Origin of the sequence: Bifidobacterium sp. CP2, assembly GCF_018555635.1 — a bacterium.
In the GTDB taxonomy this organism is placed as follows: Bacteria; Actinomycetota; Actinomycetes; order Actinomycetales; family Bifidobacteriaceae; genus Bifidobacterium; species Bifidobacterium saguinibicoloris.
Genome location: NZ_JAFEJX010000006.1, coordinates 1 through 56,924, shown reverse-complemented (window position 1 = coordinate 56,924; position 56,924 = coordinate 1). Strand labels below are relative to the sequence as shown.

Sequence of the window (56,924 nt, the reverse complement as noted above, 5' to 3'; positions counted from 1 at the left end):
GGTAACGCGTGTACTGCGTGAGCTTGGCCTCGCCGGACTGGCCTTCCTTGTGGAGGGCCTCGAAGCGCGGGATGACCACGCGCAGCAGCTGGACCACGATGGATGCGGTGATGTACGGCATGACGCCCAGCGCGAAGATCGACAGCTGGAGCAAGGCGCCACCAGAGAACAGGTTGACCAGGCCGACGAAGTTCTCCTGGTTGCCCTGCAGGGTGGCGATGCACTTCTGGACCACGGTGTAGTCCACGCCCGGGGTGGGGATGAACGATCCAATGCGGTAGATGATGATGATGAACAGTACGAAGAGAATCTTCTTGCGAAGCTCCTTCGTCTTCAGGGCCTGGATTAACGTCCTCACCTGGGTTCCTCCTATGCCGTGCCTCGCGCACGGCTACGCATGCTCGTTTTTGAACGCTAACGCACGAGCATAGCCTATTGTGCCTACTTTGCGCCACCGTGTTCCACGTCTGAGGACCGTCGCGCGGTGTCCGGCGTACATCCGCCGCATGTCCTCCGCACGTCCCCCGTACGTCACGTCGGCCGTCCGACGTGACCAGTCACACGGTCGTCTTTCGATACGGAATGACCCCCTTGCGTACGAGACGCAAGGGGGTCATTTCCTATGATGCCTGCGGTGGCGTCAGGTCGGGGATCAGTCCTCGACGATGCTGCCGCCGGCGGCCTCGATCTTCGCCTTGGCGGAGGCGGAGGCCTTCACGCCCTTGAGCGTGAACTTGGCGGAGGTCTCGCCCTCGGCGAGGACCTTCACCGGGAAGCCATCGCGCACGGCGCCCTTGGCGACCAGATCGGCCACGGACACCTCGCCGCCCTCCGGGAAGAGCTTGGCGAGCTTGGCGATGTTGACGACCTGGAACTCGGTCTTGAACGGGTTCCGGAAGCCGCGCAGCTTCGGCAGGCGCATGTACAGCGGCAGCTGGCCGCCTTCGAAGCCAGGACGCACGTGGTTGCGCTTGGTCTGGCCCTTGGCGCCGCGGCCGGCGGTCTTGCCCTTGGAGCCCTCACCACGGCCAACGCGGGTGCGATCCTTGTTGGCGCCCGGGGCGGGCTTCAGGTCATGCATCTGCAGGATCTCGTTGTCTGCCATAATCAGTCGACCTCCTCAACGGTGACCAGGTGACGCAGGACGAGCACCATGCCACGCACGGACTTGGTGTCCTCACGGACGACCGTCTGGCCGATCTTGCGCAGGCCCAGGGTCTGGGCGGTGGCGCGCTGCTTCGGCGTACGGTTCACGAGACCGTGGTGGAGCGTAATCTTCAGGTTGGCCATGCTCACTCACCATCCTTCGCTTCGGCGGCCTTGGCGGCCTGGGCCTCTTCACGGGCCTTGCGGGCCTCGGCGATGCCGAGGGCGCGGGCACGCAGCAGAGCGTCCGGGGCGACCTCCTCGAGGGAGAGTCCACGACGGGCGGCGATCTCCTCCGGCTCCTCAAGCTGCTTGAGGGCGGCGACGGTCGCGCGGACCATGTTGATGGCGGTCGGGGAGCCCATGGACTTGGTCAGCACGTCGGTGATGCCGGCGCACTCCATGACGGCGCGCACCGGGCCACCGGCGATAACGCCGGTACCGGGGGCGGCCGGGCGCAGCAGGACGGTGCCCGCGGCGTCGTGGCCAATCACCGGGTGGGTGACGGTGCCGCGGACGCGCGGCACGCTGAACATGTGCTTCTTGGCGTCCAGCTGGCCCTTGGCGATGGCGGCCGGAACCTCACGGGACTTGCCGTAGCCGACACCCACGGTGCCGTTGCCGTCGCCGACCACCACGAGGGCGGCGAAGCTGAACGTACGGCCACCCTTGTGGGTCTTGGACACGCGGTTGATGGTCACGACGCGATCGAGGAGCTCATCGCCCTTGTTCTCTTCGCGACGGTTGCGACGCTCACCGCGGCGGCCTTCGCCGCGACGACCGCCACGGCGGCCACCACGACGCTCGTCGTTGTTGTTCTCTTCAGCCGGAGCAGCCTGAGTGTTCTGAGTCTCTTCAGCCACTTGGGTTTCCTTCGTTTCTTCGCTCACAGTGCCAGACCTCCCTCACGGGCGCCTTCGGCGACGGCCGCGACACGACCGGTGTACTTGTTGCCACCGCGGTCGAACACGACGGCCTCGATACCGGCTGCCTTGGCCTTTTCGGCCACGAGCAGGCCGACCTTCTTCGCGGCTTCGACCTTGGTGCCTTCGAAGCCGGCGAAGTCGGCGGTCAGGGTCGAGGCGGACACGAGGGTCTTGCCCACGGTGTCGTCGACGATCTGGGCCACCATGTGGCGGTTGGAACGGCTGACCACCAGGCGCGGACGCTCGGCGGTGCCGATGATGTGCTTGCGGATGCGGGCGTGGCGGCGCAGACGAGCGACCTTCTTGCCCTTACCGAGAATCTTGACGCTCATATCACTTACCAGCCTTTCCAGCCTTGCGCAGAATATGCTCGTCGGCGTACTTCACACCCTTGCCCTTGTAGGGTTCCGGGGCGCGCAGCTTGCGGATGTTGGCGGCGACCTGGCCGACCTGCTGCTTGTCGGTGCCCTCGACGACCACGTGGGTCGGGTCGGTGACCTTCAGCGTGATGCCTTCCGGCGGGTTCACCGTGATGGTGTGGGAGTAGCCGAGGAAGAACTCGATGCCCTTGCCCTTGGCGACGGCGCGGTAACCGGTGCCGACGATCTCGAGGGTCTTGGAGTAGCCATCGTGCACGCCCTTGACCATGCCGGCCATGATGGAGCGGGCCAGACCGTGCTTCGCACGGGTCGGACGGAGGTCGTCCGCGGCCACGACGATGATCTCGTTGCCTTCCACGGAGGCGGAGATGCCTTCCGGCAGGACGTAGGAGTCGGAGCCCTTCGCGCCCTTGGCCTCGAAGTTCTGACCGTCGATCTTGACCTCAACGCCAGCGGGGATGGCGATGGGGAGCTTACCAATATGCGATGCCATGTGTCAGCTCTCCTTTCTCACCACACGTAGGCGACGATCTCGCCGCCGATGCCTCGGTCGAGGCATTCCTTCTGGGTCAGCAGTCCCGACGAGGTCGAGATGATGGCGATGCCGAGGCCACCGAGCGGCATCGGCAGGGAGTCGGACTTCGCGTAGCGACGCAGGCCCGGCTTGGAGACGCGCTTGATGCCCTGGATGGAACGCTCGCCGTTGGGGCCGTACTTGAGGGTGACCTCAAGGGTCTGACCGACCTTGGCCTCCTTGGCGGTGAAGTCCTTGATGAAGCCTTCGCGCTTCAGGATCTCCGCGATGTTCTTCTTGAACTTGGAGTACGGCATGTCCACGGTCTCGTGCTTCGCCGCGCTCGCGTTACGCAGACGCGTAAGCATGTCTGCGATCGGATCTGTCATTGTCATGTGGGCTAGTGCCCTTTCTCGCCGTGGTTTCCGCCGCCGGCCCCCGCGAGGGGGCTAGGGCCGCGGACCTTCAGCGTCGATGTTTACCAACTGGACTTCGTAACGCCGGGGAGCTCGCCGCGGTGGGCCTTCTCGCGAAGGCAGATGCGGCACAGGCCGAACTTACGGTAGACGGAGTGGGGACGGCCGCAGACCTGGCAACGCGTGTAGGCACGCACCTTGAACTTCGGCTTGCCGGCCGCCTTGTTCTTAAGAGCGGTTTTTGCCATATCAGTTCTCCTTGAAGGGGAAGCCGAGGTGCTTGAGCAGCGCGTAGGCCTCCTTGTCGTCCTTGGTGCTGGTCACGACGGTGATGTCCATACCACGCTGGTAATCGATCGAATCCGGGTCGATCTCGTGGAACATGGACTGCTCCGTCAGGCCGAAGTTGTAGTTGCCCTGACCATCGAACTGGTGGCCGTTGATGCCGCGGAAATCGCGGATACGCGGCAGCGCCATGGTCAGCAGACGATCGAGGAACTCCCACATGCGGTCGCCACGCAGGGTGACGTACGCACCGATGGCCTGGCCCTCACGCAGGTGGAACTGCGCGACGGACTTCTTGGCCTTGGTGATCTTCGGCTTCTGGCCGGTGATCAGGGTGAGGTCCTTGACGGCGCCCTCGATGAGCTTGGAGTCACGCGCGGCGGCGCCGACGCCCATGGAGACGACGACCTTCTGCACGCGGGCCACCTGCATCGGGTTGGAGTACTTGAACTCCTTCTCGAGCTCGGGGACGATCTGCTCGTTGTACTGGACCTTCAAGCGCGGGGTGGCCGGCGCTTCGACGGTAGTGGTGTCGCTCATGCCAGCTCCTTTCCGGACTTCTTGGCGACGCGGACGCGCACGTTCTTGACCTTGCCGTCACGCGCTTCCTGCTTGACGATGATGCCCACGCGGGTCGGCTTGCCGGTCTCCGGGTCGATCACCATCACGTTGGAACGGTGGATCGGCGCCTCGACGGAGACGATGCCGGCCTGCTGGCCCTGCTGGGTGGCGCGGACGTGCTTCTTGACGATCTGGACGCCTTCGACGATCAGACGGTCGTTGGGCAGCACGCGGAGGACCTTGCCCTCCTTGCCGCGGTCCTTGCCGCGGATGACCTTCACCTGGTCGCCGCTCTTGATCTTGGCTGCCATGTCAGATCACCTCCGGGGCGAGGGACACGATACGCATGAACTTCTTGTCGCGAAGCTCACGGGCGATCGGTCCGAAGATACGAGTGCCCTTCGGTTCACGGCCGGAGCCGAGAATGACGGCGGCGTTCTCGTCGAACTTGATGTAGGAGCCGTCCACGCGACGGGACTCCTTGACGGTACGGACGACGACGGCCTTGACCACGTCGCCCTTCTTGACCGATCCGCCAGGGATCGCGTCCTTGACCGAGGCGACGATGACGTCGCCCAGGCCGGCATAGCGTCGCTTCGAACCACCGAGCACGCGGATGGCAAGGAGTTCCTTGGCACCCGTGTTGTCGGCGACATGAAGCCGCGTTTCCTGCTGAATCATTGATTCTCCTTAGCCGAGCTGGTTCTCCCCGCACACCGGGCGCGGTAGAGGAATAAGCACAGAATACCTATTCATACCGCGCCCGGTGGACGGCGAGCCTTGCCGAACTTGTTTTTACTTGGCGCGCTCGATAATGGATTCGAGACGCCAACGCTTGGTCTTGCTCAGAGGCCGAGTCTCCATGATACTCACGAGGTCGCCAATTCGGGCCTCGTTGTGTTCATCATGGGCCTTCACCCTCTTGGTGGTGCGCACGACCTTGCCGTACAGCGGGTGGGTCGAACGCTTCTCGAGCTCGACGGTGATCGTCTTGTCCATCTTGTCGGACACGACGTAACCGCGACGAACCTTGCGGAAGTTGCGCTCTTCAGCCATGATCAGTTCTCCTTAGCGGTTTCGGCGGCCGGCTCAGAGGTGATGCCGAGCTGACGTTCGCGCAGCACGGTGTACATGCGGGCGATGTCATGCTTGACGGCCTTGAGACGAGCCGTGTTCTCGAGCTGACCGGTGGCGTGCTGGAAGCGCAGGTTGAACAGCTCTTCCTTGGACTTCTTCAGGAAGCCCTCGATCTCCGCGTTGGTCTTCTCGTTGAGATTCTTGATCGAGTATTCTTCGGTTCCGACTGCCATATCAGATGTCACCGCCTTCACGAGCAATCACACGGCACTTCATGGGGAGCTTGTCGATGGCACGACGCAGAGCTTCCTTAGCGACGTCCTCGGAGACACCGCCGATCTCGAACATGACGCGACCGGGGTGGATGTTGGCGATCCAGAACTCAGGCGTACCCTTACCGGAACCCATTCGGGCGCCGAGGGCGTGCTTGGTCAGCGGGCGATCCGGGAAGATCGTGATCCACACGCGGCCACCACGCTTGATGTAGCGGGTCATGGCGATACGCGCGGCTTCGATCTGGCGGTTGGTCACGTAGGCCGGGGCCATCGCCTGGATGCCGTAATCACCGAAGTTGATCTCGTTGCCGCCCTTGGACATGCCAGAACGCACGGGGCGGTGCTGCTTGCGGTACTTGGTCCTCTTTGGGATAAGCATTCTTGCTCACTCCTTCGTTTCCGTGGCAGCGGGAGCCTCGGCGGCGGACTCGGCCTTGGGGGCCTCGTTCTGCTGACGGGCGGCACCGGCGTTGCGGTTGCCACGGCGCGGACGGCGATCGCCGCGACGGCCGGGACGGTTGTTCTGCTGGGCCTGCTGCTCTTCGAACTCACGTTCGGTCATGTCGCCCTTGTAGATCCACACCTTGACGCCGATGCGGCCGTAGGTGGTCTTGGCCTCGAAGAAGCCGTAGTCGATCAGGGCGCGGAGGGTCTGCAGCGGGACGCGACCCTCGCGGTAGAACTCGGAACGGCTCATTTCCGCGCCGCCGAGACGGCCGGAGAGCTTGATGCGGATACCCTTGGCACCGGCGCGCATGGCGTCCTGCTGGGCCTTGCGCATGGCGCGACGGAAGGTCACGCGGTTGGTCAGCTGCTCAGCGATGCCCTGGGCGACGAGCTGGGCGTCCAGCGCGGCGTTCTTGACCTCGAAGATGTTGAGCTGGACCTGCTTGCCGGTGAGCTTCTCGAGCTTGGCGCGGACCTTCTCGGCCTCGGCGCCGCGGCGGCCGATCACGATGCCCGGACGGGCGGTGTGGATGTCGACGCGGACGCGGTCACGGGTGCGCTCGATGACGATCTTGCTCACACCGGCGCGCTCGAGGTCCTTGTTCATCTCCTTGCGGATCTTGTCGTCCTCAAGCACGAAGTCGGAGTAACGCTCGCCGGCCTTGTTGGAATCGGAGAACCACTTGGAGCGGTGGTTCTCGGTGATGCCCAGGCGGTAGCCAAACGGATTGATCTTCTGACCCATCTTTAGCGGGCTCCTTCCTTGCTGGCGACGACGACCGTGATGTGGCTCGTGCGCTTGTTGATGCGAGCGGCACGGCCCTGGGCGCGGGCGCGGAAACGCTTGAGCGTCACGCCTTCGTCCACGTAGGTCTCCTTGATGAACAGGTCGTTCTCGCGGAACGGCTCGCCGGCCTTGTCGGCCTTGACGCGCGCGTTGGCGATGGCGCTCTCCAGGACCTTGCGAACCGGCAGGGACGCGTCCTGGGGGGCGAACTTGAGAATGGTGATGGCTTCAGTCGCCTGCTTGCCTCGGATGAGGTCGACCATGCGGCGAGCCTTGCGCGGCGTCACGCGGACGTGACGAGCGATTGCTTTAGCTTCCATAAGTCATGCTCTCCTTTAGCGGCGGGCCTTCTTGTCGTCCTTCACGTGACCCTTGAAGGTCTTCGTGGGGGCGAACTCACCGAGCTTGTGGCCGACCATGGCCTCGGTGACGAACACCGGGACATGCTTGCGACCATCGTGGACTGCGAACGTGTGTCCGATGAAATCGGGGGTGATCATCGAACGGCGGGACCACGTCTTGATGACGTTCTTGGTGCCCTTCTCGTTCTGCTCGTCGACCTTCTTCTGCAAGTGGGCGTCGACGAAGGGGCCCTTCTTGATGCTACGAGTCATCTCTTCGAATCTTCCTTACTTGCGGTTCTTGCCATTCGGACGACGACGGACAATCATCTTGTTCGAAGCCTTCTTCGGACGACGGGTACGAACCTCGCCCTTGCCCCACGGGGAAACCGGCGGCTTGCCACCGCGGGTACGACCGCCGTGCGGGTGGTCGACCGGGTTCATGGACTCACCACGGGTGATCGGGCGCTTGCCCATCCAACGGGCGCGACCGGCCTTGCCGAGCTGCACGTTGGCGTGGTCCTCGTTGCCGACCTCGCCGACGGTCGCGCGGCAGCGCGCGTCGACGTTGCGGATTTCGCCGGACGGCATACGCAGCTGGGCGTAGGCGCCGTCCTTGGCGACGAGCTGGACGGAGGCACCGGCGGAGCGGGCGATCTTGGCGCCGCCGAGCGGCTTCAGTTCGATCGCGTGCACGACGGTACCGGTCGGGATGTTGCGCAGCGGCAGGTTGTTGCCCGGCTTGATGTCGGCCTGGGCGCCGGTCTCGATGACGTCGCCCTGCTTGATGCCCTTCGGGGCGATGATGTAGCGCTTCTCGCCGTCCGCGTAGTGCAGGAGGGCGATGTTGGCGGTACGGTTCGGGTCGTACTCGATGTGAGCGACCTTGGCGGGCACGCCGTCCTTGTCCCAGCGCTTGAAGTCGATGAGACGGTACTGACGCTTGTGGCCGCCGCCGCGGTGGCGGGAGGTCATACGGCCGTAGGAGTTACGACCGCCGGTCTTGGACAGCTTGCGAACGAGCGACTTCTCCGGCGTGGAGCGCGTGATCTCGGAGAAGTCCGAGACGGACGCGTTACGACGGCCTGCGGAAGTCGGCTTATAAACGCGGATAGCCATAATGTAGTTCTTCCTTTAACTTTTCTCGGCTAGCCTTCAGTTACCGAAGATGTCGATCGTCTGGCCCTCGGCGACGGTCACGATCGCGCGCTTCTCGTTGACGCGACGGCCGAAACCGGTGCGGGTGCGCTGCTTCTTGCCGGCGCGGTTGAGGGTGTTGACGTTCGTCACCTTGACATTGAAGATCTGCTCGATAGCCTGCTTGATCTGCACCTTGTTGGCGGTCGGGGCCACCACGAAGGTGTACTGGCCGCGATCGGACAGGGCGTAGCTCTTCTCGGACACGACGGGCTTGAGGATGATGTCGTGAGCCGGCTTGTGAATAGCGACCATGAAAATCAGGCCTCCTTCTTGGTCTTCGCCGCCACGAAGGCCTCGAAGGCCTCCTTGGTGAAGACGACGTACTGCGCGGTGACCACGTCGTACGTATTGAGCTGATCGACGAAAATCGGGTGGACATACGGAAGGTTGCGCACGGACATCCACTCGTTGACCTGGTCGCGGGTGAACGCGATGGTGGCGAACTTCTCGCCGATGACCGGGTTCAGGGCGGCGATGGCGGCCTTGGTGGACGGGGTCTCGCCGATGCCGAAGTCGACCACGGCGACGCGACCGGCGTTGGCGCGGTCGGACAGCACGTAGCGCAGGGCGGCGGCCTTCATCTTCTTGGGGGTGCGCTGGGAGTAGTCACGCGGCTGCGGGCCGAACACGACGCCGCCGTGGTACCACTGCGGGGCGCGGATGGAGCCCTGACGGGCGCGACCGGTGCCCTTCTGCTTCCACGGCTTCTTGCCGCCGCCGGAGACCATACCGCGGGTCTTGGTGGCGTGGGTGCCCTGACGGGCGGCCGCGAGCTGGGCGATGACGACCTGGTGGATCAGCGGAACGTGGGCCTGCACGTCCTCGGCGGAGATGCCGAAGATCTCGACAGGGGCCTCGACGGTGCCGTTGTTCTGACCCTGGGCGTCGGTGATGTTGAGAGTAACGTTAGCCATGGCTTATCAGGCTCCCTTCACCGCGGAACGGACGAGAACGATGCCGCCCTTCGGGCCCGGGATGGCGCCCTTGATGGCGAGGATGCCGTTCTCGGCGTCGACGGAGACGACGGCGAGGTTCTGGGCGGTGGCGGTGACGTGGCCCATGCGGCCGGCCATGCGCTTGCCCTTGAGGATACGGCTCGGAGTGGCGCATGCACCGACGGAGCCGGGGCGACGCTCGTTCTTGTGGGAGCCGTGGGTACGGCGGTAGGACTTGAAGCCCCAACGCTTGATGGTGCCGGCGAAGCCCTTGCCCTTGGTGGTGCCGGTCACATCGACCTCGGCGCCCTCGGCGAAGATGTCGGCGGCGAGCTCCTGGCCCACCTCGTACTCGGTGGCGTTGTCCTCGCGCACCTCGACGAGGTGACGGCGCGGGGTGACGCCGGCCTTGGCGAAGTGGCCGGCGAGCGGCTTGGTCACCTTGGTCGGATCGATCTGGCCGTAGCCGATCTGGATGGCGGTGTAGCCATCGGTCTCCGGGGTCTTGATAGCGGTGATCACGTTGGTGGAGACGTCCAGCAGCGTGACGGGCACGAAGAATCCGTTCTCGTCCCAGACCTGGGTCATGCCGAGCTTCTTGCCCAGCAGCGCCTTGCAATCTTTCCTTTGCGACATTGCGGTTCCCTCCTCCCTTACAGCTTGATCTCGATGTTGACGTCCGCAGGCAGATCGATGTGCATCAGGGAATCCACGGCCTTCGGGGTCGGGTCCACGATGTCGATGAGACGCTTGTGCGTGCGCATCTCGAAGTGCTCGCGAGAATCCTTGTACTTGTGAGGAGAACGAATAACAACAAAGACGTTCTTCTCGGTCGGCAGCGGAACGGGGCCAACAACAGTTGCGCCCGCGTTCGTCACCGTTTCGACGATCTTCTTCGCCGATTGGTCGATGACCTCGTGGTCATAGGACTTAAGCCTGATGCGGATTTTCTGTCCCGCCATTGCCGTCCGCCCTTTCTAGCGATTCGTGTACTGGTTACCAGCCTGCTTTCTTGAGGGCACCGGCGCGCATGGCCTCCCTTGGACATACGTCCTCTGGCGGTCATCCGACATCAGTGCGCGGCTTCCGTTTCCCGCTTCCACGGTTCACGGCCCGCGCTCGCTTTGTTATTTCCAATGTGCGAGCCCAAATCAGGCAACTTGAGTATCTAATCACCGGGGTTGGACGAAGTCGGGGTTAAAGGAATGCGGCGTGTCGCGTATCGCAAGTCGAATGTCGTACGCCGCATGCCGTCTTCCTGCCTCACGACTGCCTTGCTGCCTCAGACCGCTAGCGGCGCAGACGGGCCATCGCACGGCGGGCGGCGTCATGCGCGGAGCCTGCACCATTGCCGCGCACGCCTGCGGCCACGAGGATGACCATGGCGAGGCACAGGGCGGCGGAGATGCGCAGCGCCCACTGGATGCCGGCGATGTTGGCGGCGACGGCGCCCATGCCGCCCGCGTGATACATGGCGGTGAACGTCTCCATGAGGATGACGAGGATCGGCGCGCCCATCGCGCCCGCCACCTGACGCGCGGTATTCGTCACCGCGGAGCCCGCGGAGATCTCCTCCGGATCCAGGCAGTTGAGCGACCACGTGGTAATCGGCATGAGCAGCGAGCCCATGCCGATCTGACGCACGAACTGGCAGATCGACACCCACCAGATCCACGTGTCGGACGAGATGAGGCTCATGCCGATCGTGCCCACGGTGAGCACGATGGCGCCGAAGAGCGCCACCGGCCTCGCGCCGAACCGGTCGAGCGCCTTGCCGCCGAACAGCTGGGAGATGCACTGCCCGATCGCGCCGGGCAGCATGATGAGGCCGCTCATCGTGGCGGAGAAACCGCGGTCGTTCTGGATGTAGAGCGGCATGATGACCAGAATCGAACTGAACGCGAAGAACGCGAGCGACGCGGTCAGCGTGCCCACGGTGAACGAACGGTTCCTGAGCACGCCGAGGTCGAGCAGCGGCGGCTCGGGGACGGCGGAGGCGCGCCCTCCGCGCGACGGCTCCGCGGCATCCGCGGCATCGGACGGAACGGACGCGGCGTCCTTCGCGACGTACTCCTTATATATATGGGCGCGACGGACCTGCCGCATGACGAACCAGACGATGCCGACGACGCCGACGAGCATCGACCCCCAGACCATCGGGTTGGCGAACGGATAGTTCTCGATGTTGGTGAAGCCGAACATGAGACCGCCGAAGCCGAAGATCGAAAGGGCCACGGAGAAGAAGTCGGCGCGGGCCGTGGCGTCGTGCTCGCCGAAGTCATGCAGCCACAGGCATGCGGCCACCAGGGAGACGGCGCCGATGACGGTCAGCGTCAGGAAGATGGAACGCCAGCCGTTCGCGTCGGTCTGGAGGCCTCCAAGCGTGGGGCCGATGGCCGGGGCGACGCTCATCGCGATGCCGACCATGCCCATCGCGGCGCCGCGACGGGACAACGGGTAGATGGAGAACACGGTGATCTGCAGCACCGGCCACATCACGCCGGTGCCGACCGCCTCGAGCACACGCCCGAGCAGCAGGACCAGGAACGACGGGGCGAGCCATGCGCATACCGAGCCGATCGTGAACACCGCCATCGAGACGATGACGATCTGACGGGTGGAGAAGCGGCGCGTGAGGAACGCGGTCAACGGGACCATCACGCCCATCACCAGCTGGAAGACGGAGGTGAGCCACTGCCCGGTGGTGACGTTGATATGGAACTCGTCGACGATGGACGGCAGCGCGGCGCTCAGCTGCAGCTGCGTGAAGTTGCCGACGAACGTGATGAACGTGAGGATGGCGAGCGAGACGAACGCGACGTGCGTGAGCCTGCCGTCGACGTACGATTCCTCGCGGGTCAGGGTCCTGCCGGGATGCCGCTTCATCTGCCTTGCCATATGACGCATACTTCTTCCCGTGCCATACGTCGGGGCGCCCATCCATCACGCCGCTGCGATGGTCTCCCGCCCCTGGAAAGCACGCGAATACGCTATACCCACCTCTGCACAATCGCCGGAGCGCATCCGCGCCCGTTCGCTGTGAGGGAAGTCACGTCCGCGGCCCCGAACGGGCCCTTGCCGGGGAAACGGACCGTTCCTTATATTACGAATCGTGAGCGAACTCAAAGGCAAGGCCATCGAGCCGATCCACGAACACCGGGCCAACGTGCTCTACCAGCATGGCACGCTGGCACTGCTGGTGCCCGGCCTGTTGGAGGGCACCACCACAATGGGCGAACTGCTCACCCATGGCGACACCGGCATCGGCACCGGGGAGGGCCTCGACGGGGAGATCATCATCCTCGAAGGCAAGGCATGGAAGGTCGGGCGGACCGGCGAGGTCGAGGCGGTGCCGGACGACCTGACCCTGCCGTTCGCGAACATGCACCGTGCGGCGTTCCAATACCAGTGCGAACGCGGCGACATCGGCCTCGAGGAGCTCAACCGGCGCATCGTGGAGGCCAACGGGCGCGCGAACACGTTCTTCTCGGTCATCGTGCGGGGCACGTTCAGCTTCATCAAGACGCGCGCGGTCATCAAACAGCAGGCCCCCTACCCCACGTTGGAGGAGGTGGCCGACCGTCAGGCGATCTTCCTCGGCCATGACGTGCGCGGCACGATGCTCGGCTACTTCTCCCCGGTGATGTTCCACGGCGCCGCGGTCGCGGGATTCCACGAGCATTTCCTCGCCGACGACCATTCCATCGGCGGACATGTGCTCGACGCGGTGCTCGAACGGGGCGAGATCCTGAGCCAGGTGTTCGACACGCTCGTCACGCACCTGCCGGTGGACAACCCCGACTACCGCAACCACGATTTCTCACGGGACAACATCGCCGAGGCCATCACCAACGCGGAGGGCGATACGGCGAAGTAGCCCCGACGGCGTGGCGCGCGGCCGGCACCGTAGCCGGTCCGGTCCGGCTCGTCCGCGCCCATCCGCTCAGGCGAGCGTCAGGCCCAAGGCGCCGGCGAACGCGACGATGCTGGACACGCCCTCGACTGCACCGGTCACCAGCGGACGAATCGGGCGGAACCGTGCGAGCATCGGGAACACGACGGCCCGGGCCAGCAGCAGCACGGCCACGACGACGAGCCACGGCCCGGCCTGACCGATCGCGGACGCCAGCGGCGACTCCCTGCCGAATCCGCCGATGCGCGCGACGACGGGCGCCATGACGGCCCAGACGACGAGCGCCGCATGCCAGATCCACGAGGCGATGAGATAGGCGCGGCTGCCGCGTTCCCGGATCATCGTCTTGACGAAGAGCACGGAGCCGAACTGCGTGACGACGAAATAGAGGAACAGTGCCGTCCCCACGGCCGTCAGGGGCGGAATCGACGACATCGGGCCTCCGGACGTGAATGAGAAGGACGCGGCATGGCCGACGCCGGCCGCATCGTCCGCGCCGAGGGCGCCGTAGGCGAACGTGAGCGACGGCATCAGACCGGAGGCGACGACGGCCACGCCGTTCGACCACAGGGAGCGTTCGCGCCGTCGGTACGCGGCGACGAACGACGCGACGGCGAGGGCCGCGAACGCGGGCGCCCATGCGAGGACGCCCGGATGCAGGGCGACGAACGGCACGCCCGTCGCCGCGAGGACGGCGCAATAGACGAGCGCGGGGCCGCGATAGCGACGCGAGAACCCGGATTTGAGCCATCGGGCGACGGTGAACTGCACGCAATAGCACAGGATCCAACAGATCAGCAGCCAGAACGCGGCGACGGTGGGCCGGCCGTATTCGGTACCGGCGACGAGGCCGGCGAGGGCCGGCGCGGTGGCCATCACCCACGCGCCGGGCTGGTCCGGCACCCATCGGCGCACGGTGGACTTGACGGTGGCGCGCACGCCGCGCCTGCTGCTTCCGGTGTTGCTCATGGACCCCACCATACGGGACGGACGGAGCGACCGGTAGATATCTACCGGAAATCGACGCCGTAGATGGGAGGAGCCCCGATTCCCAGGCAGGGAATCGGGGCTCCTGGATGGTCACCGAATCGTCATGAGATCATCAGACGCGCTCGGAGGCTTCCTCCGTGGCGGCCTCGCCCTCACGCTCGACGCGCAGCTTGTGGCCTTCGGCCTGGCTGACGCCGTAGTACGCGGCGATGGCGATGTCCTTCATGTCGTTGATGAGCGGGATGCGCGGGTTGGCCGGGGTGCACTGGTCCTCGTAGGCGCGCATGCCGATCTGGTCGAGCACGCTCCAGAAGTAGTCCTCGTCCACGCCGCACTCCTGGAAGCTCTTGTTCATGCCGAGCTTGTTGTCGCGGTAGTCCTCGACGGCCTTCGCCAGGTTCTCGACGGCTTCGGCGGCGTTCTTGCCGGTGTCGATGCCGAGATTGCGGGCGATGTCGCGGTAGCGCTCGTCGGCCACGTACTTGTTGTACTTCGGCCAGCTGGTCGGCTCCTCCGGCACCTGGCCGTTGTAGCGGATCACGTACGGCAGCAGGATGGAGTTGGTGCGGCCGTGGGCGATGTGGCACAGGGCGCCGATGGTGTGGGCCATGCCGTGGCACATGCCGAGGAACGCGGAGCCGAAGGCCATGCCGGCCATGGTGGCGGCGTTGTGCATCTTCTCCTGCGCGTTGGTCTTCTCCAGGCCCGGCTCGCCGTTGACGGACTCGGCCAGGTTCTCCCAGATGAGCTTGGCCGCGTGCAGGGCCATGCCGTCGGTGAAGTCGTTCGCATACACGGACACGTAGGCCTCGAAGCTGTGGGTCAGGGCGTCGAAGCCGGCGTCGGAGGCGAGACGACGCGGCTGGGTGCGGGCCAGAACCGGGTCGACGATGGCGACGGACGGGGTGAGCGCGTAGTCGGTGATCGGGTACTTGTAGCCGGTCTTGTGGTCGGTGATGACCGCGAACGGCGTGACCTCGGAACCGGTGCCGGAGGAGGTCGGGATGCACACGAGCTTGGCCTTCTTGCCCAGCGGCGGGATCTTGAAGGCGCGCTTGCGGATGTCGAAGAACTTCTCGCGCACGTCACCGAAGGAGATCTCCGGGTGCTCGTAGAGCAGCCACATGATCTTGGCCGCGTCCATCGGGGAGCCGCCACCGACCGCGATGATCGTGTCCGGCTCGAACTCCTCGCGCATCATCTCCGCGCCCTTCTCGACGGTCTCGACGGAGGGCTCCGGCTCGACGTAGTCGATGATGCGGAAGGTGACGTTGTTGGCGCGGGCGCGCAGCTGGTCGATGATCTTGTCGACGATGCCGAGCTGCTCCATGACCTTGTCGCAGACGATGACGGCCTTCTCGATGCCGAACATGTCGCGCAGGTACTTGACGGCGTTCGGCTCGAAGTACGTCTTCGGCGGGATCTTGAACCACTGCATGTTGTTGTTCCTCCGGGCGATGCGCTTGATGTTGAGCAGGTTCACGGCCTGCACGTTGCCGGACACCGAGTTGCCGCCGTAGGAGCCGCAGCCCAGGGTCAGCGACGGGGCGATCGCGTTGTAGATGTCGCCGATGCCGCCAAGGGAGGACGGCTGGTTCCAGATGATGCGGCAGGCGTGCATCCTGAGGCCGTACTCGCGCACGAGCTCCTGGTTGTTGGTGTGGATGGCGGCGGTGTGGCCGGCGCCCAGCTTGAGCATCTTCTCGCACATCTCGAAGGCCTGCTCCTTGGAGTCGGCCTTGAGGACGGCCTGCACCGGGGCGAGCTTCTCGTGGGTGAGCGGCTCGTTGTCCGAGACCTCGGAGCACTCGGCGCACAGGATGGTGGCGTCCTCCGGGATCTCGAAGCCGGCGGCCTTGGCGATGTACTGCGGGGACTTGCCCGGCACCACGGAGTTGAGCTTCGGGGTGCCGCCGGAGAACGCGGTGCAGCCGAACATGTACTGCTCGAGCTTGGCCTTCTCGTCGGCGTTCACGAAGTAGGCCTTGCGGCGCTTGAGCTCCTTGACGAGCGGCGCGTAGACGTCCTTGTGGGCGATGATGGCCTGCTCGGTGGCGCAGATCATGCCGTAGTCGAAGTGCTTGGAGAGCACGAGGTCGTTGGCGGCGCGCACGATGTCGACGTCCGTGTCCACGTAGGCGGGCGCGTTGCCGGCGCCGACGCCGAGGGCCGGCTTGCCGGAGGAGTACGCGGCCTTGACCATGCCCGGGCCGCCGGTGGCGAGGATCGTCGCGATGCCGTCGTGCTTCATGAGCGCGCCGGTGGCCTCGATGGACGGATGCTCGATCCACTGGATGCAGTCCGCGGGGGCACCCGCCTCGATGGCGGCGTCACGCACGATGCGGGCGGCCTCGACGGAGCACTTCTGGGCGCCCGGGTGGAAGCCGAAGATGATCGGGCAGCGGGTCTTCAGCGCCAGCAGGGACTTGAAGATGGCAGTGGAGGTCGGGTTGGTGACCGGGGTGACGCCGGCGACCACGCCGACGGGCTCGGCGACCTCGTCGATGCCCATGACGTCGTCCTCGCGGATGATGCCGACGGTCTTCTGGCCGGCCATGTAGTTGGTGACGTGCTCGCAGGCGAAGATGTTCTTCGTGGCCTTGTCCTCCACGAGTCCGCGGCCGGTCTCCTCGACGGCCATCTTCGCGAGCACGAGGTGCTTGTTCAGCGCGGCGACCGAGGCCTTGGCCACGATGTGGTCGACCTGCTTCTGGTCCAGCTTCTCGAACTCGACGAGGGCCTTGAGGCCCTTCTGCACGAGGGCGTCGACCTCGGCCTGGGCGGCCGCCTGCTTCTCCTCCGGGCTGGGCTTGGCGGGAGCCTCGGACTTCTTTGCGTCTGCCATGAATCCTCCTCGATATGCTCGATGCAAATGATGGTTTCCTAGCTTCCAGCATGCGGCATTCCAACTCCTGAACGATGCCCGCATGTGGCCTGGGTCACAATATAGCGGAGGGAATCACGCCCTGCATATGCACAAAACAGTCGGCGTTTCACGTGTGTTTTCGTGCGCCTTATGTGCGATGTTGAGCGTTTTATCAAACAAATTCACACATTCATGCCTGAATTGAGAGCTTTTGTTCACTTTTTACGCAATGACACATCATTTACGGAACATGCTCGGCGACACTTCCATAAAACACCTTTCCAAAAGCGCATCAGCTGCACCCCTTTTCAGAAAGGGATTTACCGAAAGTCGTTATATGCATGCCGTTTTTTTACGTCTCTCTTATTACGTCATGCGAATAATGCTGTCCTCCACGCCGTTCCCCGCTACACTGTGACGTAACGTCACTGGAGGTCCCATGAAGGCAATGCCGCCCACCGCAATCGGAACAACCGGCCGAACCACGCTGACCCGATACCTGATCGAACGCCGCGAAGCCACCCGGCAGGACATCGAACGCGACCTCGGCATGAGCCTGCCCACCATCACCCGGAACCTGCGGAGCCTCGAAGCGGACGGGATCGTACGCAACGTTGCCATGCGCGGATCCACCGGAGGACGCAAGGCGGCCGCCTACGGCATCGACCCGAACCATCGCATCGCCATCGGCGTGGCGATGCGCCCCAACACGGTCCGTGTCAGGGCCGTCAACCTCAACGGCGAGGTCATCGGCTCGCTCGACCGGACGATGTCCTATCGGAACCAGAACACGTACTACCAACGCGTCGGCGCCATCATCGGCAATCTCATGGACGGCATCGAACAACGCTACGGACGCGTGCTGGGCGTCGCGTTCTGCGTGCGCGGCATCGTCTCCCCCGACGGCGCCTCCATCGTCTTCGACGACTCCGGCCACGTCGGCCCCACGCTGGAGACCATCGCCCAATCCGTGCATCGGCCGTGCATGCTGGTAGGCGAATGCGACGCCTTGGCGGCGGCCGAACTCTGGACGGACCCCACGCTCGACGACGCCGTCTGCATATACCTCGACCGCCGTCCGGGAGGGGCGCTCACCGTCGGCGGACGGCTGCATCAGGGCGAAAACCGCTGCAACGGCGCCATCGCACACATGACGCTCGTACCGGATGGACGGCCGTGCCTGTGCGGACGACGCGGCTGCATGGACGCCTACTGCTCCCTCGAAACGCTGCCGGAGGACTACGAAAGCATCCCCGGATTCTTCAGCGTCCTCGAACAAGGCGAGACGAACCATCGCGAGCGCATGGACGCATGGCTGGACCACGTGGCGCAGGCCATCGCCAACGCACGCACCGTGGTCGCCGGAGACGTGGTCGTCGGCGGCGAGGCGGCGCTATACCTCGAGGACACGGACCTCGAGGACCTCCGTCGCCGCATCGTGGCGCGAAGCCCGTTCGGCATCGAACGGTTCGTCCTGCGCCGAAGCCACGGCACGGAAGACCAGAGCCTCGTCGGTGCTGCCCTGCGATACGTGGAACCCTACCTCGACGACCTCTGCGGCGGGTTCCGCCCCCGATGGACCACCGCGGAACCCGCGTAAACCAGACACGTCTACAATGGGTGTATGAGAAACCCGCCATTGCATCGCTACGCCACCCGCCCAGGCTTCTACTTCACCGAAGACGGCGGAGCCGACGTCGTCGTCCGCTCCGAAACGGCCGATCAGGTGTGGCTGAGCGTCGTCGAATCCCTCGACGATCCCACCGCGTTCTACCAGGACGCCATCCGACTGTTCGACGTGCCGAACGTCCCGTTCGTCGACCAGATCCGGGAATTCCCCGTCTGTATGCGCATCATCGAAGACCAGTACGTGCGCGAGACGCTGTTCCGCATGCAGGGTCCCAACTACGGCCTGTGGTACGTGCACATCCCCAAGGCGTGGAGCGGCATGCACTACGGCTTCCGCGTGGACGGCGCATGGGACCCGCGCCACGGCGTGCGGTTCAACCCGTACAAGCTGCTGCTCGACCCGTACGCCAAGGGCATCGACGGGACGATGGAGCTCTCCCCCGCCGCCTTCTCCTACGAATGCGAGGTGAAGGACGGCCGCGTGCACGGCTCGGCGTTCGGCAACATGAGCACCGTGGACTCGCTCGGCCACATGCCGATCTCCGTGGCCATCGACGACCGCGACGAACGCAAGCACGACGCCGATCCCAAGCACCCGCACATCCCATGGAGCAAGACCGTCATCTACGAGCTCCACGTCAAAGGATTCACCGCGCAGGCGCCATGGCTGCCCAAAGAGCTGCGCGGCACCTACGCCGGCCTCGCCCACCCCACCACGCTCGCCTACCTGCAGGGGCTCGGCGTCACCTCCATCGAACTGCTGCCCATCCAGGCGAAACAGAACGAGGTGTTCCTCCAGGAACGCGGCCGCGTCAACTACTGGGGCTACAACACGCTCGGATTCTTCGCGCCCGAACCCTCATACGCCACCGAGGCGGCGCAGCGCGCCGGCGCCGAAGCCGTGCGCCAGGAGGTCATCGACATGGTGCGCGCCCTGCACGAGGCGGGCTTCGAAGTCATCATGGACGTGGTCTACAACCATTCGTGCGAAGGCGGCGTGGAGGGCCCGACCGTCTGCTGGCGCGGCCTCGACGCCATCGCCACCTACCGGCGGCAGAAGAACAACATCGGACGGCTCGAGGACACCACCGGCTGCGGCAACACGTTCGACTTCACCAACACGCATGTGGTCACGTTCGCCGTGGACTCGCTGCGCTACTGGGCGAAACGCATCGGCATCGACGGATTCCGCTTCGACCTGGGCGTCTCGCTCGCACGCCTCAACGGCGAGTTCACGCAACACCACCCGTTCCTGTACGCCCTGCGCTCCGACCTGCTGCTCGGCAACCTCAAACTCATCATGGAACCCTGGGACCTGGGCAACCTCGGATGGCGCACCGGCCAGTTCTCCGTGCCGTTCGCCGAATGGAACGACCGCTTCCGCGACACGGTCCGCGAATTCTGGCTGACCGACGTGGACGCCGGCGGCCGCGTGGGACGCATCGGCATGCAGGAGATGGCGACCAGACTGTGCGGCTCCGCCGACCTGTACGCCACCGATCCGGGACGCGGCGCCGCCTCCTCCATCAATTTCGTGGCATGCCACGACGGTTTCACTCTCACCGACCTGACCCGATACGTCTCCAAGCACAACGAGGCGAACGGGGAGAACAACAACGACGGTTCGAACGTGAACCACTCCACCAACTTCGGTGTGGAAGGCGAGACCGACGACGTGACCATCGTGGCGCGGCGCGAACGCGCGGCGATGAACATGCTCGGCACGCTGCTGCTCAGCCTCGGCACGCCGATGATGCTCGCCGGCGACGAATTCGGCAACTCGCAGGACGGCAACAACAACGCGTACTGTCAGGACAGCCCCATCAGCTATCTCAAATGGGATTGGCTGTACCAGCCGGAGAAGAGCTGGCACATGCACCGTCTGGAGACGACGTCGAAGCTCATCGCCCTGCGCAAATCCCTGGACCTCTACCATCAGGAGGGCTTCTTCACCCGCCTGACGCAGCTGGGACTGCTCAAACCCTCGAGCCGCATCCAATGGTTCCTGCCGAACGGCACCACGCCGATGGAACGCGACTGGTTCGACCTGGGACAGCGCAGCTTCGCCATGCAGCTGCTGGACGCCAGCGAGACCGACATCCTCATCGTCATCAACGGCGTGCCCGAGGACATGCGGTTCCGGCTGCCCTCGGACAACGACTGGACCCCGGCGTGGTGTTCGGCGGAAAGCACCGGCCACATGCCCGGGCACGGGGCGAAGGTGGTGGACATGGAGCTCAGCGGGCAGCAGACCCTGTGGACGCGCAGCGTGCCCGAGTCCAGCGAGATCCATGATCTGGTGGAACGCATGCAGGGCGGCGTCGACGGCGCCACCACACGCCAGCTCATCGACGCGTTCGACGCCGACATCAAGGCGATCGCCCATGCGGAGGCGCAGGCCGCTCAGGCGGCCGAAGCCGCGCAGGCCGCGCGATCGGCGGTCACACGGCATGACCGGTCCATCCTGTCGCCGTCCGCGGGGAAGGTCTCCGCCTCCCCGACCTCCGTCTCCCCGACGTCCGCTGGTCTCTCCGATGACCACGCCGCGACGACGGCACCAGCCGACGGGAACGGCAAGATCAACAGCGGACCCGACGGCAGCGGGGCCAACGGCGGGGCCGAGGAGACCCCGTTGGAGGAGAACGTGTGGACCTTCCCGGCGCTGAGCATCACCCTGATGAAGCAGCTGGGCTGAAAATCGGAATCCCGAAAACGACGGAACCCCGCCACCGAACGAACGGTGACGGGGTTCCGTGTATCGCAGGTCGCAGAACCAGCGCGAAAAATCAACGCTTGGAGAACTGCGGGGCGCGACGGGCCTTGTGGAGACCGGCCTTCTTGCGCTCGACGACGCGGGCGTCGCGGGTCAGCATGCCGGCCTTCTTCAGGGCGGCGCGGTTGGCGTCGCGGTCGATCGCGTTCAGCGCGCGGGCCACGCCGAGGCGGATGGCGCCGGCCTGGCCGGTGGTGCCGCCACCGTCGACGAGGACGACGACGTCGAACTTGCCCTCGAGCTTGAGGAGCACGATCGGGGAGTTGACCTCACGCTGCTGCAGCTTGGAGGGGAAGTACTCCTCCAGGGTGCGGCCGTTGATGGTCCACTTGCCGGTGCCCGGGATCAGACGCACGCGAGCGACGGCTTCCTTGCGACGGCCGGTGCCGTAGCCCGGTTCGATCGCGGAGGTGCCGGTGCCGGCGCCGGCGTTGGTCTCGGTGGTGTAGCTGGTGAGCTCCTCTTCGGTTTCCTGAACCGCGGAGTTGTTGGTGTTTTCAGCCATGTTCTCTATCTCCCTTCGGTTCACTTGGCCTGCTGAGAAACCTGCTGGATCTCAAGGACCTGCGGCTTCTGCGGGGTGTGCGGGTGCTCGGAGCCGACGAAGACGTGCAGACGACCGAGCTGCACCTTGGCAAGACGGTTCTTCGGCAGCATGCCCTTGACGGCGGAGGTGATGATGCGCTCCGGGTTGTGCTCGAGCAGGTGCGCGTAGGAATCACGACGCAGACCGCCGGGACGACCGGAGTGCGAGTACAGTTCCTTGCCCAGCTTGTTGCCGGTCAGCGCGATCTTGTCGGCGTTGATCACGATGACGTGGTTGCCGGAATCGGCGTGCGGGGCGTAGGTGGGCTTGTTCTTGCCACGCAGCACGGTGGCCACCTGGGAGGCAAGACGGCCGAGCACCACGTCGGTGGCGTCGACGATGTACCAGTCATGAGTCAGATCAGCTGGCTTCGGAGTGAAAGTCTTCACTGTGGTTCTACCTTTACTATTGTGTTCCGGGCTTCGGCCACCGGACGTACGCTTGGTTAGGGCGTGCTGTTCCGTGTAGCGTCAGACCTCTTTATCCGTGGGCTCCCTGAAAGTCCTCGATGGCGAGTGGGAAAGCGCTTTGAAGGACCCCTTAGGGAAACACAACAATCCACTAGTATATCGCCGGCCCTGACATTGCCGCGGGCGTGTCGGCCCGTCCGCTTTCCATCCGTTCCCCGTCCGTCCCCCGTCCGTTCCTATAGAATCGAGCGCAAAGCAGCACCCCAGACCATACGAACCATCCGTTCCTATAGAAACGGACGCAATCGCATACCCAGAACCTCGCGAACCATCCGTTCCTATAGAAACGGACGCAATCGCATACCCAGAACCCCGCGAACCATCCGTTCCTATAGAAACGGACGTCCAGGCACCTCCACAGCACAACCGAACCGGCCGTTCCTATAGAATCGAGCGCAACCGCATACCCACATCCCCACGAACCATCCGAACCTATAGAAACGGACGTGAAGAGGTCCCCGCGCATACGAAAAACGTCCGATTCCGAAGAATCGGACGTTTTCACGAAGCCGTGCCTGACCAGCCCAACCAGCCCCAACCAGCCCAATCAGCCAACCGGCCCAACCGGAACCGGACCAGCCCAACCAGCCCGACCGGACTAGTCAGACCAGGCCCGACCGGACCCGCCACAAACCAAACGGCTCAGTCGTTCATGATGGCGGCGATACGCTGCACGGACTCACGCCGGAACAGACCGTCGAGCGTCACCACGTCGCCGTTGCCGTCGGCCAGCGGGATGCGCCAATTCGGATACTCGTTGTTCGTGCCCGGCTGGTTCTGCGCGCGACGCTCCCCCACCGCATCGGTGATCGAGGCGGCGAGCAGCTTGCACGGGGATCCCTTGAGCGCACGGTACTGGGCCTCGATGATCGCCTGCTCGTTGGCCGGCACGTCCTCGGCGAGGGCGTCCTCGAGATATCCCTGCTCGATGAGCATGCGCAGCATGGCGTCCTGCTCGGCGCGGGCGGAACGCTCGAAGTCCTCCTTCGGGCCGGCGAGCAGGCCGAGACGCTCGCGCAGCTCCACATGCTCGAGCTCGAGATAGCCGGCGGCCGGCGGCAGATCGTGCGTGTTGACCGAGGCGAGCGCGTACGGGCGCCAGTCCTTCGGCGCACGGAACGTGCCGTCGAACTGCTCGAACCATTCCACGGCGCAGCCGAGCAGTCCGTGCTTGGACAGCGAATCGGCAACGTAATCCGGCACGACGCCCAGATCCTCGCCGACCACCACGCCGTCGGCGCGGGACGCCTCGAGCGCCAGGATGCCGAGCATGACGTCGGAATCGTAGTACACGTACGTGCCGTCCACCGGCTTCTTGCCGGACGGCACCCACCACAGGCGGAACAGGCCCAGGATGTGGTCGATGCGGACCGCGCCCGCGTGCGCGAACATGTTGTGCACTAGGTTGCGGTACGGCGCGTAGCCGGTGTCCTCCAGGGCGAGCGGGCTCAGCGGCGGCTGGCTCCAGTCCTGACCCTGCTGGTTGAACATGTCCGGCGGGGCGCCCACAGTGGCCCCCTGCGCGAAGTTCTGCGGGTTCCACCACACCTCGGAGCCGAGCGGGTGCACACCCACGGCCATGTCGGCCATCACGCCGATGCGCATGCCGGTCTCGCGGGCCTTGCGCTGCGCCTTGTCGAGCTGTTCGACGGCGATCCACTCCAGCCAGCGGTAGAAGTTCAACGTGTCCGGGAACTGCTGCTTGAGCGCCTGCACCTCGGGCGAGTTCCTGTCGAAGCGCTGCTCCCAGTTGTCGGCGGCGCCGTTCGGGGCGCCCCACTTGTCGTAGCACAGGCACCAGGTGGCGTAGCCTTCGAGGTCGTCGCCGGCCTGATGCACGTAGTCGTCGAACTGCTGCTGGCGCTCGGGGGTGCGGCCGAGCTTGAAGATGATCCACAGCGCGTGCATCTTGGCGCGCCACATGGCGTCGCGGTCGATGAGCTGGGAGTCGCCATTGAGCGGCTCCACGGAGCCATGCAGCTGCTTGACCTGCTCGAGGCTCTCCGCGCCGAGCAGCGCATACTCCTCGATGGCCTCGGGGCGGATGTACGTGAAGTTCACCAGGCCGCGGGAGATCGGCAGGTACGGGGACGGAGTCAGCGGGGAGACCGGTTCGGAGGCGTGCACCGGGTTGATGAGCACGAAATCGGCTCCCGTGCGCCGCTTGGCCTCGGAGAGCAGATCGCCGAGGTCCTTGAAGTCGCCGACGCCCCAGGAGTCGGCGGAACGGATGGAGTACAGCTGCGCCATCCAACCCCACAAATGTCCGTGCTCCATCTCGTCCAGGAGCTTGACCTTGGCGGGCGCGCTGATCAACGTGGCGTCCTGCGTGCGTCCGGCCACGGTGACATGCAGCGTGTGGTAGCCGGCGGGCAGGTCGGCGGGGATGACGATCGACGACGTGGTGATGAACTTGTCGTCGAGCACATACGCCTTGGAGCCGTCGCCGGGGCCGTACGCCAGCGGCTTGCCGTACTCCTCGCCGTTCTCCAGCGTGATGGTGGCGGACGGGATGTCGAACACGCCGCCGTTGACCAGGACCTTCGAATCCTCGCCCACAGTGTGCAGGACGGTGGGAGGCACCAGACGGGAGCGGCGCTCGTCGCGGATGCGCTTGCTCGACTGCGCGATGGCCTCGTCGTTCGAAGCGTCCACGCCCAACGCCTTCAACACGGCCACCAGGACATCGTCGTCGATCTCGTGATAGTCGTTGCTCATGCCGACATAACTGGTGGCGACCCCAACCAGCCTCGCCAATCGTATCAGCGGACGTGCGAGACGCTCTTCACTTTCCGTTCTCTCAGTCATACCCCCAAGTGTAACGCCCATGTGGAGAACACGCCGTTACGCACGCCTCTTGCGTACCGCATTGCGGACTTCCTCGGAGGAATCGTCTGCAAGCCGATTGAGCGTCTCCGGGGTCGTGTTCGGGTTGAGCGCCACCGCACGCCGCACCATCGACGACAGCACGGCGGGGGCCTTCTCCTCCACCTCCACGCCCAATGTGGCGAGGAACGCGAGCGTCTGCGCGTCCACTTCAGGGTTCTGCGCACCCTCGAGACGCATCTTCCACGAGGTCTTCGGGTTCCTCAACGCGGTGTCGCGCACCTCCGGCACCGGATCCTTGGTGAGGCGGCCCACCAGCCAGTTCTTATCGTCGGTGTTGGCGGCCACCGCCTGCCGTACGGCCGGGTCCGGATCGGCGGCGAGCTTGACCAGCACGTTCGGGAACGGCATGGTCTTCGCCAGGAACACGCGGTCCTCGACCGGCGTGTTCGGGTTGCCGCCCACCGCCTCGAGCAGTGCGGTGGCACGGGAGAACGCCGCCTGGTCGGCGCGGTCCGGCAGGTCGCGTCGCGCGAACTCGGACAGTTCCGCCGAGTCGGTGGAGTGCCGCAGATGCTCATAGGTCACGGTCAACGGTTCGAAGTCGCTCATGCGCCCCAAGCATAGTCGACGCGTCGCGACGCGACGGCGACAACGTATGGCGCCGACGTCACCCGACCGGAATCGCCCGGTTCACCACGTCCAACGGTTCCGGCGTGACGGACGCGTTGAACCCCTCACGCACCATCGCCTCGAACCGTTCGGCGTTTCCGACCGGCAGCGATGCGACGAGCGTGACGTCGGCCGCGTACGTCTCGTCGGACTGGACGCCGTCGACGGCGGCGAGCATCTGCTGGAAGCGGGACAGTTGCGGATACTGCAGCGACACCAGATACCGACGGCACGGCACGATCGCCGCCATGCGCGCCGCCTTCACCGCGATCGAGGCGCCCGTCGAGTACGCGCGGATCAGGCCGCCGGATCCGAGCAGGATGCCGCCGAAGTAGCGTGTCACCGCCACCACGCAGTCGGTGAGGTCGTTGGCGCGCAGCACGTCGAGGATCGGCTTGCCGGCCGTGCCGGACGGCTCGCCGTCGTCGCTCATGCGTTCGGCCACGCGGCCGTCCGCGCCGCCGCACACCGCCGCATAGGCGACGTGGCGGGATTTCGGGTGCCGCTCGCGGATCGTCTCGACGAACGCGAGCGCCTCGTCGAGCGAGCCGACGTGCGCGGCGTCACCGATGAACTCCGACTTCTTCTCCACGAACGCGTCATGCGCCGGCGCGTCGACGGCATCGAGAATCGTGCGCATGGGCATCACGCGCGAGGCGCGGCGGACGGGCCGGCGACGGCGGACGGATCAGAAGGATCGGACGCGGGCCTGGCGTCATGTTCGGAGACGACGACGTTCATCGCACCGCCGGACAGGAACGCGACGGTCGCCTCCACCATCTGGCGCGTCAGGTCGGCGAACGCGCCGTCGGTGCGCCACGCCACATGCGGGGTGAGCACCACGCCGGGCAGCGAACGCAGCGGATCGTCCGCCGGAAGCGGCTCCTTCTCGAACACGTCGAGCGCGGCGTACACGTCGCCGCGCATGAGTCGCGCCGTCATCGCGCCGGGTTCGACCACCTCGGCGCGCGCCGTATTCACCACGATGGCGCCCGACTTCAGATGGTCCAGATGTTCGGCGGTGATGACGCCGCGCGTCGCGCCGTCGATGAGCGGCAGGTGGATGGAGACGACGTCGGCGCCGCCGATGAGGTCGCCGAGGTCCGCCACCGGCGTGACACCGTCCTGCGTGAAGCGTTCGACGGGCGTGTGTCCGGTCCACCAGGCGCTCACCTGCATGCCGAACGCCCGGGCGACGCGCGCCACCGTCGAGCCGATGCCGCCGAGGCCGATGATGGCGAGGCGACGTCCGGCGAGCTGCTGCCCGTCCGCCAACGGACCGCCCCAACGGCCGGCCTTCATCGACTCGTCCAAGGCGCCCACATGCCGCAGCAGTTCGAAGAGGAGCGCGAACGTATGCTCGGCCACCGCGTTGTCGCCGTAATGCTCCGCGTTGCACACGCGCACGCCGAGGCGACGCGCCTCCTCGAGATTGATGTAGCTGGCCACGCCGGTGCCGGAGAACACGATGCAGCGCACGCGGCCGCCCTCGGCCGGATCGCACAGGCGGTGCAGCAGCGCGTTCGAGATGTGCGGGCCGCCGTTGAACATGACGTCCGCCTGCGAGGCCCTGGCCGCGAGGACGTCCTCGTCCTCGGTGAAGTCCAGATGCATGCGCACGCGCGCCACGTCATGCAGCTTCGGGAACTGCGCCTCGAGCGGGGCGACCATCGAATCGAGCACCGCCGGCATGACCACGAGCGGCAGGTCGGTGCGCTCCGGCTGCGTCTCGAACACGGCGGACGTACGGGCGTCGTCCTGAGAGGGGTCGTGGGCGTCGTCGCGGGCAAGGGCGTCGTCGCGGGCAAGGGCGTCGTCGCGGGCAAGGGCGTCGACGGAACCGGAGGATGCGGGCACGTCGTCGGCGGACGAACCGTCGGACGCGGACGCGACGCCTCCCGCCGGACCGTCCGCGGTCTCCACGGTCGCCGTCGAAGTGACGGTCGTCGTCACGGTTGCGTGCGCGGTCCACGTATCGGTCTCTGCCGCGGTCTTGGGCGTGTCGTCGGTCATGCGCACCACCTTAACGCGCCGACGCATCGGCCCACGCCGACGTTCCACCGTCCGACGAGCGAAATGGACGCCCGACGGACCGACGGTTCCGGAGGGTGCCGACGTCACCGGGCGAAAGGCACGACGTCGCAGGACGAAAGGCATCGGGAGAACGCCGACGTCACCGGGCGAAAGACCGGCGAACGCAACCGGACTGCCGCGCTCTATCGGGCTGCCGCGCTGCCACCGACCGTCCGCCGGACTGCCGAACTCCACTGCGCGTCCGCCGCCTGCCGCACGCAACCGGACTGCCGCACTCTATCGGACTGCCGCACTCTACTGCGCGTCCGCCGCCTGCCGTTCGGCGGTGATGTTCCACTCGCGCACCACGCTCGGGTCGGCGCCCATCGAATAAATCACCTTCGAGATGCGCTCGCGCTGCGCCGTGTCCGAAGCGTCGCTCTCGCACGTGCCGTCCGGCTTGTCCGAGGAGATCGGGCACCACGCGTACGAACCCTGATGGCGGCTCACGTTCGGCACCCAGTCGATGCGGTTGACGCGCCACGACCCCTTCACGCCCTTCTTGCCGGCGAACTGGATGCGTGCGGTCACGCCCTGATTGTTCACGTCATGGCCGGGGATGGTGGTGTAGACGCTCACCGCATTGCCGAGACCGTAGATGATCCACGTGCCGTTGTAATTCTCGATGGGCTGCGCGCAATGGCATCCGGCGCCGTAGATCACGTCGAACGCGCCCGTGTCGGCCAGCTCATGCGCCTCCGCCACCTGATAGGAGTCCGCGTAGTCGATGTACTCCTGCAGCGAGTGCATGGCCACGGCCACCACGTCGGCGCCCTGCTCGCGCGCCTTGTTCGCCTTGTCGACGAGCTTCTGGATATCGCTCGCATGGTTCGGGTCGCTGCCCTCGCGCAGACGGTCCACACGCCAGTCGGCGTCCGCGGTCATGCCGTTGAGGGAGACGGTTCCGGTGACGAGGCCCAGCTTGCCGCCGCCCGTGGGGGAATCGATGACGAGCGGTTTGAGCGAGTCCTCCTCGGTCTTGTACGAGCCGGTCTGCGCGATGCCGAGACCGTCCAGCGTGTCCCACAGGCGGTCGATGCCGGCGGCGCCCTGATCCCAGGAATGGTTCGTGGCGTGCGTGCACGCGTTGTAGCCGACGTTCTTCGCGGCGTCCGCCACCTCGGGCGGGATGTTGAACACCGGCCAACCCGCGTACGGGCCGCCACGCTGGGCGATCGGCGTCTCGAACTCGCACACGGAGATGTCGGACGCCTGGATGTACTTCCTCATCGGCTCGAACAGCGGAGTGAAATCGAAGGCGGTGCCGTCCGTGGCGGACGTGTTCGCGGAGGCGAAATGCTTCCACAGGTTCGGGTGGAACAGCAGATCGCCGTTGACGAGCATTGCGATGCAATCACGGTCCGGACAGTCCGGCGAATTGCCGTGGTGCTCGGCGGCCGGCTTGGGAGCGGCGTTCTCCTTCGACAGGTCGGTGCCGGCGGAGACGCCCGCGCCGCCGTTGGCGGTTGCGGCGCCCGTCTGCGACTGGGATTGCCCTATTCCGGCTCCGAACCGGAGGTCATCCAGACGCCCCGTGGCATGGAGCCACACGCCGATTCCCAACGCCACGGCCAATACGGTGACGATCGCCGCCCCGACCGCAACGGCCACCGCCGACCGCCCCTGACGCTCGTCGACCTCGACGTGGCGGCCGAATCCGTTGATGTGATGCATCGGATTCCCACTTTCTGTGCTCTCTCGTGATTCGTCCAGACTATCCTCGGGAGACGCCAAAACCATTACGCCATGCGAATACGAGGGTGTCGTCACATGAACCGGACTACAATTGCCGGCAGGAGACGGACGGACAATGGCGTACCTCCGGCTCCGCCTACGCACAGGCAAAGGCGGGCCGGAGGGATATCCGCCGGCCCGCCTGAAATGGTTGTTCATTTCCCCGTAAGCATGCCGGAACAGTCATCCATGTCATTCCTGCTATTCTCCTGTCATCCCGTGTCATTCCCTGCTATCCGCTGCTATCCGCTGTCATCCGCTGTCATCCTCTGTCATCCTCTGTCATCCGCGATGTCCGTTCCGATTCCGGCAGAACCGGGTTTCTCCAGCGGTTTTCCCTGCGCCTTCCGCTCCTCCCTGCGCCTTCCCGCGCCTTCCCTGTCCCATGAGCAAGGTCTTTCGCCGCCACGGCGGGTCACATCCACATCATGGTGTATAGTGTCATGCTGTTGTGCTTTTGTACGCATCTTCGGATGCCGATGAGGTACAGCATGGAGTGATGCCTGAGTGGCCGAAAGGGGCACCCTGCTAAGGTGTTAGCTGCTTTGAGCGGCTCGGGGGTTCGAATCCCCCTCACTCCGCGATCAGGGTTTCCGGATGCGTTCCGGAAACCCTTTTTCGTGCCACTGAGTGAGTCTTGGCAGCGGAACCTGCACGGACATCCATGAAGGCAAGATGCGCGCCTCGGGGACAGCGAGCCGAAGGCCATGCATCGTTGCGGGCCTTCCAGGTCGGCACCATGACACCGGAACGAAATCGGACATTGAAATCTCGCTCCGGGCCAAGGCGCAGTGGGACGGAACGCACAAACGGCCCGTTTCCGCACTCCGGGGCCACAAAACCTGACCCCGGAACGGAAATCCAGGGCACACACGCACTCCGGACCACAGCACTGTGGGCCGGAACACGCAGACAGCCCATTTCTACGTTCCGGTGCCACGCATCATCAGCTCAGCGAAGCAACACGGCAGAGGAAGTACCAACCGTTTCGCGAACCGCCCCATCTCACCGCCCGGGCGCGGGGGCCTGGTCTCCGGAGAACGTGACGACCACGGCGAGGATGACCAGCGCCACGCCGATCATCTCCCCCACGCCCGGAATCTCGCCCAACGCCAGTCCCACGGCGATGGCGACGGCCGGGTTGATGGACTGCATGACGGAGAACGCGGCCGGAGTGACACGTCGCAGCGTCACCTGTTCGATGACGTACGGGAAGAACGAGGCGAGCAGCGACACCGCGAACATCAGCGCGAGCAGCTTCAATGGGCCGCCGGCGGCGAGCGCCCATGTGGCGGACGCCTTGGGATGCACCAGGTGCGTGATTGCCGGCGCGCCGAGGAACAGGGACTGCACGGCCCATCCGATGGTCACGGCTATGCACAGGTTGTCGAGCGAGTTGCCTGCGGCGGCGATGTGCCGTCCGGTGACGATGTACACGCCCCACATGGACCCGCCCACGAGGATGGCGGCGAGGCCGACGAGGAAGTTCCCGTCGCCATCCGGGTTCGCGAGCGAGATGCCGGCGAGCAGCACCACGCCGACGGCCGCGATGCCGATGCCCAGCCGTTCGCGCCAGCTGTGCCCGGTGATCACGGCGACGGACAGCGGCCCGATGAATTCGATGGCGACGGCGATGCCCATGTCCATGTTGCCGATGGCCACGTAGAACATCGTGTTCATGAGCGCCAGCGAAACGCCGAGCAGCACCACCCATCCCCAGCTGCGCGCGTCGCGGTGGAACAGCCGCCCACGCTTGGCCGCCGACCACGGCCGCCGCCACAGCAGCATGAGCACCGCCATGAACCCGACGCGATACCAGACGGCGTACAGCGGATCGAGCTGCGTGAACGCGAGTTTGGCGACGCCCGTCGCCGAGTAGATGACGATCGCCTCGCAGACGACGATGACGACGACCGGCACATGGTTCAGCACCCTGATCACTGCTCTCTTCATGCCTTTCACGGTAGCCGACGCATCCGGGCCCGCCTAATCGGCACGGAACGGCGTGACCGTGCCCACCATGCGGTCACGTCCGGTGGACATCGTCGGTCTTTGGACAGGCCGCGGACAATCCGCGGACAGCCCCACACAGCCACGCCAACCACCCACCCCACTACAATCTGAACCATGAGCACCGCACCGAGACTGGCCGCCGCCAAACGCGATTGGGGGCATGACGAGACCGGATGCACGGTGCTGCACATCGACATGGACGCGTTCTACGCCTCACTCGAGGTGGCGCGGCATCCCGAGCTGAGGGGCCGTCCGGTGATCATCGGCACCGGCCCGCGTTCGGTGGTGTCCGCCGCGAGCTATGAGGCGCGCCGCTACGGCATCAATTCGGCGATGCCTTCGGCCCGCGCCCGCCAACTGTGCCCGGACGGCGTGTTCCTGCCGGTGGATATGCGCTACTACCGTTCGGTCTCTCGCGCGATCATGACCGACGTCTTCCATGCCGTGACGGATCGGGTGGAGCAGGTTTCGGTGGACGAGGGCTACATGGACGTCTCGGGGGCGCTGCTCGCGTGGAAGCGCCCGACGGCCATCGGCGCGTGGATCCGCGAGCAGGTGGAGCGCCGTTTCCATGTGACTTGTTCGGTGGGGGTCGCGGCGAACAAGCTCGTCGCGAAGATGGCGTCGACGAACGCGAAGCCGAACGGCATGCTGCTCATTCCGCGGGCGCGTTCGGCCGAGTTCGTGCAGATGATGCCGTTGCGCGGCATTCCGGGCATCGGCCCCTCGTTGGAGAAGCGGCTCAACGCGTGGGGCGTGGATTCGGTGGCCGATCTTGCCGCGATGAGCCCGGACGCGTTGGAGCGTGCGACGGGTTCGCGTGCGGCGGCCCGCGGCTTGTGGATGGCCTCGCATGGTCTGGACGACCGTGCGGTGACGCCGGTGCGCGTGGAGAAGTCCGTCGGCTCCGAGGAGACGCTGCTGAAGGATACGACCGACCAGCGGGTGGTGTGTCGTCTGCTGCGTGAGGCGTGCGACGAGGTGGCGTCGTCGCTGCGGCACCGCGGGTTCGTGGCGCGTACAGTGACGGTGAAGCTGCGGTTCGCGGATCTGAGCTATCGGACGCGGTCGCGTACGTTGGAGCGTCCGGTTGATTCGGCGGCCGCGTTGTATCCGGAGTGCGTCCGGCTGCTGCATGCGATGTTGGGGATGTCGGCGTCCGACGCGGGCGCGTCGACCGCCGCGCCCGCCGGTTCCGCCGCCTTCCCGGCCGCGGCAGGTTTCGGCGACGGCGTCTCCCCCGACGCTCCCCTGCCGAAGCTGGTCCGTCTGGCCGGTATGAGCGCGAGTTCGTTGAGCCATGCGGAGGCGACGGCGGTGCAGCCGTCGTTGGACGACCTGTTGGAGGAGTCGGACGCCGCCGATGCGCGTACGGCGGACGACCGCCGACGTCGGGCGGAGGCGGCGCTCGACGCGGTACGCGACCGTTTCGGCGGCAAGGCCGTGCGGTTCGGCGCGTAGCCGTGCGCGTCGTACGACGCGCACGTCGGACCGCGATCGCACCATACGACCGGACCGGGCGATGGCCTTTCCGTCAGTCGGCGGCCGTCAGACGCGCACACGCGGCGTCGACGGCCTCGTCGGTGGCGGTGGCGGAGAACCGCAGGTAGGCGGGCGCGCCGTAGAATTCGCCGGGGCTGGGGATGACGCCGATCCGGGCGAGGTCCGCCATGTCGGTCCAGCAGTCGCCGGACTTGGCCTTCACCCACACGTAGAGCGCGCCGGACGGCATCGCGGCGTCGTAGCCGTACGCGCGCAGCGCGGCGACGAGACGGACCAGACGCGCGTGGTAACGACGCCATTGCGCACGCACCGACTCCACGTCGCGCAAGCCCGCGGCCATCGCGGCCTGGACCGGACCGGGGATGATCTGGCCGATCTGCTTGCGGTATTCGGCCATTGCGGTGACGAGACGATAGTCGCCGGCGATGAGCGCGGTGCGGTAGCCGGCCATGTTGCTCTGCTTGGAGAGCGAGTAGAGGACGAGGACGCCGTCGGCGGTGCCCTCGCATACCTGCGGGTTCAGCGCGCAGGGGGTGGCGGACAGGCTGAACGCGTCGGCCGCGGGCGTCTCGTTCGATTCGGCCGCGGGCGCGGCGGACGTGTTGGCCGAACGCCAGTCCATCAGCGCGTAGCATTCGTCGGACAGCACGACGGCGCCAATCGCGCGGGCGGCCGCGACGATGCCGGCGAGCCAGTCGGCGCCGAGCACGTCGCCGGTGGGGTTGCACGGCGAGTTGACCCACACGGCCTTCACGCCGGGCACGTCGCGCCAGGAGTCCACGTCGGCGACGTCATCGACCTTGAGAACGGTCGCGCCGGCCAGCTGCGTGCCGATCTCGTACGTCGGGTAGGAGACCTTCGGCTGGACGACCACGTCGCCCGGGCCCAGGTGCAGGAGGGACGCCATCAGCGCGACGGCCTCCTTGGAGCCGACCGTCGGCACGGCGGCGGCGTTGACGGCCTTGAGGTCGACGCCGCGCAGGTGGCGGAACCACCATCCGATCGCGTCCTTCAGGTCGGCGGTGCCGGCGGTGACGGGATAGCCGTGCGCGTTCGGCGCGTCGGCGCCGGCGGACAGCGCCTGCCGTACGGCGTCCGGCACCGGGTCCACGGGGGATCCGACGGACAGGTCGACCATGCCGCCCTCGACGGTTCCGGCGGTCTGCTTGTACCCGGCGATGCGGGACCAGTCATACGGTGAGGAGTACGCGTGGAAACCCATGGCGGCGCGCCTTTCTTGTCGTTCGTTGGTTCCCGTCCGCCGCGACGCCCCGGACGGGGCGACGGGAGCCGCGGGAATCGGATGCGTCTGTGAACAGGATAGACCGGATATGAAAAATCCTCCCCGTGCGTTCCGGGGAGGATTGCGATGCGGTCCGCGGGACCGGGAGGTCAGTCCTGGTTCTGCGGGGGCAGGGCCGCGACCTGCTCGGGGTCCTTGCCGATGGGGCCGTGCGCGGATGCGCCGCCGAAATCGCCGACCTCGGCGAAGAAGTTGGCGGCCGCGTCCTTGTACCAAGCCCACTCCTCCGGCAGGTCATCCTCGTAGAAGATGGCCTCGGTGGGGCAGACCGGCTCGCACGCGCCGCAGTCGACGCATTCGTTCGGGTTGATGTACAGCGAACGGGAGCCCTCGTAGATGCAGTCGACCGGGCACTCGTCCACGCAGGCCTTGTCCTTGACGTCAACGCAAGGCTGGGCGACAACGTATGGCATGGGAACCTCCTTGAATCACTGACATCCCAGTCTAGGCTCGCGTCCGGACGCAGTTGACGTCGTGTCAGGACGGGCCCGGCGCGTCCGTTCCTACAGAATCGGACGGATAGCACCTCCACACAACACCCGAAACGTCCGTTCCTGAAGAATCGGACGGAACCGGACACTCGAACGCGGCTGGAACATCCGATTCTGAAGAATCGGACGCAAACCACCCACTCGGACACCCCGATTCCATCCGTTCCTATAGGAACGGACGCAAAACGGCCCCCGCAACCTCCCGTTCCGTCCGTTCCTGAAGAATCGGACGGGCATGGGAAGGTGCAGGGACCGTAGAGAAGAGGTGCACCCGCCGGACGAACGCACCCGCCGGACGAACGCACCCGCCGGACGAACGCACCCGGCAGGACACACCCGGCAGGACACACCCGTCAGCCGTTGACCGCCTTGTCGGTCTCCTCGGAGAGCGTCTCCGTCAGGTCGCCGGTGCCGAGGCGGGCGTGCCAGTAGCCGTAGCCGAAGTAGATGGCGAAGCCGACGACCAGCCACACCACGAAACGGATCCAGGTGAGGACCGTGAGGTTGAGCATGAGCCACAGGTTCGCCAGGCCGATGAGGATCGGAATCCACGGGTTGCCGGGCATCTTGAAGGCGCGCGGCAGGTCGGGGCGCTTGGCGCGCATGATCGGGATGGAGATCGCGACGAGCGTGAACGCGGACAGGGTGCCGATGTTCACCATGTCGGACAGGACGCCGATGTCGAAGCAGGCGGCGACGAGCGCGACGACCACGCCGACGGCGATCTGCAGGAGCGCCGGGGTGCCGTGCTTGCCGGTCTTGGACAGGCCGCGCGGCAGCAGGCCGTCGCGGCTCATCGCGAAGACGATGCGGGTCAGGCCCAGCAGCAGCACCATGACCACGGTGGCCAGGCCCAGCACGATGCCGAAACTGATGATCTTGGCGGCCCAGTTGGCGCCGACCAGCTCGAACGCGGTGGCCAGGGACGGGCTGTCCTGCTTGGCGAGGTCCTTGTAGGAGACCATGCCGGTGGTGACGATGGCGACGAGCATGTACATGACGATGATGAGCGCCATGCCCACGCCGATGCCGAGCGGCACGTTGCGGTGCGGGTTCTTGGTCTCCTCGGAAGCGGTGGCGACGACGTCGAAGCCGATGAACGCGAAGAACACGAGCGCGGCGCCGGAGAGGATGCCGGGCACGCCGTAGATGGACGGGACCATGCCGGTGGCCCACTGCCACAGCGGCTGGCCCATCACACCGGAGACGGCGGCGGAGCTCTGCACGGAGGAGGCCGGCTCGGCCGGCGGGATGAACGGCGTGAAGTTGGAGGCCTTCACGTAGAAGAAGCCGACGATCACCACGAAGAACACGATGGCGATCTTGAGCACGGTCATCGCGCCGTCCACGCGGGCGCCGATCTTCGTGCCGAACACGAGCAGCGTGGTGAAGAACGCGACGATGATGATCGGCGCGATGTCGAGGTTGAACGAGCCGATGGCGATGTTCGTGTCGAAGCCCCATCCCATCAGCCGCATGAAGTCGTTGAGGTAGACGCCCCAGTATTTGGAGATGACGGAACCGGCCATGAGCATCTCCAGGATGAGGTCCCAGCCGATGATCCACGCCATGATCTCGCCCACCGTGGTGTAGGTGAACGTGTACGCGGAACCCGCCACGGGGATCATCGAGGCGAATTCGGCGTAGCACATGACGGCCGCGCCGCACACGATGCCGGCGATGAGGAAGCTGATGATGACGGCGGGGCCGGCGTGGAACGCGGCGGCCTGGGCGCCCACCGAGAAGATTCCGGCGCCGACGGCGACGGCGACGCCCATGATGGACAGATCCCACCATGTGAGGTTGCGCTTGAGCGTACGGCCTTCCTCGCCGGTCTCGGCGATGGTCTGCTCAACCGATTTCGTTCGGAACAGTTGCATGGTATGACCCTTTGTTCTTCCGATAAGTTCAACGGGTCAGTATATGCGCCGAACGTACGTCCATGTAACCCTTTGACGACGATATGGGCGAAATGCCGCCCGTTTTCCCGAAATGTGGGACGGGCGCGGCCGTCGCGCGGGGTCAGGGGCGCAGGTCGACGCCGATGCAGACGGGTTCCGGCACGAGCGACACGCCGAACCGTTCCCGCACGCCCCGCTGGATGGTGCGGGCGAGGTCGGCGAGGTCGGCGGCCGTGGCGGTCCCCCGGTTGGTGAGGGCCAGCGTGTGCAGCGTGGACAGGCTGGCCGGCGCGGTGGACGCGTCGCGTCCGCCGGTGGCGAAGCCCTTGTGGAATCCGGCGTGGTCGATGAGCCATGCGGCGGAGGTCTTCACGCCGTCGGTCCCGTCCGGCAGTCCGGCGGGGGCGGGGAAGCGCGGCGCGTCCTCGGGGAGCGTGGCGGCCTGTTCTGCGGTGAGGACGGGGTTCATGAAGAAGGAGCCGCAGCTGTGGCGGTCGCGGACGATCGCGGACGACGCGCCTTCAGCGGTCTCCATCTCGGCAAGGCGGGCGATGTCGGCGTGGATGTTGGCCTCGCGCTTGGTGCCCTCCATGTCCTCCAGCGCGTAGCGGGCGGGGTCCTCGAGCATGCCTTTGGCGGCGCGCACGCGGAGCACGGCGTCACGGATGGCCGTGGTGGCCATGCGGCTGCCCACCTCGACGCCCAGGGCCCTGGCGAGCTGTCCGATGCCGACGGTGCCTTCGGCGGAGTGGCGCAACGCGAACGTGACCGACAGGACCACGTACCGGGGCGTGGGGAAGAACCGGTCCGCCGGCGTGGCGGGCGCCTGGTACATGCTGGCCTTGAGCGCGGAGAAGCGGTAGCCGAACCTGAGGTCGGCGGGCGTGAGGTCGCGCGTGGTCTTGGATTCGCGGTCCCATACCTCCACGGATTCGACGGAGGTGGCGACCTCCTGCCCGTAGGCGCCGATGTTCTGCACGACGGAGGCGCCCACCGTGCCGGGGATGCCGGAGAGCCCCTCGACGCCTTCGAGCCCGAGCTCCACGGTGAACGCGACGAAGTCGTCCCAGTTGGCGCCGGCCTCGGCGTTGACGTGGACGGTGCGGTCGTCGCCTTCGACGGGCGCGGACTCGTCGGGCACGGTGATGCGTCGGCGCGCGTCGCGCACGACGACGCCTTCGAAGGGCGCGTCGGCGACGAGCATGTTGGATCCGCCGCCGATCACGCACAGGGGCACGCCGCGGGAGTCCGCCTCCTCGACGGCCTCGATGACGCCGACGCGCGTGGTCGGTTCGATGAAGCGGGCGATTTCGCCGCCCACGCCGATGGTGGTGATATCCGCAAAGCTGGTCATAACCGCCTATCCTATCCGCAAACCGCCCTCATGCGGGACACGGAGCCCGTAGAACGCAAAAACCCGGCCGAATGGGCCGGGTTCGAAGTTTGAAACGCGAAATCAACGGGTCTCGCGGTGCACGGTCTGCTTGCCGCAGCGCGGGCAGAACTTCTTGAGCTCGAGGCGATCGGGCGTGTTGCGACGGTTCTTCGTCGTGATGTAGTTACGCTCCTTGCACTCGGTGCATGCCAGCGTGATGCCGGGACGGATGTCGGCGGACTTAGCCATGGTTCATTCACCTCTGTAGTCTAAACGTACGCCCGTCGGATGACGGGCGTGATTTGTAGCGAGGAAGAGGCTCGAACTCTTGACCTTACGATTATGAGTCGTACGCTCTAGCCAGCTGAGCTACCCCGCCAGAGAGCCCCGAGTGAGAATTGGACTCACGACCTCTTCCTTACCAAGGAAGTGCTCTACCACTGAGCTATCGGGGCGTGGCGGATAGTGGATTCGAACCACTGAAGCACGAAGCGGCTGATTTACAGTCAGCTCCCTTTGACCGCTTGGGAAATCCGCCAGTCTCTGTCCCCTGCCGAGGAGGTGACCTCGTCAGGCAACTCGGATATCATGCCACGGGATTTTCCCGCGCGCAACCCGGCACGGCGCCACGGCGTGGCGAAACGGCCGCACGACACCTTGAAAAGGTTGGAATTCCAACGTTTTCAGAAATCCGAACTTTTCCCCGCATCGGCGTGTCGCAGCGGCCGCAGCCACCGTGACGGCGCCTCCGCAGGCCGCGGGACCGCGTCGAGCGTCCGCCGAACCCGCTCCTCCAGAGCCTCCGGCGGGTCCGGCGTCCCGCCGAACGCGGCGGCCGCGATGTTGCGCGCCACCATGCGCACGGTGGCCGCGGCGTCGGCCGCCGGGCCGGAGCCAGCCCCGTCGGATGCGTCGGACGCGCCGACGCCTCCGGACTCCCCGGCGCGTTCCCACGCACGGGCGATCGCCTCACCGATTGCCAGGTCGGTGTCGGCGGCGCGCCATCGCACGCCGGACCGGCGTCCCTCGCGGCGCAGCAGGATCCAGGCGGCGCGCCACGCGCGCGCACGGGCGTCCATGTCGTCGGGCGGCGCGGCCGCGGCACGGCGGATCGCGAGCAGGCCGCGGCGACGACGCCACCATCGCACGCCGCGCGGCGCGAACACGAGCAGCGCCAACAGCGCGGCGACGGCGCATATGGGCAGGACGACCTGCGCCCACGTCGGCAGCGCGGCGAACCACACTGCGACGCGGGACCAGACGGCGGTACCGCCGGCACCGGCAGCACCGGCCGCACCGCCGGCCGTCTTCGCGTCCGCGGCGGCCTTCCCGTCCGTCTTCGCGCCGCCGTCGGCGGACGCGGCGTCCCCCTGCTGGTCGAACTCGCCAATCGTCGTGCCGTCGTCGGCGTTCATCGTCTGCGTCCCCGAGGCGTCGGTCCCGGAGGTCCGGGAGGTCGTGGCCGAGGCGGACGCGGAATCCAGCATGCCGTTCTGGTCGCTGGCGGGCGTCACGTCGAACGGCACCCAGCCCACGCCGTCGAGGTACGCCTCCACCCACGCATGGAGCTGGCGGGACCTCACCGGCGTGTAGCCGGCGGCGTCCTTCGCGTTCCCCTCCTCGGTGCCGGCGTTGTAGCCGAGCACGACGCGCGTGGGCACGCCCATGGCGCGGCCGAGCACGGCGAGCGCGGACGCGTAGTGCTGGCAGTAGCCGGCGTGCCCGGTCTTCGGGTCGAGGAATGCGTCGATGACCTCGAGGTTGGAGCGGCCGTCGCCGTCGGGCGCATCCAGCGAATAGGTGAAATGCTGGTCCTTGGCGGTGAAGTAGTCGACGAGCCATCGCATGGCGCGCATCTGGTCGTCGTAGCTCTTCCCGGTGACCGGCACGCCGTCCGCCTGGGCCCGGCGGACCACCGCGCGCACGTTGGTGGGCAGCGTGTCCGGCAGGGACGTGTACCGGGCGGCGTGGGCCCGCCGGTCCGAGGCCTCGACGACGCGCCGGACCTCCTTGAGGATCATCGAGCCGGCCTCGGCGGCGCTCGTCCACGAGACGACGTCCCGGGACATGCCGGCGGCGTACAGGGCGCGGTGGGCGTCCGACTCCCATCCGGCCGTGTCCGAACCGTCCGGCCCGTCCGTGTGCACGGTGCCGGTGGAAACGTCGTACCATCCGCCGTCCTGGTCGGTGGTGTCCACGATCGGCACGACGATGCCGACCTCGCCCGTCGGGGAGGAGCCGATCACCATGCCGTCCTCGCCGAAGCCGAGCTGTTCCCTGACGGTGTCGTCGAACGTGATGGACGCGGGCGTGCCGGTGGTCATCCGCGCGTTCTGCCATCGTCCGCCGGGCGACGCCGATTCGCCGGAGCCTCCGCCGGAGCCTCCGTCAGAACCGTCGCCGCCCGAACCGTCACCGGCACCGTCGCCCGTACCGTCGCCCGTACCGTCGCCCGTACCGTCGCCTTGCGGCATCGAGGAGCCGAACGACATCTGGTAGGAGTCCACCTTGCCGAGCCGCCATCCGTTCGGCCCGTAGACCACGCCGTCGTCGCCGATGGTGGTGCGGATGAGCACCGCGTCGCCGCGGACCTCGCCCAGTCCGGCCGCCTGCAGCGCGCGTCGTTCGCGCAGCCATCCCCCGATCCGCTCGGCGACCGAGGACCATTGGCGTTCGAAGCCGCGTTCCGTGTCGACGATGTCGGTGAGGTCGGCGAACCCGGAGGCGGACCGGATCGGATCGATGTACGTGCCGTTCGCCGTGTATGAGGTGCCTGACGTGCTCGAACCGGAGCGGTTGTACACGCTGCCGTCCCGGTATTGCAGCCAGTCCGAGCCCAGTCCCTGCTGGCCGTAGGCGATGCCGGGCATCGGCAGGAACCGCGAACGCAGCGTGTCGATGCGGATGTTCGCGTACCCCATGTACCGTTCGATGCCGTCCTGGCTCACGCCAGCGCCGTCGTAGCCATAGTAGCCGAGCGAGTACATGTAGGCGGTCAACGGCTCGATGGATTCGCGCTGCTCGTCGGTGAGGTCGTTCTCGCTGCTGCGTCCGAGCTGGATGCCGGCGCCGTACAGGCCTGCGTCGATGGCCAGGTCCCTGCCGTAGCCCCAGGTGTCGCCGTCGAATTCGTCGAGGGTGGCCATGCGCAGGTAGAGGCGCTTGTACGAGCGGTAGTGGAGCACGATGCTGTCGGATCCGGCGGTGATGTTGCGTTTGAGGTCGATGAGCGGGCTCACCGTGTTCGACGTGAACATGCCGCCGCCTTCGCCGATGGACAGGGGCACGCGGTAGGCGATGGCCTCGCCCGTGGGGGTGCCGGCGAGCGTGACGGCCATGACGAGCAGCGCCGCCGTGGCCGTGGCCGGCGGTCCGAGACGTCGCGGCCGGTACGCCCACAGGGACAGGGGGAACGCCAGGGCGAGGGCGGCGACGGCCCACCATGGGGTCGCATGCCCCACCACGCTGTAGTCGGCGGCGAGCGCCGCAACGGGCAGTACGGCCATGAGGGGCATGACGCCGCGCCATAGGAGCAGGCACCGCAGCACGACGGCCGCGACGGCGACCACGACGACGAGGAACACGTCGCCGTCCGCATCGACCTTGATGGGCGGCAGTTGGAGGTTGAGCCGGTCGAATCCGGCGGCGAGCACGCCCGCGAGGGCCCGCCACGGGCGGTCGGCGTCCGTCAGCGCGTCATGGGCGCGTACGGCCGTCAGCACGGCGGCTCCGGCGAGGGCCGCGAGCGCGTAGGCGGCCACGCGCGCCGCACGGTGCAGGATGCGGCGTCGCACGACGCCGTCCGCCCGCGCTTCTTCCCGCGTCTCCTCCCGCGTTCCGGCCCATGCGTCGCCGCGTCCGTACGGGATGGTCGCGCCGACGGCGGCGACGGCGAGCAGCGCGGCCGCGTACCATGCCCACACTCCGGTGGGGTTGACCAGTCCGGTCAGTCCGCGCAGGGTCAGGGCGAAGCAGACGAGCAGCGCGAGGGCCGCGACGACGCGCGGCAGGAGGCCGGACATCGTTTTCGGCGCACGAGCCGTCGTGCCGTCCGATGCCGCGGTCCGGTCCGACGGCGTTCCTTCCGGCATGCGCGACGCGGCCGCGTCGCCGTGCGCCGGACCGATGTCCGTCGCGTCGTCCGCCGCGACCGTCACCGTCGCCGCGGGTTCCACCGCACGCGTCATCCCGGCGGCCGGACCGCGCTGCAGCGCCTGCCGCAGGGACCGGTCGTCGTCGGCGTCGCACACGACGATGCGCAGCGGGCCGCTCCGACGCGCCGCATAGGCGGCGACGGCTTTGGCGCGTGCCTGCGCCGAATCGTCGCCGGCGTAGGGGACCGTGCGGGCCGACGCGAGGAAGCGCTTCACCTCGCCGAGGCCTTCATGGAACCGTTCGCCGTCGGTGGCCACGATCCGCACGGCGGCGGTCCCACGGCCGCGTCGCGGCAGACACGCCATCAACGCGGCGACCGCGCGATCGAGCGTCGTCGTCGCCTCCTCGGCGCCCGCGCGCGGGCGTCCGTAGCGTCGGGCGATGCGGCCGTCCCCGACGTCGCCGGAGCCGACGCCGTGCGACGTCCCCGTGCCGAGGACCAGCAGGACGGTGGGACGCGCGTCGCCGGCGGTCTCGCGGGTCATGAGCCGTCCGCGCCGGGCGGTGTGCCGCCAGGAGACAAGCCTGATGGGGTCGCCGGGCGCGTAGGCGCGCACCCCGCCCGATTGCTCCTCCTGCCCGGCGCCGGCCATGCGCCGGTCGGGGGCACGGACGCCGTCGCCTTCGCCGGACGGCACGTCGGGCAGCATCAGGGTCCGGCCGGCCCACGGCGTGACGCGCGCGGCGGCGAACAGGCCGAACGGCCCGGTCCACCGGACCACACGGCTGTGATGCCGGTACAGGCCGCGACGGCGCGGCACCTCGCCCGCGACCCGTCCGACCACCGTGCCCCGCTGGTCCACCATCTCGTATTGCGGGGTCGCATGCCGCTCACCGGGCGTCAGCCAAGCGCGAAGACGGGTGCGCAGGCGACGGCCCGCGCAGACGTCCGACGCACCCGAACGGTCGGTCGCGGCCGCCGTGCCCGGCGTCGCCGTCCCGGCACGCATCAAGACCCATTGCACCACGGTCAGCAGCAGCGACATGACGACGAGCGCGACGATGCAGACGGTCGCGGCCACCAGCGTGCGTTCGTCGAGCAGCAGACCCGTATAGCAGGCGAGCGCGCCCACGGCCGTCAGCAGCATGCAGGGCACGGTGGGGCGGACGAACCCATGCCGGCAGAAACCATGCCGGCGGAACCCATGCCGGCGGAAACGGACGCGTCGCGTCCCCCGCCATGGCACCGCGGCGCACGCCGCGGCACCGTCCCGGAACCGTTTCACCCCGCTTCCCATGGCGCGCCCGCCGTCACGCCCGCGGGACGGGAACGTCCGCCACGACGTCCCGCACGACATCCCTGGCGGTCTCGAGATCCGACTCCCCCGACCGCATCGCGTCGTCGAGGACGAGACGGTGGGCGATCACCGGGACGGCGAAACGCTGCACGTCATCCGGCAGGACGTAGTCGCGCCCGTCGATGGCCGCGGCGGCGCGGGCCATGGCGGCGAGCGCCAGGCTCGCTCTGGGCGAGGCGCCGTACGCCACGCCCTCCCGATGGCGCGTGGCGCGCGTCAACGCCACCACATACGCGGCGACGGGCCGGCTGACGGCGATGCGACGCGCCGTCCCGCGCATCCGGACCGCAGTGTCCACGTCGCACACGGTCGACACGCGGTCGAGCGGACGGGCCCAGTCGGGCGCGGACACCATGGCGGCCTCCGCGTCCTCGTCCGGATAGCCGAAGCCCGTGCAGGCCATGAACCGGTCGAGCTGCGCCTCCGGCAGCGGGTAGGTGCCCTCAAGCTCGATGGGGTTCTGCGTGGCCACCACGAAATACGGGTCGTCGAGCGCGTGCGATTCGCCGTCCACGCTGATACGGCCCTCCCCCATGGCCTCGAGCATGGCGGATTGGGTCTTGGGATTGGCGCGGTTGATCTCGTCGGCGATGACGATGTTGGCGAACAGCGGCCCGGGATGGAAGACGAACCGGCCTTCGGCCTGCGACCAGACGTTCACGCCGGTCAGGTCGCCGGGCAGCATGTCCGGGGTGAACTGGATGCGGCGTATGTCGCCGCCGATGGCGCGGGCGAGCGCGCGGGCGAGCGTGGTCTTGCCGACGCCCGGCACGTCCTCGAGCAGCAGGTGGCCGCTGGCCACGAACGTGGCGACGGCGAGCGAGGCGACCTCGCGGGACGAGGACAGCGCCCGCGTCAGCTCGTCGATGATGCGCCCCGCGGTCCGGGCCGTCTCGGCCACGTCGGCTGCGTTCGTTCCGTTCGTTTCGTTCGTTCCGGCGTCGTCGCCGGCAAGGTCGTGTGTCATGCCGTGCCCCCTCGTGCTGGTCCGGTCATCCCCTACCCTCGTCAAGTGTAGCCGAGGACGACGGAAGCCCCGCCCACCGGATGCGGTGGACGGGGCTTCCGTACGGGCCCGCACGCGCCCGTGGGAGGCTGACGTGCGGGAGTCCGACGCGCGGTCTCAGCCGAGGATGGCCAGGATGTCGCGGGCGCCGACGATGAGGTAGTCCTCACCCTCGTAGTGGACTTCGGTGCCGCCGTACTTGGAGTACAGGACCTTGTCGCCGACCTTGACGTCCATCGGGATGCGCTCGCCCTTGTCGTCGCGACGGCCCGGGCCGACGGCCAGGACTTCGCCCTGCTGCGGCTTCTCCTTGGCGTTGTCCGGGATGTACAGACCGGACGCGGTCTGGGTCTCGGCCTCGGCCTGCTTGACGATGATCTTGTCCTCCAGCGGTGTGAGCTTGATCGACACTGTGGGTCACCTCGTATTTCTCGTTGGTTCGATGTCTCCGCGCCGGAAACGCCCAAGAGGCTGACGATCACTTGACCGATCCCGAGCACTGGTTCACATGGTAGCGCGCTTTTTAGCACTCTGCCAACTCGAGTGCTAACGCTGTGAGAGAAACCCGGAGACGACGAGGGCCGCGCGGAAGGACATGCCCTTCCGCGCGGCCCGTATCCGGTCGGTTATGACGCCGTTGCCGGCCGCGCTCAGCCGTTGCGGCGCGCCAGCACGGCCTGCAGGTCATTGCCGAGCGAATCCGACGTGGCGGCCGGGGCGGCCACACGGGCCCGCTCCTCGGCCGTATGGAACGCGGCGACGTCGGTCACGGCAGGAGCGGCGTCGGACGCGTCGGCGGACGCGGCTTCGGCGGACGCGGCGTCGGCATCGCCCTGCGACGCGGCGGAGGCGACATCGTCCGCAGGACGGCCGGAAGGCGTGCCGTCGGCGGCCGGCCGCACGGCCGGCTCGGTCTCGACCTTGGCCTCGTCGGCCAGACGGTCCTGCTCCTCGCGGCTCACCGGCGTGGCCTTGCTCACCTGGCGCGTCGACCTGATCTCGAGGCTTTCCGGGGTGCCGTCCTCCTGTTCCACGCCGTTGCGGGCCTCGCCCAGCGTGAAGGAGATGAGTTCGGGGGACATGGCGGCCATGTCGAACGCATCCAGCGCCTTGGCCGGCCTGACCTCGACGAGTTCCGCGGTGGCGTCGGAGACGGACTCCTCAACGGCCTTGGCGTCGCCATCGGCCTGCGCGGCCGGTTCATCGACGGCCTTCACGTCCTCGGCGACGGCCCCGGATTCCACGGATACGGACACGGACGCAGCCTCGGCGGAGGCCTCGGGCGTTCCGGCCTCCTCGCGGGCGGCGCGTTCGGCGAGCGCCCTGCGCTTCTCCTCCTGCGCCTGGCGCAGCACGCGGCGGATCTCACGCCGCTCCATACGATCGGTGGGGGCGTCATCGTTCACAGGAACGTCGCCGGCGTCATCGTTCACGGCCTTGGCGATGAGGTCGGCGTTCCCCCGCCGCACGGCATCGTCCTTCGTCTCCGGAACGGAACCCGCGGGTGCGGCCGCGGCATCGACGGCGGCCTTCATGCGCGCGGTGTGGACCTCGACCATGTGCGCCTGGCGTTTGGCGGCGCGGACCTTGGCCTTGCGCTCGCGCGACCTCATCAGGGCGACCTTGTGCTCCCATGCCCTGGCCTGCTTGGCGGCGTGCGCGCCCAACACCACCACCACGGCGGCGAGGACGGCGGGGATGAGCGCGAACAGCGGGCTGTAGTGCAGCGCGAAGGCGAGTCCGAGCACGAGCGCGGTGGCGAGCAGCAACGTCAGGACGATGATTCGGCGACGACGGGTGGCCTCATGACGAAGACGCCGCACTTCGGCGATGCGTGCTGGGGTGAGCGTTGTGGCGCGCCTCTGTTTCGGCTGCATCGAAACCCCTTTCACATAGGTCCTGTCGTCGCTGAACCGTGTGCCGCTATGCTCGTCGACCAGGTGCAGCGAGGTGGAGTAGCGGTCGGTGCGGTGCTCCTCGACATGCCTCATGCTGTTGGCCGTGCGTATGGGCAGCCATACCACGATTCCTATGATTACGATGACCAGCACGATGATCGTGCTCAGTGACTCGTAACCCATAGGCATCAAGAATAGGAGACGGGCATCACATTCGCCGCATCCGTCCCGCGCGTGTCGGCGGCGTCGTTGGTCTGCGCCGCGTGTCCCGCGTCCGATGCGGCGCCCGCCTGCACGTCCGATATGGCTCCAGCCGGCGCGGTGGCCGCGGACGACGGACGGTCCGATTGCGATTGGCTGTCCGGCTGCGACGAATGGTCCGATTGCGACGCGAGCCGTGCCACGAGCCCCGCCGTGAACCCCTCGCCGCGGTCCTCGGCGAGCAGGCTGTAGGTGTCGTGGGTGCGCCACCGCCCGTTCACGTACATGTAGTTGCGCCGCTGCCCCTCGTACCGTGCGCCGACCTTGCGCACCACGGCGTGCGAGCGCGCGTTCTCCGGGAGGATGGCGATCTCCAGCCGGTGCAGCCTGGGTCCGTCCGGATCGGCCATGGCCCAGTCGGCGAGCATGGCGAGCGCGGTGGGCGCGATGCCGTGCCCGGCGGACGATTGCGCCACCCAGTAGCCGACCACGCCCGTGCGCATGGACCCGTAGCTGATGGCGCCGATGGAGATCTGTCCGACGATGCGCATCCGATGCTCGATGAGGAGGACGATGCCGTGCCCCTGCCGTTCGCCGCGCCGTTGCGCGGCGAGCCACTGGTTGAAGGTGAGGCCCGGGCCGTGCATGGGGTCGCCGGACTCCCACGGTCTGAGCCAGGCGTCGTTGCTCCACCGCACCATGCCCCATGCGGTCTCGTCGTCCTCCGTCATCGTGCGCAGGGTGATGGGCACGGCGCCGGCCGGCGCATGGAGCGTAACCGGCGTACGGATGGCGTTCGGATCGGCCGGGGCGAACGCCCGGGCGATCGACTGGAAAACTGACACGCCCTTATTGTGCCACTCACGCCGCGTCTTCGTCGCACGGACGCCGCGCCGACGCCGCACGGACGCAATATGGCGGGAAATATGGCGGGACTAGGCTTGGCCGCCATGGACGAACCACGTATGGATGAGCCGGGGACGAAGCGCGCGCTGCGGCGCGCGGCGATCGCGAGACGCAAGGAGGTGCCGGCCGCGGACAGGACCGCGGCGGGCACCATGGTGGCGCGGCACGCCCGCGCGCTGTTCGACGGGCTCGAGGCGGGTGCCACCGTCGCCGCCTACGTGCCGATGGGATCGGAGATCCGCATCGAACCGCTGCTGGAGAACGCGCTCGCACGGGGCCTGCGCCTGCTGGTGCCGATGCTGGGCACGGGCATGGAGGTCGGCTGGGGCGTGCTGGAGACGCTGGACGACCTGGCCGTCGCCGGCGACGGCCATGGCCGCCCCGAGGAGCCGGCCGAGGCGGAGACGCTCGGCATGGAGGCGCTGCGCGACGCCGCCGTGGTCATCGTGCCCGCGCTGGCGGTGGACGCCTCGGGCACCCGATTGGGCCGCGGCGGCGGCTGGTACGACCGTGCGCTGGCGCACGTGTCCCCGGACGCGCCGCTGGTGGCCGTGTGCTGGCCGTGGGAGATGCTGCCCGACGGGGCCGATCCGCTGCCGCGCGAGCCGCATGACCTGCCCGTGGACGGCGTGGTCACCCCCGAGGGGCTGACGATGTTCGGCAAGGAGTGAGTCCGGATGGACTTCGCCCGAAGACCGTCCGCATTGTGGTCGGCGTCCCTTCGGCCATGGCGGAACGTGTCTGGGCGGCGATTAGGATATGTACGGTTGCATACGCCGGCGGACGCGGCCTGACGTGCCCCGCCGGAGAAGAAGGACGTTGTTCAGGGCCCGTCCCTGATGGAGGATTGCAGATGCCTACCTATCATTACCGTTGCAAGAGCTGTGGATACGATTTCACGGAGCACCAGTCGTTCGACGACGCGCCGATCACCGTGTGCCCCCAGTGCCACGAGGAGCAGGTGCGCAAGGTGTTCTCCGCCGTGCCGATCGAGTTCAAGGGCAGCGGCTTCTACCGCACCGACGGCAAGAAGTGAGCCGGCTGCGGCCGGGTGCAGCCGGGTGCGGCCGCATACGGTTCGCGACGGCGGACGCCCGGTGAGGGCGATGGGGCGTGGTTCCTGCGGGGGCCGCGCCCCTTCGCGTATCCGTGGCCGTTCGTGGACGGTCCGGCCGTTCGTCGGGCGGCATGGCGGACCGTCCACACCACCCGGCCGTTCGGGATATTCGGACCGTTCGAACCGTTCGGACCGTTCGAACAGGATGTGAAGATTCGCGGGGGCTCTATCCACAATCCCCCGCCGCGCTTGCCCCGGGGACTTCGCTCCCCCGACCATGGGCCGCATGAGAAGATTCACGATGCCGTGGACGCGGCTCACACGTCCCACGTTGGCGGCGCGGCGCGCGAGGGTGCGTGCGGTGCGCGTCGCGGCGTGCTGCTGTCTGGCGCTGGCCTGTCTGATGGTGTTGTCCGTGGTGGAGTCGATGACCGCGACCGTCACCGTGGTGGTGACGGCCCGCGCGCTGGCGCGCGGCGAGACGATCGGCGAGGGCGACGTCGAGATGGTGGAGGCGCCGCGATCGAGTCCGCTGGATTCGGCCCTGACCTCGCCGGAGGAGGCGGTGGGGGCCATCGTCCAGTCCGATATGGCGGCCGGTCAGCCGCTCTTCCCGGGGATGGCGCGCGCCTCCCCGGTGCCGCCCGCGGGCAGCGGCGTGCTGGAGGTCGCCGTGTCGAACGACGCCTCCGCGTTGGTTCCCGGGGACACCGTGACGCTGGTGTCCGCGGTGGGGTGCGCCGAGGACGAGCCGCAGCCGTGCGTGCTGGCCGAGCAGGCGTTGGTGATGGCGCAGGCGAAGGCCACGCGGGAGGGTGCGGCCGGCGCGCGACTCACCGTGGCGATGCGGCCGGACGAGGTGCTGCGCGTGATGGCTTCGGCCGAGCTCGGCGCAATCGTGTCCGTGCATGAATGAGGCGGGCCGCGAAGGCCGCCTCACTGGGCCCGATCGCCGTAATCAGCCACGTTCATTAAACACGGCCCAGTGAGGCGGCAGCTCGCCCAGGATGCGCTTGTCGTCGTCCGCTTCGCGCTGGCGTTCGGTGAGCATGTCCGAGGGTTCGAGCTTCACGCCGTCCGCGTCGAAGCGTTCCGTGCCCTCGCGCACCACGCGCCTATGCTTGCGCGGCGTGCGGCGGGAGGCCGAATACTCGCTCATTTGACCTCCCGGTAGATCTCGCCGATCTGGGCCACGATGCGGTCGACTTCCTTCTCCGGGTTGACGAACGCGCCCACGCTCCACACGGTGATCACCGACCAGCCGAGCATCATGAGGTCGGAGGACAGCATGCGGTGGCGTTCGCGCGTGGACTGGATGGACATGTAGCCGGCGTCGTCGGTGAGGACGGCCAGCGCGTAGGGCTTGCCGTGCAGGCCCACCACCATCGGGATGGTGAGGCCGTTGTCGAAGCCGTAGTTGATGGACACGTCCAGGCCACGCGAGCGGATGCGTTCGGCGAGGTCGTTGAACAGCGTGTTGTAGCCGGAACGGTGTTCGGCGGGGTGCGCCACCTCGTCGGTGAGCTGCTCGGCCCATACGAGCATGGACTTGAGCAGCTTGGGGCCGGCCTGGTGGATGCGCTCGTCCTCCATCTCCGTGGAGGAGAACGCGGACACGATGTCCAGATGGCGGTCGGCGAGCGCGAGCGCGTCGAGCAGCATGCCCCTGCCGCCGGCGTCCTCCAACGCGCCGAACTGCTGGAGCAGCCTGCCGTGCACGGTCTTCGCATAGCACAGCGAGAGGATGACGTCGGTGGCCTGGGCGCCGGCGACCTCGCGGATGCCGACGAGCCGGACGTGGCGCAGGAAGGCGTTCATCGCCTTGTCCTTCGCGGCGAGCGACTTGAGCTCGGCGCCGAGGCGGACGCGGAACACGTCGGTGAGGGTGACGACGGTGAGAAGGTAACCGGTGGGCACGATGGGGAAGCTCTTCGCCCGTTCGATGATGAGCCGCACCACCTCGTCGATCTCCTGCTGGCTGGATTCGACCAGGCCGGTGGAGAAGACGGGCGTGCCGTTGGCCTCGACCTTGTGGTAGGCCACGCCGCCGCGCGCCGCGTCGGTGGTGACGTCGTAGCGGACGGCGCCATATCCCTGCGATTCGAGGAACGCGGTGACGAGCGGCGAACGGCGCACCGGATGCGATTTGACCTGGACGGCCGGCAGCATGCCGATGAGCCGCTTGAGGCTGTCGCAGGTGACGGTGCCGCAGTGGGCCACGACCACGACCTGCCTGACGCGCACGAGCACGCTGAGCAGCTGGACGGCGGGGATGTGCGCGCAGGCGTCGATGATGGCGACGTCGGCGAGCTGCCGCGGCTCGGTGAGCGAGGCGAGCGTGTCCGGCGTGGCCATGAGGATCGGCTTGGCGGCGGCGAGGATCTCCGGGTGGTCGCGGCGCACGCGGTCGATGGAGGCGTGCGTGCGGCCGGCGAGCTGCGTGTGCAGCAGGTTGGCCTCCTGGGTGCGGGCGAAGAGCATGTCGCTGAGACGTCGTATCGACTCCTGGGCGACCATGGGTCCTACGGAGCGCACGTGTTCGACGTCCACCTGCTCGAAGCGTTCGGTGGCGTTGGCGAGCACGGAGCCGTCCTGGTTAGAGATGATCGGCGAGGAACGCACGATGTCCTCGAACACGGTGGTCCACCAGGCGAGCTGGAGTTCGGCGCCGACGGCGTGGACGCCCACGCGGCGGTTGGTGAGGTCGGTGACGAGGTCGGTCAGGCCCACGGCCTGGAACTCGTTCTCAAGACGGCAGCGTTCGGGGAGCGTGTCGAGCGCCTTGTGGTCGTCGAACAGCTCTTTGAGACGCGCCTCCACCTCGTTGAGGTCGCGGGTCTCGAGCTCGCCGCCGCGCGGCGTGGTGCTGAGCACGGCGTCGAGCGCGGTCATGTCGCTGGACATGGTCTCCTGGGCGGCGATCATCTGGTCGAGCTTGGGCGGCAGGACCGGCCAGCCGCCGTGGGGCACGAGCGTGCGCCACTGTTCGGCCTGCTTGCGCACCACGATGAGCGCGGCGTGCAGGTCCTCGACCTGGGCGCCCACGCGCAGCAGGGACTTGGCCTCGCGCACGTGGCGACGGCGCTCCCAGAAGCCCATGGTGGTGCCTTCGGCCTTGCGGTCGGCCTTGGATTTGCTCGCCTCGATCATTGCGTCGATATCGCGTTCGAAGATCTCCGGCTGGAACACGTCGAGCACGCGGCGCAGGTTCTTGAGCACGATGATCTGGCGGCTCCATTCGCGTGCCGTGGAGGGTACGGGGAATCCGCAGGCCTGCACGGTGGAGGCGACCTGGTCGCGCACGGCCGGCAGGACCTTCTCGAGCAGGTCCACGACGCGCTGGTAGGCGTTGACCGCGTCCTTCTCGCTGGTGAGCGAGGCTTTGTACCAGGCGGTGTCGTTCGGTCCGATGGTGTATTCGCCGAGTTCGCCGGCGCGTTCGAGCTTGCCGGCCCACTCGTCGATGCGGCCGCCGACCTGGCGCGCGGTGTGTTCGGTGAGACGCACGCGCGTGGCCGGATGCGTGGGCGCCACGGAGATGGCGGCGAGGTTCTGGATGGTCTGGTAGGCGGAGACGCCCCACTTCTCGCTCACGCCGTGCAGGTCGCCCAGGTAGCGGGTGAGGCGGGAGCGGACGCCGACAAGCTCGTCGGCGAGCTGTTCGAAGTGCTGGGTGGCCACGCCCTCCTGGAAGCCGACGGCGGTGATGAGCTGGCGGTCGATGCTCGCGTTGGCCTTGTCGTCGGCGATGTCGAGCAGCAGCCCCTGCATCTCGTTGGCGCGCATCACGTGCGTGAAGCGCCGCTTCTGTTCGGCCACGCCGGGCACGTACAGCACGGAACGGCCGTTCATCACGCATCGGGAGGCGATGGCGGCGGCCTGTTCGGCGGTGTCCCGCCCCAGCGCGCCGTCCACGGTGATGGAGTGTCCGGAGGCGGCGAGCTGCGCGGCGTAGCGCACGGTGTTGTCGACGTCGCCCACCTCATATTCGGTGTGTGGGTCGGCATCGAACGGACTGTAGTCGGCGATGGGCGCGTCGTGCAGCGCGGCCGCGGCCTTCTCGTCGCCGGCGAGCGCGTCGAGCAGCGGGTTGCCGCTGGGACCGTTGCCCAGATCGTCGATGATGCGCTGCGTTTCGGCGAGAATCTGCGCGGCCGGTTCCTTGAAGCAGCCGAGGATGATGTGGCGTTCGATGGCGAAGCCGCCGATGGCGCCGTTCACCTGCTTGGTGATCGCGCCGAACACGGCGGACGTCTCCGGCGTGCCGGTGGCGTAGTGCGAACCGTCGAACAGGTACTGTTCGTCGAGGTCGACGCCCGCGGCGTGCATGACGGACACGAACGAATCGTTGAGGGTGACGGTGCCGGTGAACGTGATCGACGATTTGCCGGGCGTCTCGGACAGGACGGCCTCCACCGGATAGAGCAGCACGGGCAGCGCGTTGCCTTTCCACGTGGCCACGCCGACGACGAGCGACAGTCCGGCCACGCCGCTGACGCGCTTCTTGGCGCCACGGTCGTCGAGCACGCGGCCGAGGCGGCGTTCGGCGGCGCGCAGCATGCCGTTGTCGCGGAACAGCGAGTCGAGCGTGACGTGTCCGGAGGCGAACAGCTGCGCGATGCCCGATGGATGCGCGTGGGTCAGGTCGAGCTGCGCGGCGAGCTGGCTGATGTCCTCCAACGGTGACGGCACCAGCGAGGCACGGTACTGGTCATGCCATTCCTGGAACCGGTCGAGTGTGGGTTGGTCGGTCATTCGTCCGCTCACTTTCCTACCGCCTGGCGGTAATCCTGGTATCCGGCGTTGTGTTCGAGCGCCTCGTCGATGTCCCGGTCGCCCTGTGCGGCGAGCCATGCGTACAGGTCGTCGTACAGCGCCGGGTTCATGGCGAGGAAGGGCAGCAGTTCGCTGTGCCGCGCCATTTCGAATTGGAGGGTCATGTCCGATGTGGTGCGCGCGTCCTTGGCGGTGTACCCGTCGACCTCCACCTCGGGTTCGGCCGGCTTGTCGAAGTCGCCGTTGGATACCTTCTCGAACACGGATCCGGCTTCGAACGCGGGCTTGTAGACGCCGGTCGCGTCATCGAGATCGTCGGCGGGCGCGGCGGACGGGCCGCCGGTCACGACGCCGGGGGCCTGCCGCGCGTCCATCGGCACGAAGGTGACGGTCTGCGGCTGTGCGACGACGCGTTCCGGCACGGCGCCCTGCGTCGGATTCGACGCGACGGGTGCGGCCGATTCGGCGTCCTGGTGGGCGGCGATGACGGCGTCCACGGCGGGCGCGGCCGTGCGGTCGTGTTCCGGTCCGGATTCCGACGCGGCGTCGGCGGCCATGGCGTCGGTGAACAGGTTGCGCGGCAGGCTCGGCTTGGGGGTCTCCACCACGCGCAACGGCATGGAATCGGCCGGAGGCTCCTCGATGCGCGACGCCTCCTCGGGGAACGGGGTCTCGACGGCGGCCTCGCCGGCGGCCACCTGGTCGGCGTCCGGCTCGGCGACGGTCACTTCGCCGGCCGGCTTCTGCTCAAGCGCGGCGGTGTTGTCCGTGACGTCGGCGTTCTGCTGTTGCTCTTCCGGCTGCGCTTGGGACTCCGGCTGCGCGTCCTGCGTGGCCGGGACGTTCTGGGCGTTCTGGACGTTCTGGACACCCTGCGCGTCCTGCGCGGACCGTGCCGGCTGGGCGGCAGGTTCGGCATGCCGGTGGAGGTCCGCGAGTAGGGGGTTGCCCAGCGTGACCGGGGCGTTGAGCGTACCGGGGACCACGGGGGCCGCGTGGCGGGCGTGCTGCGCGCTGAACACCGCGGTGGGCTCACCGGCCCTGAGGTCGAGGATGTCGTCGACGGACATGTCGGCGGCGTCCGGCTCCTGACGGGTGGTGTTGTCCGAATACGAGAACAGGTTCGGCACCGGCTTGACCGGGCGTTCGTCCGCCTCGATGCGTACGAAGTCGAGCGGCACGTCACCGAACTGGATGCGCATGGGCGATGACGGCAGCGTGTAGTCGCGTTCCGCAGGCAGGCGCATGAGTTCGCCCTTCTCGTTCACCACGTACGATCCGTTCGTCGAGGACAGGTCCCTGATCTGCGCCGACCCGTCCGCGGAGACGCTGAACCGGGCATGACGCTTCGACATGGACTTGGTGCCGTCCTCGATCTCCAGCCTGGCCACGCCGTCGTCGGGCAGCGGGCGCAGGGGTTTGCGTCCGATCTCAAGGCTTTCGCCCGGACGTACGCTCACCTGGTCTCCCCCGCCGACCTTCACGCGCCACTGGCTTGCCTGCTGCTCACTCACCGCGTCGTCCTTTCCGAGTCTCGCCGTTCACACACTATTTCTTATTGTGTCATGATGGCGCCCATTTCACCGCATTATCGGCGTGCGCATTGACAGAATCTCTGCGCGGCCGGCGAGCCGGGACGCGAAGGCGGCGCACGATACGGGAAAACCCCGCTCCTGCATATGCAGGAGCGGGGTTTCCACAACGCTGATATCGAGCGTGAAACGCGGCTTCAAGCCGCACGAATCACTTGAGCTCGACGGTGGCGCCAGCCTCTTCGAGCTGGGACTTGGCCTTCTCGGCGTCTTCCTTCTTGGCCTTCTCGAGGATGGTGGTCGGGGCGCCGTCCACCATGCCCTTGGCGTCGGCCAGGCCGGCACCGGTGATGGCCTTGACGGCCTTGATGACCTGGATCTTCTTGTCGCCGACGGCGGAGAGGACGACGTCGAACTCGGTCTTCTCCTCTTCCTCAGCGGCGGCAGCCGGAGCAGCGGCAACGGCGACGGCGGCCGGAGCGGCAGCCTCGACGTCGAACTTCTCCTCGAAGGCCTTCACGAACTCGGAGAGCTCGACGAGGGTCATCTCACCGAAGGCTTCCAGCAGCTCATCCTGGGTGAACTTAGCCATAATGGCTTCCTTTCCATAATGGAGACGGATCTAAAGTCGAAGAGGTATTCCGTCCCCTGACATTTGGTTTCTTTTTAATTGTGACCAATCATCATGCGACGAGCCCGAAGGCGCGTCCCACAATCAGGCGGCCTTCTCCTGCTTCTCGCGCAGCGCATCGATCGTACGCACGGCCTTGGTCGGCAGAGCGTTGAACAGGTACGCGGCCTTGGACATCGTGGCCTTGATGTCGCCGGCGAACTCGGCAAGCAGCTGCGGGCGGGACTTGAGGTCCGCCAGCTTCTGGGCGCCTTCGGCGTCGTAGACGGTGCCATCGGCATAGCCGCCCTTGACGATGAGGGCTTTGTTGGTCTTGGCGAAGTCACGGATGGTCTTCGCAGCCTCGATGAAGTCGCCCTTCACGAAGGTGATGGCGGTCGGGCCGGAAAGGATCTCGTCGAGACCCTCGATGCCCGCTTCCTTGGCGGCGATGCGTGCCAGCGTGTTCTTAGCCACAGTGTAGGAAGTATCGCGGCCTAGCTTTTCGCGCAGATCGGCGACCTGCGGAACGGTAAGCCCGCGGTACTCGGTGAGGTAGATCGCGTCAGCGTCACGGAACTGAGCCGTAAGCTGGGCAACCACCGCTTCCTTTTCGGGCCTCTTCATGGCGTTCCTTCCTAAGTCGATCATTGGCTGAGGTCGGATCCGCACGGCCGGGCAATAAAAAAGCCCTGCGCACAGGCAGAGCAACATAAGGCCGTTTCCGGCTGCCCGCAAGCGGGCTTATATCTCTCAACCTGCGCTGGCCTGGCGAACCAAACTTCGAGGGCGCGTAAACGCCCCAACCAACGGTCTGTGGTTTACGAGTGGATAAGTTACGTGGGGTTGCGGACATATATGGACGCGGCGTGTCGCACAGCCCACCGGACCCCGTGGCATCCGTTCCTACAGAATCGGACGGAATATGCGCCTGACCGGCCGTCGCAACATGTATTGTCTCGGGGCATAGTTGACGTATGTCTTGGGGCATGGTTGACGGTATCTCCTGGGGCATGGTTTACATGTGTCCTGGGGCATGGTTGACGTCGGGCATGGGTTTTCGGTACTGGTAGTCGC

At 67.0% G+C, this 56,924-nt stretch carries 53 protein-coding genes, 4 tRNA genes and 2 pseudogenes (1 of these 59 running past the window's edge); 8 read left to right on the top strand and 51 right to left on the bottom strand.

From position 1 onward, the window contains the following. The 23 genes from secY to JS531_RS05960 form a co-directional block, all read right to left on the bottom strand. Window positions 1–358: the start of a preprotein translocase subunit SecY gene (gene secY / locus JS531_RS06070; RefSeq protein ID WP_214314094.1), read on the bottom strand. 980 nt of this gene lie to the left of the window's left edge; 358 of the gene's 1,338 nt are visible here — the first part of the coding sequence; it begins with the start codon at window positions 356–358; the stop codon falls past the left edge of the window. Between the two features lie 294 nt (window positions 359–652). After that, window positions 653–1,105 (bottom strand): 50S ribosomal protein L15, encoded by a 453-nt coding sequence (gene rplO, locus JS531_RS06065; protein ID WP_214314092.1) that lies wholly within the window; start codon window positions 1,103–1,105, stop codon window positions 653–655. Window positions 1,106–1,107: 2 nt separating this feature from the next. Next, window positions 1,108–1,290: a 50S ribosomal protein L30 gene (gene rpmD, locus JS531_RS06060; protein WP_214314090.1), complete on the bottom strand. Its 183-nt coding sequence runs from the start codon at window positions 1,288–1,290 to the stop codon at window positions 1,108–1,110. Between the two features lie 2 nt (window positions 1,291–1,292). After that, window positions 1,293–2,036, bottom strand: a complete 744-nt coding sequence (rpsE, locus tag JS531_RS06055) for a 30S ribosomal protein S5 (RefSeq protein ID WP_214314088.1) — start codon at window positions 2,034–2,036, stop codon at window positions 1,293–1,295. After that, window positions 2,033–2,404, bottom strand: a complete 372-nt coding sequence (gene rplR / locus JS531_RS06050) for a 50S ribosomal protein L18 (protein ID WP_214314086.1) — start codon at window positions 2,402–2,404, stop codon at window positions 2,033–2,035. The genes rpsE and rplR overlap by 4 nt, the downstream gene beginning before the upstream one ends. A 1-nt stretch (window position 2,405) precedes the next feature. Further along, window positions 2,406–2,945: a 50S ribosomal protein L6 gene (gene rplF, locus JS531_RS06045; RefSeq protein ID WP_214314084.1), complete on the bottom strand. Its 540-nt coding sequence runs from the start codon at window positions 2,943–2,945 to the stop codon at window positions 2,406–2,408. 17 nt (window positions 2,946–2,962) lie between these two features. Further along, window positions 2,963–3,361, bottom strand: coding sequence for a 30S ribosomal protein S8 (rpsH, locus tag JS531_RS06040; protein ID WP_214314082.1), 399 nt, complete (start codon window positions 3,359–3,361; stop codon window positions 2,963–2,965). A gap of 83 nt (window positions 3,362–3,444) precedes the next feature. After that, entirely contained in the window at window positions 3,445–3,630 is a 186-nt protein-coding gene (locus JS531_RS06035) for a type Z 30S ribosomal protein S14 (protein WP_003814530.1), read from the bottom strand. A gap of 1 nt (window position 3,631) precedes the next feature. Continuing rightward, window positions 3,632–4,207: a 50S ribosomal protein L5 gene (gene rplE / locus JS531_RS06030; RefSeq protein WP_214314074.1), complete on the bottom strand. Its 576-nt coding sequence runs from the start codon at window positions 4,205–4,207 to the stop codon at window positions 3,632–3,634. Continuing rightward, entirely contained in the window at window positions 4,204–4,539 is a 336-nt protein-coding gene (gene rplX, locus JS531_RS06025) for a 50S ribosomal protein L24 (protein ID WP_214314072.1), read from the bottom strand. The genes rplE and rplX overlap by 4 nt, the downstream gene beginning before the upstream one ends. Before the next feature lies 1 nt (window position 4,540). Further along, complete coding sequence (gene rplN / locus JS531_RS06020; RefSeq protein ID WP_163197700.1) at window positions 4,541–4,909, bottom strand: 50S ribosomal protein L14; 369 nt, start codon at window positions 4,907–4,909, stop codon at window positions 4,541–4,543. A 114-nt stretch (window positions 4,910–5,023) separates the two neighbouring features. Beyond that, entirely contained in the window at window positions 5,024–5,284 is a 261-nt protein-coding gene (gene rpsQ, locus JS531_RS06015; protein ID WP_214314070.1) for a 30S ribosomal protein S17, read from the bottom strand. 2 nt (window positions 5,285–5,286) lie between these two features. Continuing rightward, entirely contained in the window at window positions 5,287–5,538 is a 252-nt protein-coding gene (gene rpmC / locus JS531_RS06010) for a 50S ribosomal protein L29 (protein WP_214314068.1), read from the bottom strand. A gap of 1 nt (window position 5,539) precedes the next feature. After that, entirely contained in the window at window positions 5,540–5,959 is a 420-nt protein-coding gene (gene rplP, locus JS531_RS06005; RefSeq protein WP_214314066.1) for a 50S ribosomal protein L16, read from the bottom strand. A 6-nt stretch (window positions 5,960–5,965) separates the two neighbouring features. Beyond that, entirely contained in the window at window positions 5,966–6,772 is an 807-nt protein-coding gene (rpsC, locus tag JS531_RS06000) for a 30S ribosomal protein S3 (RefSeq protein ID WP_214314064.1), read from the bottom strand. Between the two features lie 2 nt (window positions 6,773–6,774). Beyond that, entirely contained in the window at window positions 6,775–7,134 is a 360-nt protein-coding gene (rplV, locus tag JS531_RS05995; protein ID WP_214314056.1) for a 50S ribosomal protein L22, read from the bottom strand. 15 nt (window positions 7,135–7,149) lie between these two features. After that, window positions 7,150–7,428 carry a 30S ribosomal protein S19 gene (gene rpsS / locus JS531_RS05990; protein WP_003814508.1) on the bottom strand — a complete coding sequence of 93 codons (279 nt, stop codon included), beginning with the start codon at window positions 7,426–7,428 and terminating at the stop codon, window positions 7,150–7,152. Window positions 7,429–7,443: 15 nt separating this feature from the next. Further along, the gene (rplB, locus tag JS531_RS05985) at window positions 7,444–8,274 is read right to left on the bottom strand and encodes a 50S ribosomal protein L2 (protein ID WP_214314054.1); all 831 of its coding nucleotides are present in this window, start codon (window positions 8,272–8,274) and stop codon (window positions 7,444–7,446) included. A 36-nt stretch (window positions 8,275–8,310) separates the two neighbouring features. Next, window positions 8,311–8,607 carry a 50S ribosomal protein L23 gene (rplW, locus tag JS531_RS05980; RefSeq protein ID WP_214314040.1) on the bottom strand — a complete coding sequence of 99 codons (297 nt, stop codon included), beginning with the start codon at window positions 8,605–8,607 and terminating at the stop codon, window positions 8,311–8,313. Window positions 8,608–8,612: 5 nt separating this feature from the next. Further along, complete coding sequence (gene rplD, locus JS531_RS05975; protein ID WP_214314038.1) at window positions 8,613–9,269, bottom strand: 50S ribosomal protein L4; 657 nt, start codon at window positions 9,267–9,269, stop codon at window positions 8,613–8,615. Window positions 9,270–9,275: 6 nt separating this feature from the next. Continuing rightward, complete coding sequence (rplC, locus tag JS531_RS05970; protein ID WP_214314036.1) at window positions 9,276–9,926, bottom strand: 50S ribosomal protein L3; 651 nt, start codon at window positions 9,924–9,926, stop codon at window positions 9,276–9,278. Between the two features lie 17 nt (window positions 9,927–9,943). Then, window positions 9,944–10,252, bottom strand: coding sequence for a 30S ribosomal protein S10 (gene rpsJ, locus JS531_RS05965; protein WP_003808013.1), 309 nt, complete (start codon window positions 10,250–10,252; stop codon window positions 9,944–9,946). Window positions 10,253–10,580: 328 nt separating this feature from the next. Continuing rightward, the gene (locus tag JS531_RS05960; protein ID WP_240542073.1) at window positions 10,581–12,188 is read right to left on the bottom strand and encodes an MDR family MFS transporter; all 1,608 of its coding nucleotides are present in this window, start codon (window positions 12,186–12,188) and stop codon (window positions 10,581–10,583) included. A gap of 214 nt (window positions 12,189–12,402) precedes the next feature. On the opposite strand from JS531_RS05960, the gene budA reads away from it, so the two are divergent. Continuing rightward, on the top strand, window positions 12,403–13,167 hold the full coding sequence (gene budA, locus JS531_RS05955; RefSeq protein ID WP_214314032.1) for an acetolactate decarboxylase: 765 nt from the start codon (window positions 12,403–12,405) through the stop codon (window positions 13,165–13,167). Between the two features lie 66 nt (window positions 13,168–13,233). Here the strand turns inward: budA and JS531_RS05950 are convergent, their stop codons facing one another. After that, on the bottom strand, window positions 13,234–14,172 hold the full coding sequence (locus JS531_RS05950; RefSeq protein WP_214314030.1) for a YwiC-like family protein: 939 nt from the start codon (window positions 14,170–14,172) through the stop codon (window positions 13,234–13,236). A 133-nt stretch (window positions 14,173–14,305) separates the two neighbouring features. Next, window positions 14,306–17,038 carry a bifunctional acetaldehyde-CoA/alcohol dehydrogenase gene (gene adhE, locus JS531_RS05945; RefSeq protein ID WP_214314028.1) on the bottom strand — a complete coding sequence of 911 codons (2,733 nt, stop codon included), beginning with the start codon at window positions 17,036–17,038 and terminating at the stop codon, window positions 14,306–14,308. 460 nt (window positions 17,039–17,498) lie between these two features. Here adhE and JS531_RS05940 point away from each other — a divergent pair, with 460 nt between their 5' ends. Together JS531_RS05940 and glgX are read left to right on the top strand one after the other, a co-directional pair. Then, window positions 17,499–18,659, top strand: a complete 1,161-nt coding sequence (locus JS531_RS05940; RefSeq protein ID WP_214314026.1) for an ROK family transcriptional regulator — start codon at window positions 17,499–17,501, stop codon at window positions 18,657–18,659. Between the two features lie 24 nt (window positions 18,660–18,683). After that, window positions 18,684–21,383, top strand: coding sequence for a glycogen debranching protein GlgX (gene glgX, locus JS531_RS05935; protein ID WP_214314018.1), 2,700 nt, complete (start codon window positions 18,684–18,686; stop codon window positions 21,381–21,383). Between the two features lie 91 nt (window positions 21,384–21,474). On the opposite strand, the gene rpsI is transcribed toward glgX, so the two are convergent. The 7 genes and pseudogenes from rpsI to JS531_RS05900 form a co-directional block, all read right to left on the bottom strand. Continuing rightward, entirely contained in the window at window positions 21,475–21,966 is a 492-nt protein-coding gene (rpsI, locus tag JS531_RS05930; protein WP_214314016.1) for a 30S ribosomal protein S9, read from the bottom strand. Between the two features lie 20 nt (window positions 21,967–21,986). Then, window positions 21,987–22,436: a 50S ribosomal protein L13 gene (gene rplM / locus JS531_RS05925; RefSeq protein ID WP_214314014.1), complete on the bottom strand. Its 450-nt coding sequence runs from the start codon at window positions 22,434–22,436 to the stop codon at window positions 21,987–21,989. 723 nt (window positions 22,437–23,159) lie between these two features. After that, window positions 23,160–25,325 (bottom strand): 4-alpha-glucanotransferase, encoded by a 2,166-nt coding sequence (gene malQ / locus JS531_RS05920; RefSeq protein WP_214314006.1) that lies wholly within the window; start codon window positions 25,323–25,325, stop codon window positions 23,160–23,162. A 36-nt stretch (window positions 25,326–25,361) separates the two neighbouring features. After that, window positions 25,362–25,955, bottom strand: coding sequence for an AbrB family transcriptional regulator (locus JS531_RS05915; RefSeq protein WP_214314004.1), 594 nt, complete (start codon window positions 25,953–25,955; stop codon window positions 25,362–25,364). Between the two features lie 58 nt (window positions 25,956–26,013). Beyond that, entirely contained in the window at window positions 26,014–26,655 is a 642-nt protein-coding gene (locus JS531_RS05910; RefSeq protein WP_214314002.1) for a YigZ family protein, read from the bottom strand. An 80-nt stretch (window positions 26,656–26,735) separates the two neighbouring features. Continuing rightward, window positions 26,736–27,707 (bottom strand): annotated as a pseudogene (locus JS531_RS05905) (D-2-hydroxyacid dehydrogenase family protein); the annotation flags it as partial. A 636-nt stretch (window positions 27,708–28,343) separates the two neighbouring features. Then, complete coding sequence (locus JS531_RS05900) at window positions 28,344–29,828, bottom strand: CapA family protein (RefSeq protein WP_240542072.1); 1,485 nt, start codon at window positions 29,826–29,828, stop codon at window positions 28,344–28,346. A 487-nt stretch (window positions 29,829–30,315) separates the two neighbouring features. On the opposite strand from JS531_RS05900, the gene JS531_RS05895 reads away from it, so the two are divergent. Further along, window positions 30,316–30,403: transfer RNA gene (locus JS531_RS05895), tRNA-Ser, on the top strand. A gap of 424 nt (window positions 30,404–30,827) precedes the next feature. Here JS531_RS05895 and JS531_RS05890 read toward each other — a convergent pair. Further along, window positions 30,828–31,775 carry an EamA family transporter gene (locus tag JS531_RS05890; RefSeq protein ID WP_214313998.1) on the bottom strand — a complete coding sequence of 316 codons (948 nt, stop codon included), beginning with the start codon at window positions 31,773–31,775 and terminating at the stop codon, window positions 30,828–30,830. 174 nt (window positions 31,776–31,949) lie between these two features. Between JS531_RS05890 and dinB the strand changes: the two genes are divergently transcribed. Continuing rightward, complete coding sequence (gene dinB / locus JS531_RS05885; protein WP_214313997.1) at window positions 31,950–33,296, top strand: DNA polymerase IV; 1,347 nt, start codon at window positions 31,950–31,952, stop codon at window positions 33,294–33,296. Window positions 33,297–33,369: 73 nt separating this feature from the next. Here dinB and dapC read toward each other — a convergent pair whose 3' ends face one another. From dapC to JS531_RS05820, 13 genes and pseudogenes are all read right to left on the bottom strand, one after another. Continuing rightward, a complete protein-coding gene (gene dapC / locus JS531_RS05880; protein ID WP_214313995.1) occupies window positions 33,370–34,560 on the bottom strand; it encodes a succinyldiaminopimelate transaminase in 1,191 nt (396 codons plus the stop codon). A gap of 170 nt (window positions 34,561–34,730) precedes the next feature. Continuing rightward, entirely contained in the window at window positions 34,731–35,054 is a 324-nt protein-coding gene (gene fdxA / locus JS531_RS05875; RefSeq protein WP_152233997.1) for a ferredoxin, read from the bottom strand. A 431-nt stretch (window positions 35,055–35,485) separates the two neighbouring features. Beyond that, the gene (locus tag JS531_RS05870; RefSeq protein WP_214313993.1) at window positions 35,486–37,012 is read right to left on the bottom strand and encodes an amino acid permease; all 1,527 of its coding nucleotides are present in this window, start codon (window positions 37,010–37,012) and stop codon (window positions 35,486–35,488) included. Between the two features lie 142 nt (window positions 37,013–37,154). Further along, window positions 37,155–38,387: a UDP-N-acetylmuramate dehydrogenase gene (locus tag JS531_RS05865; protein WP_214313991.1), complete on the bottom strand. Its 1,233-nt coding sequence runs from the start codon at window positions 38,385–38,387 to the stop codon at window positions 37,155–37,157. Between the two features lie 102 nt (window positions 38,388–38,489). Further along, window positions 38,490–38,657, bottom strand: coding sequence for a 50S ribosomal protein L33 (rpmG, locus tag JS531_RS05860; RefSeq protein WP_007053013.1), 168 nt, complete (start codon window positions 38,655–38,657; stop codon window positions 38,490–38,492). A 56-nt stretch (window positions 38,658–38,713) separates the two neighbouring features. Further along, window positions 38,714–38,787, bottom strand: a tRNA-Met gene (locus tag JS531_RS05855). A 4-nt stretch (window positions 38,788–38,791) separates the two neighbouring features. Continuing rightward, window positions 38,792–38,863 (bottom strand) — tRNA-Thr (locus JS531_RS05850). A gap of 1 nt (window position 38,864) precedes the next feature. Continuing rightward, window positions 38,865–38,946: transfer RNA gene (locus JS531_RS05845), tRNA-Tyr, on the bottom strand. 145 nt (window positions 38,947–39,091) lie between these two features. After that, window positions 39,092–43,651, bottom strand: a complete 4,560-nt coding sequence (locus JS531_RS05840; RefSeq protein ID WP_214313989.1) for a transglutaminaseTgpA domain-containing protein — start codon at window positions 43,649–43,651, stop codon at window positions 39,092–39,094. 163 nt (window positions 43,652–43,814) lie between these two features. After that, entirely contained in the window at window positions 43,815–44,828 is a 1,014-nt protein-coding gene (locus tag JS531_RS05835) for an AAA family ATPase (RefSeq protein ID WP_214313987.1), read from the bottom strand. A 156-nt stretch (window positions 44,829–44,984) separates the two neighbouring features. Continuing rightward, entirely contained in the window at window positions 44,985–45,278 is a 294-nt protein-coding gene (gene groES, locus JS531_RS05830; protein ID WP_214313985.1) for a co-chaperone GroES, read from the bottom strand. 239 nt (window positions 45,279–45,517) lie between these two features. After that, window positions 45,518–46,948, bottom strand: a complete 1,431-nt coding sequence (locus JS531_RS05825) for a hypothetical protein (protein ID WP_214313983.1) — start codon at window positions 46,946–46,948, stop codon at window positions 45,518–45,520. Between the two features lie 215 nt (window positions 46,949–47,163). Next, window positions 47,164–47,757 (bottom strand): annotated as a pseudogene (locus JS531_RS05820) (GNAT family protein); the annotation flags it as partial. A gap of 135 nt (window positions 47,758–47,892) precedes the next feature. On the opposite strand from JS531_RS05820, the gene JS531_RS05815 reads away from it, so the two are divergent. The 3 genes from JS531_RS05815 to JS531_RS05805 all read left to right on the top strand — a co-directional run bounded on the left by JS531_RS05815 (window position 47,893) and on the right by JS531_RS05805 (window position 49,845). Then, window positions 47,893–48,543 carry a 5-formyltetrahydrofolate cyclo-ligase gene (locus JS531_RS05815; protein ID WP_240542071.1) on the top strand — a complete coding sequence of 217 codons (651 nt, stop codon included), beginning with the start codon at window positions 47,893–47,895 and terminating at the stop codon, window positions 48,541–48,543. A gap of 182 nt (window positions 48,544–48,725) precedes the next feature. Then, window positions 48,726–48,908, top strand: a complete 183-nt coding sequence (locus tag JS531_RS05810; protein ID WP_214313981.1) for an FmdB family zinc ribbon protein — start codon at window positions 48,726–48,728, stop codon at window positions 48,906–48,908. A gap of 307 nt (window positions 48,909–49,215) precedes the next feature. Next, window positions 49,216–49,845, top strand: coding sequence for an SAF domain-containing protein (locus JS531_RS05805; protein WP_214313979.1), 630 nt, complete (start codon window positions 49,216–49,218; stop codon window positions 49,843–49,845). 42 nt (window positions 49,846–49,887) lie between these two features. On the opposite strand, the gene JS531_RS05800 is transcribed toward JS531_RS05805, so the two are convergent. From JS531_RS05800 to rplJ, 5 genes are all read right to left on the bottom strand, one after another. Continuing rightward, window positions 49,888–50,088, bottom strand: coding sequence for a hypothetical protein (locus JS531_RS05800; RefSeq protein WP_214313977.1), 201 nt, complete (start codon window positions 50,086–50,088; stop codon window positions 49,888–49,890). Then, window positions 50,085–53,684, bottom strand: a complete 3,600-nt coding sequence (locus JS531_RS05795) for a helicase (RefSeq protein ID WP_214313975.1) — start codon at window positions 53,682–53,684, stop codon at window positions 50,085–50,087. The genes JS531_RS05800 and JS531_RS05795 overlap by 4 nt, the downstream gene beginning before the upstream one ends. Before the next feature lie 8 nt (window positions 53,685–53,692). After that, the gene (locus tag JS531_RS05790) at window positions 53,693–55,219 is read right to left on the bottom strand and encodes an FHA domain-containing protein (RefSeq protein ID WP_214313973.1); all 1,527 of its coding nucleotides are present in this window, start codon (window positions 55,217–55,219) and stop codon (window positions 53,693–53,695) included. A 229-nt stretch (window positions 55,220–55,448) separates the two neighbouring features. Then, window positions 55,449–55,829, bottom strand: a complete 381-nt coding sequence (gene rplL, locus JS531_RS05785) for a 50S ribosomal protein L7/L12 (protein WP_214313971.1) — start codon at window positions 55,827–55,829, stop codon at window positions 55,449–55,451. Window positions 55,830–55,952: 123 nt separating this feature from the next. Beyond that, on the bottom strand, window positions 55,953–56,474 hold the full coding sequence (rplJ, locus tag JS531_RS05780) for a 50S ribosomal protein L10 (protein WP_214313963.1): 522 nt from the start codon (window positions 56,472–56,474) through the stop codon (window positions 55,953–55,955). Window positions 56,475–56,924 lie beyond the last annotated feature (450 nt).

Excerpts from the sequence above, each read along its gene's own strand:
- JS531_RS05950 (WP_214314030.1), bottom strand. The coding sequence starts at position 14,172 with ATGAGCAACACCGGAAGCAGCAGGCGCGGCGTGCGCGCCACCGTCAAG.
- rplW (WP_214314040.1), bottom strand. The coding sequence starts at position 8,607 with ATGGTCGCTATTCACAAGCCGGCTCACGACATCATCCTCAAGCCCGTC.
- dinB (WP_214313997.1), top strand. The coding sequence starts at position 31,950 with ATGAGCACCGCACCGAGACTGGCCGCCGCCAAACGCGATTGGGGGCAT.
- JS531_RS05940 (WP_214314026.1), top strand. The coding sequence starts at position 17,499 with ATGAAGGCAATGCCGCCCACCGCAATCGGAACAACCGGCCGAACCACG.
- rplL (WP_214313971.1), bottom strand. The coding sequence starts at position 55,829 with ATGGCTAAGTTCACCCAGGATGAGCTGCTGGAAGCCTTCGGTGAGATG.
- rpsJ (WP_003808013.1), bottom strand. The coding sequence starts at position 10,252 with ATGGCGGGACAGAAAATCCGCATCAGGCTTAAGTCCTATGACCACGAG.
- JS531_RS05810 (WP_214313981.1), top strand. The coding sequence starts at position 48,726 with ATGCCTACCTATCATTACCGTTGCAAGAGCTGTGGATACGATTTCACG.
- JS531_RS05915 (WP_214314004.1), bottom strand. The coding sequence starts at position 25,955 with ATGAGCGACTTCGAACCGTTGACCGTGACCTATGAGCATCTGCGGCAC.
- JS531_RS05900 (WP_240542072.1), bottom strand. The coding sequence starts at position 29,828 with ATGGTTTTGGCGTCTCCCGAGGATAGTCTGGACGAATCACGAGAGAGC.
- rplV (WP_214314056.1), bottom strand. The coding sequence starts at position 7,134 with ATGGAAGCTAAAGCAATCGCTCGTCACGTCCGCGTGACGCCGCGCAAG.
- rpmC (WP_214314068.1), bottom strand. The coding sequence starts at position 5,538 with ATGGCAGTCGGAACCGAAGAATACTCGATCAAGAATCTCAACGAGAAG.
- rpsC (WP_214314064.1), bottom strand. The coding sequence starts at position 6,772 with ATGGGTCAGAAGATCAATCCGTTTGGCTACCGCCTGGGCATCACCGAG.
- dapC (WP_214313995.1), bottom strand. The coding sequence starts at position 34,560 with ATGGGTTTCCACGCGTACTCCTCACCGTATGACTGGTCCCGCATCGCC.
- JS531_RS06035 (WP_003814530.1), bottom strand. The coding sequence starts at position 3,630 with ATGGCAAAAACCGCTCTTAAGAACAAGGCGGCCGGCAAGCCGAAGTTC.
- JS531_RS05840 (WP_214313989.1), bottom strand. The coding sequence starts at position 43,651 with ATGCTGCTGACGGCCGTGGGCGCGCTCGCCTGCTATACGGGTCTGCTG.
- JS531_RS05890 (WP_214313998.1), bottom strand. The coding sequence starts at position 31,775 with ATGAAGAGAGCAGTGATCAGGGTGCTGAACCATGTGCCGGTCGTCGTC.
- rplR (WP_214314086.1), bottom strand. The coding sequence starts at position 2,404 with ATGAGCGTCAAGATTCTCGGTAAGGGCAAGAAGGTCGCTCGTCTGCGC.
- JS531_RS05815 (WP_240542071.1), top strand. The coding sequence starts at position 47,893 with ATGGCGGGACTAGGCTTGGCCGCCATGGACGAACCACGTATGGATGAG.
- rpmD (WP_214314090.1), bottom strand. The coding sequence starts at position 1,290 with ATGGCCAACCTGAAGATTACGCTCCACCACGGTCTCGTGAACCGTACG.
- JS531_RS05805 (WP_214313979.1), top strand. The coding sequence starts at position 49,216 with ATGAGAAGATTCACGATGCCGTGGACGCGGCTCACACGTCCCACGTTG.
- rplC (WP_214314036.1), bottom strand. The coding sequence starts at position 9,926 with ATGTCGCAAAGGAAAGATTGCAAGGCGCTGCTGGGCAAGAAGCTCGGC.
- JS531_RS05835 (WP_214313987.1), bottom strand. The coding sequence starts at position 44,828 with ATGACACACGACCTTGCCGGCGACGACGCCGGAACGAACGAAACGAAC.
- rpsH (WP_214314082.1), bottom strand. The coding sequence starts at position 3,361 with ATGACAATGACAGATCCGATCGCAGACATGCTTACGCGTCTGCGTAAC.
- JS531_RS05825 (WP_214313983.1), bottom strand. The coding sequence starts at position 46,948 with ATGGGTTACGAGTCACTGAGCACGATCATCGTGCTGGTCATCGTAATC.
- rplB (WP_214314054.1), bottom strand. The coding sequence starts at position 8,274 with ATGGCTATCCGCGTTTATAAGCCGACTTCCGCAGGCCGTCGTAACGCG.
- rpsI (WP_214314016.1), bottom strand. The coding sequence starts at position 21,966 with ATGGCTGAAAACACCAACAACTCCGCGGTTCAGGAAACCGAAGAGGAG.
- rpsS (WP_003814508.1), bottom strand. The coding sequence starts at position 7,428 with ATGACTCGTAGCATCAAGAAGGGCCCCTTCGTCGACGCCCACTTGCAG.
- rplF (WP_214314084.1), bottom strand. The coding sequence starts at position 2,945 with ATGGCATCGCATATTGGTAAGCTCCCCATCGCCATCCCCGCTGGCGTT.
- malQ (WP_214314006.1), bottom strand. The coding sequence starts at position 25,325 with ATGACTGAGAGAACGGAAAGTGAAGAGCGTCTCGCACGTCCGCTGATA.
- rplX (WP_214314072.1), bottom strand. The coding sequence starts at position 4,539 with ATGGCAGCCAAGATCAAGAGCGGCGACCAGGTGAAGGTCATCCGCGGC.
- glgX (WP_214314018.1), top strand. The coding sequence starts at position 18,684 with ATGAGAAACCCGCCATTGCATCGCTACGCCACCCGCCCAGGCTTCTAC.
- rplD (WP_214314038.1), bottom strand. The coding sequence starts at position 9,269 with ATGGCTAACGTTACTCTCAACATCACCGACGCCCAGGGTCAGAACAAC.
- JS531_RS05910 (WP_214314002.1), bottom strand. The coding sequence starts at position 26,655 with ATGCGCACGATTCTCGATGCCGTCGACGCGCCGGCGCATGACGCGTTC.
- JS531_RS05795 (WP_214313975.1), bottom strand. The coding sequence starts at position 53,684 with ATGACCGACCAACCCACACTCGACCGGTTCCAGGAATGGCATGACCAG.
- rplN (WP_163197700.1), bottom strand. The coding sequence starts at position 4,909 with ATGATTCAGCAGGAAACGCGGCTTCATGTCGCCGACAACACGGGTGCC.
- rplJ (WP_214313963.1), bottom strand. The coding sequence starts at position 56,474 with ATGAAGAGGCCCGAAAAGGAAGCGGTGGTTGCCCAGCTTACGGCTCAG.
- JS531_RS05960 (WP_240542073.1), bottom strand. The coding sequence starts at position 12,188 with ATGGCAAGGCAGATGAAGCGGCATCCCGGCAGGACCCTGACCCGCGAG.
- JS531_RS05870 (WP_214313993.1), bottom strand. The coding sequence starts at position 37,012 with ATGCAACTGTTCCGAACGAAATCGGTTGAGCAGACCATCGCCGAGACC.
- JS531_RS05800 (WP_214313977.1), bottom strand. The coding sequence starts at position 50,088 with ATGAGCGAGTATTCGGCCTCCCGCCGCACGCCGCGCAAGCATAGGCGC.
- rplP (WP_214314066.1), bottom strand. The coding sequence starts at position 5,959 with ATGCTTATCCCAAAGAGGACCAAGTACCGCAAGCAGCACCGCCCCGTG.
- rpmG (WP_007053013.1), bottom strand. The coding sequence starts at position 38,657 with ATGGCTAAGTCCGCCGACATCCGTCCCGGCATCACGCTGGCATGCACC.
- rplO (WP_214314092.1), bottom strand. The coding sequence starts at position 1,105 with ATGGCAGACAACGAGATCCTGCAGATGCATGACCTGAAGCCCGCCCCG.
- JS531_RS05865 (WP_214313991.1), bottom strand. The coding sequence starts at position 38,387 with ATGACCAGCTTTGCGGATATCACCACCATCGGCGTGGGCGGCGAAATC.
- fdxA (WP_152233997.1), bottom strand. The coding sequence starts at position 35,054 with ATGCCATACGTTGTCGCCCAGCCTTGCGTTGACGTCAAGGACAAGGCC.
- rplE (WP_214314074.1), bottom strand. The coding sequence starts at position 4,207 with ATGAGCGACACCACTACCGTCGAAGCGCCGGCCACCCCGCGCTTGAAG.
- adhE (WP_214314028.1), bottom strand. The coding sequence starts at position 17,038 with ATGGCAGACGCAAAGAAGTCCGAGGCTCCCGCCAAGCCCAGCCCGGAG.
- rpsQ (WP_214314070.1), bottom strand. The coding sequence starts at position 5,284 with ATGGCTGAAGAGCGCAACTTCCGCAAGGTTCGTCGCGGTTACGTCGTG.